Below are 57,671 nucleotides of genomic sequence, written 5' to 3'. Positions count from 1 at the left end.
GGGCGCCGAGGTCGGCGACGCCGTCCCGGTAGCCCGCGACGTAGCCGTCCGGCTCCGGGGCGGGACGGTCGGCCAGGACGCGGTGGACCAGCTCCGGGGCCACGGCGAGGACGGGCGGGTGCTCGATCGGCGGGCCCAGCAGCGGGGCGAGCCGGGAGCGCTCGCACGCGACGACCGCCATGTGCAGCTCCGGGAACAGCAGCGCCTCGACGTCCTCGCCGCCCGTCCCGCCGAGGACCTCGGTGCCGGGGGCCGAGCGCGTGAGCCCGGCCGCCCGCAGGGCCGGCCGCGGGTCGTCGAGGCCCGGGTCCAGGACGAGGACCCACCGGCCGGTGGTGCCCGGCTGCGGGGGCGGGGTGCCGCCGGTCGGGCGGTTGGGCTCGAGCACGGTCTCGCTCCTCCTCGGACGGGCTGCGGTGGTGCAGCCGGCTTGCCCGCCATTGTGCGCCCGTCCGGCGGCGGGCGACACCCCCGGGAGGACGCGGGGCCGTCAGCGCGCGGCGGGCTGGCGGCGCAGCAGCAGGCGCACGAGGACGGCGGTCGCCGCCAGCAGCCCCGCCCCGATGGCGGCGGAGGCGTGCACCCCGGTCTCGAAGGCCCCGACGGCGGAGGCCAGCAGCTGCCCGGCGGTCGCCGCGTCCAGGTCCCCGGCCACGCCGACCGCCCCGCCGAGGGTCTCGGCGGCCACCGCCGCCTGCTCCGGGGACAGCCCCGGCGGCGGGGCGAAGGCGCGGGCGTAGCCGGCCGTCACGGCGGTGCCCAGCACGGCGACCCCGAGGGCGGCCCCCAGCTCGTAGGCGGTCTCCGAGATTGCGGAGGCCGCTCCCGCCCGCTCCGGCTCGACCTCGGCGAGCACCAGGTCCCCCGCGAGGGTCTGGGCCGCGCCCGAGCCGATGCCCGTCACCACGAGCGCGGCGACCAGCACCGTGCCGTCGGAGAGGTCCCCGAGGGCCACCATGAGGAAGCCCGCGGTCATCACGGCCAGCCCGGCCGGGACCACGACCGCCGGGGGCACCCGCCGGGCCACCCGCACGGCGACCAGCCCGGAGAGGATCGTGGCCGCGGCGCCGGGCACCAGGGCCAGTCCTGCCCGCAGCGGGGGCAGGCCCTCGACGAGCTGCAGGTGCTGGGAGACGAAGAAGAGGAAGCCGATGAACACGGTGCTGGCCACGAGGTTGTTGACCAGTCCGCCGGTGAAGACGCGGCGGCGGAAGAGCCGGACGTCGAGCATGGGCACCGGCCGGCGCAGCTGGCGGTGCACGAACGCGGTGCCCGCGAGCAGCGCGGCGGCCCCGGCCGCCGCCGCGGCCGGGGAGGCGCCCGCCGCGCCGGTGGACTTCAGGGCCCAGACGGCGCCCAGCATCGCGGCCAGCACGAGCGCGGCGCTGACGAGGTCCACCGGCCCGGGCCGCGGGTCGCGCGACTCCGGCACGAGCACCGGTCCCAGCACGAGCAGGGGCACGAGCACCGGCACGGCCAGCAGGAACACGGACCCCCACCGGAAGTGCTCCAGCAGGACCCCGCCCACCACGGGCCCGAGCACGCCCCCGGCGGAGAAGCCGGTGGCCCAGACGGCGATCGCGGTCCGCCGCTGCACGGTGTCCCGGAACAGGTTGCGGATCAGGGACAGGGTCGCCGGCATGAGCATCGCCCCGAAGACGCCCAGCACGGCCCGGGCGGCCACGAGCGCCGGCCCCGAGGGCGCGAAGGCCGCGAGGGCGGAGACCGCGGCGAAGCCGGTGCTGCCCACGAGCAGCAGCCGGCGCCGGCCCACCCGGTCCCCGAGCGCGCCCATGGGCACGAGCAGCCCGGCCAGCACGAGCGGGTAGGCGTCGACCATCCACAGCAGCTGCCGGCCGGTGGGGCGCAGCTCGAGGGAGATCTGCGGGAGCGCGAAGTGCAGCACCGTGTTGTCGACGGAGATCAGCAGCACCGGCAGCATCAGCACGACCAGCGCGCCCCACTCGCGGGCTCCGGCCCGGGCGGGGGCGTCGGGGGCTGGGGGCGTCATGGGGCGGGGCCTCCTGGGCTCGCGGGGTGCGGGCTCCCATCCTCCCAGAGCCGTCCGGCGGTGCCGGTCGGGACCGCGCCGCGCACCGGGCCGCCGGGGCGGGACAGGCCCCGCACCGGGCCGCACCGGGCCGCCGGGTCCGGCGGGGGCTGCGCACTAGACTGCACCGGAAGGCCGGGCCGGCCGGGCCCGGCGGGAGCGAGGAAGAGGTCCCCATGGTGGAGGCGCACCCCACGAGCACGGCGTCCGGCGCGGAGCAGGACGTCTCCCGGCAGTACGAGGCGGTCCGCGACCGCCTCGTCGAGCTGCGGGAGGACTACGAGCGGGCCTGCGAGGAGTTCCGCTGGCCCCGGATGGAGCGGTTCAACTTCGCCCTGGACTGGTTCGACCACGTGGCGGCGGACCCGCGGCGCGGGGCCCGCGACGCCCTGTGGATCGTCGACCAGGACGGCACGGAGACCCGCCGCACGTTCCGCGAGCTCTCGGCGGCCTCCGACCGCACGGCCTCGTGGCTGCGCGGGCTCGGCGTGGGGCGCGGGGACCGGATCCTGCTGATGCTCGGCAACCGGCTGGAGCTGTGGGAGACGCAGCTGGCGGGGATGAAGCTGGGCGCCCCGGTGATCCCCACCGCGGTGATGATGCCCCCGGCGGACCTCGAGGACCGCGTGCGGCGCGGCCGGGTCTCGTGGGTCGTCACCGACGCCGCCAACGCCGGGAAGTTCGCCTCCGTGCCGGGGGACTACGGGCTCGTCGTCGTCGGGGACGAGGCGGAGCTCGCGGCCGTGCCCGGGGGGCTGGGCCGGCCCGTGCACGCCTACGCCGAGGCGGCGCAGGCCCCCGGGGAGTTCGTCCCCGACGGGCCCACGAGCGCGCACGACCCGCTGCTGCTGTACTTCACCTCGGGCACGACCTCCCAGGCCAAGCTCGTGGAGCACACCCACTACTCCTACTCCTACGGGCACCTGTCCACGGTGTACTGGATGGGCCTGCGCCCCGGGGACGTGCACCTGAACATCGCCTCCCCGGGCTGGGGCAAGCACTCGTGGTCGAACTTCTTCGCCCCGTGGATCGCCGAGGCCACCGTCTTCGTGCACAACCAGGAGCGCTTCGACGCCGCCGGGCTGATGGCGCAGATGGACCGGGCCGGGGTCACCAGCTTCTGCGCCCCGCCCACCGTGTGGCGGATGCTCATCCAGGCCGACCTCGGGCAGGTGCGCCGCCCGCCGTCCTCGGCCGTCTCGGCGGGCGAGCCCCTGAACCCGGAGGTCATCCGGCGGGTGCAGGAGGCGTGGGGGGTGACGATCCGCGACGGCTACGGCCAGACGGAGACCACGCTGCAGATCGCCAACACCCCCGGTCAGCCGGTCGTCCCGGGGGCGATGGGCCGGCCGCTGCCGGGCTTCGTCGTCGAGCTCTTCGACCCGCAGACCGGGCGGCGGTCCGACGAGGGGGAGATTTGCCTGCGGGTCGACGACGCCCCGCCGGGCATCATGGCCGGCTACATCGACGAGCCGGAGCGCACCGCGGAGGTCGTCAAGGACGGCTGGTACCACACCCGGGACATCGCCCGCCGGGACGAGCAGGGCGTCTACACCTACGTGGGGCGCACCGACGACGTCTTCAAGGCCTCCGACTACCGGATCTCGCCGTTCGAGCTGGAGTCCGTGCTCATCGAGCACCCGGCCGTGGCCGAGGCCGCGGTGGTCCCCGCACCGGACCCGGTGCGCCACGCCGTGCCGAAGGCCTACCTCGTGCTCGCCGGCGGGGCCGAGCCCACCCGGGAGCTCGCGGGCGAGATCCTGCGCTACGCCCGGGAGCACCTGGCTCCCTACAAGCGCGTGCGCAAGGTCGAGTTCACGGACCTGCCCAAGACGATCTCCGGGAAGATCCGGCGCGTCGTGCTGCGCGAGCGGGAGGAGGCCGCCGGGCGGGACGCCTCCGCGCCCGGCCGCCCGGACGCGGGGCTCGGCGTGGAGTGGACCGAGGCGGACTTCCCCGGTCTGCGCGGCTGAGCCGCGGGACGAGCGCCGCGCCGGGACCCGCGACCGCGGGTCCCGGCGCGTGCAATGTGACGTAACCCACTCGAGCGCCGCATCTCGGGGTGTGGGCCGTTCGGGGGACGGGACGGCGCGTCGCTCGTCCCCACTTCCTGCCACAGGACGGGCGGGACACTGTCCGACGACAGACCGAGTGCCTTGGCAAATCCATCATTGACCAGTGCAAACCCATGAATCCGGGTCTTTGTCGGCCGTTCGGCAGGCCGCACCGGGGACCGTGACAGGACCGGGGAACCCTGCCACGATGATCGTGATCGGTCGCCCCACGGGGAGGACCGAACGGCCCGCCGGGGGGCGGGCCGGACCGCGGTCCGTCGGGGGACGGACCGCCCGCACGAGGCATCGGGGGGTGCCGGTGCGGACCGGTCCGCCGGAAGGCGGACCACCGGGAGCGCCGCTGGGGAGCGGTGGTTCCCGCACAGGCGAGTCTCTGCTCGCCACCGGCCGCGAGGCCGGCCGGTGCGCCCGCTGCGGGGGCCGTCCGAGGAGGACGGGCAGCGGGCGCACCGCTCTGTCCGGGCGCCCCGGTCCACCCGCCGCCCGGTCCGTCCCGCGGGCGGTCCGCCCGGCGCCGGGCGGCGGAGGACCGCCGACGACGTCGGGGGGCTCTGCGAGACTGGACCCATGACGAGCTCCTCCTCCCCGACCACGCTCCCGGCCGTCCCCGCGACCCCGGACCCGCGCCTGCACGAGGACGCGCTGGAGCTGCTGCGCGCCCTCACCGGCCGGGACGACGCCGCGTTCCACCCCGGCCAGTTCGAGGCCGTCGAGGCCCTGGTCGGCCGCGGGCGCCGCGCCCTGGTGGTCCAGCGCACCGGGTGGGGCAAGTCCGCCGTCTACTTCCTCTCCGCGCTGCTGCTGCGCGCCCGGGGACGCGGGCCGACGCTCATCGTCTCCCCGCTGCTGGCGCTGATGCGCGACCAGGTCGCCGCCGCCGAGCGCGCCGGCGTGCGGGCGGCCGCCATCAACTCCGCCAACGCCACCGAGTGGGGCGAGATCGCCGCCCGCCTGGAGGCCGACGAGCTCGACGTCCTGCTCGTCTCCCCGGAACGGCTCAACAACCCGGTCTTCCGCGAGCAGCAGCTGCCGCGGCTCGTCGCCCGCCTGGGGCTGCTCGTCGTCGACGAGGCCCACTGCATCTCCGACTGGGGCCACGACTTCCGCCCCGACTACCGCCGCATCCGCGACCTCATCGCCCGCCTGCCCGCCCAGGTGCCCGTGCTGGCCACCACGGCCACGGCCAACGAGCGCGTCGTGGCCGACGTCGAGGAGCAGCTGGGGGTGCGCCTGGACGGCAGCGGCACGGGCGAGGTCTTCACCCTGCGCGGCCCGCTCTCGCGGGCCTCCCTGCGCCTGGGGGTGCTGCGCCTGCCGACCGCCACCGCCCGGCTCGGCTGGCTGCTCGAGCACCTCGGTTCCCTGCCCGGCAGCGGCATCGTCTACACCCTGACCATCAGCGCCGCCGAGGACACTGCCCAGGCGCTGGCCGCGGCCGGGATCCCCGTGCGGGCCTACACCGGGCGCACCGACCAGGCCGAGCGCGAGGAGCTCGAGGCGGCCCTGAAGAACAACGAGGTCAAGGCCCTGGTCGCGACCTCCGCGCTGGGCATGGGCTTCGACAAGCCCGACCTCGGCTTCGTGGTGCACCTGGGGGCGCCCTCCTCGCCCGTGGCCTACTACCAGCAGGTGGGCCGCGCCGGGCGCGCCACCGACAGCGCCGACGTCCTGCTCCTGCCCGGGGCCGAGGACCGCCAGATCTGGGAGTACTTCGCGACCGCTTCCATGCCCACCGAGCACAAGGCCGAGGCCGTGCTGGCCGAGCTGGGCGCCGCCGGCGGGCCGCTGTCCGTGGCCGTGCTCGAGTCGCGGGTCGATCTGCGCCGCAGCCCCCTCGAGCTGCTGCTGAAGGTCCTCGCCGTGGAGGGCGCCGTGGAGCGGGTCCAGGGCGGGTGGCAGGCCACCGGCGCGCCCTGGCGCTACGACGCCGAGCGCTACGGGCGGATCAGCGCCGCCCGCACCGCCGAGCAGGACGCGATGCTCGAGTACGAGACCACCGACCGGTGCCGCATGCAGTTCCTCGCCCGCCAGCTCGACGACGCCACCGCCGAGCCCTGCGGTCGCTGCGACACCTGTGCCGGCGCCTGGTACCCCACCGCCGTGGACGAGACCGCGACCCGCTCGGCCGGGGCCGCCCTCACCCGCGTGGGCACGGTCGTGGAGCCCCGCGCCCAGTGGCCGACCGGGATGCCCCGGCTCGGGGTCGAGGTCAAGGGCCGGATCCCCGAGGACGAGCGCGCCGAGGAGGGCCGTGCCCTGGCCCGCCTGACCGACCTCGGGTGGGGCAACCGGCTGCGGGAGCTCTTCCGCGCAGGGGGAGAGGGGACGGTCGCCGACGGCCCCGTGGACCAGGCCCTGGGCCGCGCCTGCGTGCAGGTGCTCGCCGAGTGGCAGTGGCCGGCCCGGCCCGCCGCCGTCGTCTCCGTCCCGTCGCGGACGCGGCCGCAGCTGGTGCGCTCCCTCGCCGATGGCATGGCCGCCGTCGGGCACCTGCCCTACCTCGGGGAGCTCGAGGTCCCCGAGGGCCACCCCTCGGGCGGGCACGGCGGCAACAGCGCCTACCGGCTCGCGGCCGTGTGGGAGAAGTTCCGGGTGCCCCCGGAGCTGGCCGCCGCCCTCGAGGAGCTGCGGGGCGCGCCCGTGCTGCTCGTCGACGACCTCGTCGACAGCCGCTGGACCCTGGCCGTCGCCGCCCGGGAGCTGCGCCGGGCCGGGGCCGGACCGGTGCTGCCGTTCGTGCTCGCCGCCCAGGGCTGAGCCCGGGCGGGCGCCGCGGCGCCGTCTTGTACGCTGTCCAGCGTGCCGAACCCCGCCGCGCCGCTCGTCGACGTCATCATCCCCGTCCACACCCCCGCCCGCCCCGTGGACCGCGCGGTCGCGTCCGCGCTCGCCGGCGGCCTGCCGGCCGGCCCCGGCGGGGTGCAGGTCACGGTGGTGTGCCACAACGTCGACCCGGCGCTGATCCGCGAGCGCCTCGACCCCGCCGACCGCGACCGGGTGGAGCTGGTCGCCTTCCGCGACGACACCCGCAACCCGGCCGGCGCCCGCAACCTCGGGATCGAGCGCACGCGCGCCCCGTGGCTGTCGTTCCTCGACAGCGACGACACCCTGGACCCGGGCGCCCTGGCCCGCTGGCTGGAGATCGGCCGGCGGCGCGGCTCGGCGGCCGTGCTGGCCCGGGTCTCCCGGGAGGGCGGGGCGGTCGTGCGCACGCCGGTCACCCGCCCCTGGCGCTCCCGCGACCTCGACGCGGTCGCCGACCGGCTGGCCTACCGCACCCGCGTCTCGGGGCTGTTCCGCACCGAGGCGATCCGCCGGCTCGGGCTGCGCTTCCCCGTGGCGTACGCCACCGGCGAGGACCAGTCCTTCTCCCTGCGGCTGCACGCCGAGGCGGGGCGGATCGACTACGCCCGGGGCCGGCCGGGCTACCACCTGCGCGACGACGCGACCGACCGGATCACCGACGCCGCGTCCCCGCTGGCCGAGGTCCTGGAGGCCTTCACGGACCTCGCCGCCTCGCCGTGGCTGCGCTCCCGGCCCCTGGCCCTGCGGCGCGGCTACGCCGTCAAGGTGCTGCGCCTGCACGTCTTCGACGAGGTCACCGCCCGCACCCGCCGCGGCTCCTGGAGCGCCCAGGACGCCGCCGCGGCCCGTGACGCGGTGCGGATCCTGCTCGCCGAGGCCCCCGGCGCCGAGCGCGCCCTGTGCCGGGCCGACCGGGACCTCGTGGACCTGCTGGCGCGCGGCGAGACCGACCGGGCCGCGGTCACCCGCGCCGCCGAGGCCCGCCGCCGCTTCGGGACCCCGGCGACGCTCGTGCCGCGGGAGCTCTCCCGGCTGCTGCACCGGGACGGGTCGCTGCGGTTCATGGCGGCCGCCGCGCTCATGGGCTGAGGCCGCCCCCGTCGGGGCTGGCGGGCCGGGTCGGGCCCGGCCGGGCCGGCGGGTCGTCCCGGGAGCGGGGCGGTCAGGACCGGCGGCCGGGCAGGCGCCCGGCGGCGGTGCGCAGCACCGGGCGCAGGTCCCGGGCGTTGAGCAGCCCCCACGCGGCGAGGAACGCCAGCGTGACCCCGGCCGTGGGCAGGAGGCGGAACTGCTCGCCCAGCACCTCGAGCCCGCCCAGGACCATCGCGTAGCCGAGCACGATCCGCAGCACGACCCCGCCCCACGGCATCCGGTCCAGGCGCCAGACCACCAGCAGCGGCAGGGCCGCGCTGCACACCGAGCCCACGAGGTAGCCCAGTGCGGCGGCGGTGATCCCCAGCCGCGGGCCCAGCACGAGCATCGTGGCCAGGCCCAGCACCAGGCCCGTGCCGTTGGCGGCGGCCAGCACCTTGATGCCCCAGGACTCCGTGCCGTTGAGCCGGGAGTTGGCCGCGTTGAAGCTCGTGGCCGAGACGGCGAAGAACAGGATCACGAGCAGGTGCTCGGCCCCGACGAACTCCCGGCCGAAGACCACGAGCAGCACCGGCTCCGCCCAGAGGATGCCCACGCCGAAGACCGGCAGGAACACCGTGACCATCGTGCGCAGGATGGTGTCCACCTGCCGGGTCAGGCCCGCGGTGTCCCCGGCGGCGAACATCCGCGCCACGCTGGGGGACAGCGCGATGAGCATCGCCGAGGAGAGCATGCTCGCCGGGGTCGCCAGGGAGACGGCCGCCGAGTACAGGCCCAGGGCCGCGTCCGTGTCCACGGTCTTGCCGATGATCACGGACAGCTGCATCAGCCCGCTCGCGGCCACCAGGTGCGCCGAGCCCCAGCCGGTGAAGACCAGGATCTCCCGGCGCAGGGCCGGGTCGGGCCGGCCCGCCGGGCCGCGGGGCCACGACGGCAGCGCGAAGCAGAGGTAGCCGGTGGCCAGGGGCAGCAGCAGCGCCCAGTGCCAGCCGCCCAGGAGCACGAGCACCAGCAGGGTCAGCGTGACGAAGGAGCTCAGGGCGTCCCACAGCGTGGAGGTCACGAACTGGTTGTTGCCGGTGCGCACCCCGCGGGCGAAGTAGTAGCCGGACATCGCCAGCACGAGCAGCCCCGCCGAGAGGGCGTGGGCCCACGAGAGGCCGAGCAGGAACGCGCCCAGCAGCACGGCGGAGGCGCCGAGCAGTCCCGCCCCGGCGGCGGCGCTGCGGGCCGTGAACGCGGCCACCGCCGCCTGCCCGTCCCGGTCCTGCCGGCCGCGGGCCATCGCGACGAACTTCGAGGCCGCGGAGCCGGTGGCCTGGGGCCACAGCAGGATGAGGAACATCGCCAGGGAGATCACCACGTTGACCTCGCCGAGGGCCTCCTGGCCCATCAGCCGCCCCACGAGGACGCTGTAGCCGAACCGGGACAGGCCCTGGACGAAGACCCCCAGCACGGTCAGGGCGAAGGCCGAGCCGAGCGGGTTGTCGGTGTTCTCGTGGTTGGGGGGAGGGAAGAGGGCCGCCCGCAGGCGCGAGAGCATCCCCGCCGGGACGGGATCCGGAGTCGTCATCGTCGCCCGAGTCTACTCGCCGGTTCGCGCCCGCCCGGTGCACCGCACCCGCGCCCGGCCGGAGGGCCGGCCGCCGCTAGGCTGGGCCCATGACCGCCGCACCGCCGCCCCTGCCCGTCGCCGCCCCTGCCCGCCCCCGCGGCGCGGACCGGGGCTGAGGCCCGTGCGCGTCCTCGTCGTCAGCACCTGGTTCCCGTCGGCGGAGGCGCCGGGGGAGACCCCGTTCGTGGTGCGCCACGTGCGCGCGATCGCCCGGCACCACGACGTGCGGGTGGTGCATCTGCGGCTGCTGCGCCCGGGGCCGGTGGTCCGCGAGCAGTGGGACGGGCTGCCCGTGGTGCGCCTGCCGTTCGCCCCGTCCCGCCCGGCCACGCTCCTGCGCGCCTACCGCGAGCTGTGGCGGGCGCTGCGCGGGGCGGACGTGCTGCACTCCATGGCGTTCTCCACCGCACTGGTCCTCGCCCCGTTCACCGGCCGGCGCCCCTGGGTGCACACCGAGCACTGGGCGGGGGTCACCGCCCCCGAGCGGATCAACGGCCTGTGGGTGCGCCTGGCCGCGCTGCGCCACGTGCTGCGGCTGCCCGACCTGCTGACCGGGGTCAGCGAGACCATGTGCGCGAGCCTGCGCCGGTTCACGCGCCCGGAGCGGGTGGTGCTGTGGGGCAACGTCGTCGACCACGACCCCGAGGTGGTGCCCCCGCCGCGCGGGCCGGTCCTCGAGCTGGTCGCCGTGGGCCGGCTGACCGCCACCAAGGACCCGCTGCTGGCCCTTGAGGCCGTGGACTGGATCCGGCGCCGGGGCCGGGACGTGCACCTCGTGTGGTGCGGGGGCGGGCCGCTGGCCCGGGAGGTCGAGCGGAGGGCTGCCGAGCTCGGCCTCGGGGACGCGGTCGAGCTGACCGGCGACGTCCCGCCCGCCGAGGTGCGGCGCCGCCTCGCCGCGGCGGACGTCTTCCTGCTGCCCAGCCGCATCGAGACCTTCTGCGTGGCCGCCGCCGAGGCCCTGGCGGCCGGCCGGCCGGCCGTCATGGGCGACCGCGGCGGGCAGACCGAGTTCATCGACGAGCGCAGCGGCCGGCTCGTCGGCGAGCGCACCGGCGAGGCCTTCGGCCGGGCGGTGCTCGCGTGCCTGGAGCCCGGCGGCACCGCTGCCCCGGAGGAGCTGGCCGCCGGGATCCGCGGCCGCTACGGGGCCGAGGCCGTGGCCGCGGAGATCGACCGGCTCTACCGCGACCTCGTGGCCGCACAGCGCTCTTTGACCCGCGGACCGTCCAGCCATTAAGCTGGCCGGTGTTGTCCGGATGCCTGCGCACCGGGCGCCACCCAGGAGACGTGCCAGAGCGGCCGAATGGACTTCACTGCTAATGAAGGGTCCGGGTTAAACCGGACCGGGGGTTCAAATCCCCCCGTCTCCGCGGTCGTGATGTCCCAGGACATCGGAAGCACCCCGGACCCGCGGTCCGGGGTGCTTCTGCGTGTCCGGGTCCCGGGGTCGTGCCCGCGGCGACGGCGCGGGAACCGGGCGGGACTTCAGTAGCCTGGACCCGGAGAGCACCCCACCCAGGAAGCAGGTACGGACGACGTGGCCGCCAAGAGAGCACCGGAATTCACCAAGAACCCGTGGATCACCCGGGACGGGCGGGGCCCGGCGCTGGCGCGCCGCGCCGTGAGCCTCATCCCCCTGGCGCTGCGCCGCCAGGCCTTCTACCTCTACCGCCACCACCGCTTCTTCCGGTGGCGGCCCCGGACCTTCACCGAGAAGATCCAGTGGCGGCTCCTCCACGACCGCCGCGAGCTCTTCGCCGTGGGCGGGGACAAGATCGCCATGAAGGACCACGTCGCGGCCATGGGCCTCGACCTGGAGGTGCCCCGCACCCTGTGGCACGGTGAGGACCTGCGCGCGGTCGCCGACCACGACTGGGGCTGCGACTGGGTGCTCAAGCCCGTCACCGGATCGGGCTACTCGGCCTTCGGCTCCGGCAGCCTGCGCGGCAGCGGCCTCGACCTCGACGCGGTCGAGCACTGGCGCGCCGACGACGCCCACCGCATCTACGGCGAGTGGCACTACAGCCGCTCCCGGCCGGGCTACCTGCTCGAGGAGCGGATCCCGACCCGGGACGGCGCCTCCCCGAACGACTACCGGTTCTTCGTCTTCGACGGCCGCGTCCACGTCGTCCAGATCGACACCCCGCGGGTGGCGAAGGTCCAGCGCCGGTTCTACGACCGGGACTGGACGCCGCTGGACGTCCGCCAGGCCGGTGCCGACCTCGCCGACCCGGTGGACCCGCCCGCGACCCTGGGGCGGATGGTCGAGCTCGCCGAGCGCATCGGCGCCGAGTGGGACTTCGTGCGCGTGGACCTCTACGACGCCGACGGCACGATCTGGTTCGGTGAGCTCACCCCCGCCCCGACCGGAGGGCTGGCGCCCTACGACCCGCCGGAGTTCGACCGGCAGCTCGGCGAGCTCTGGCGGCTGCCCGCCTGAGCGTCCCGTCCCGCCCCGTCATCCTGGCGGCACTCCGTGACCGGGCCCGCCGGTCTCCCTAGACTGGCGGCACCGCACCCGACCGCGCCGAGGGGGACCCCATGACCGACGACGACGCCCGTCCTGCCGCCCCGCCGACCGCCGCCCCGGGACCGGGCCCGGCGCAGACGGTCCCGCCGGCCCCCGCGCCCGGCCGCGCCGGCCCCCCGGGCTCGGGTCCCTCGGGGATCCCCGACCGCGCCGTGCTGGAGCGCTCCGTCGACGCGCTGACGGTGCGCCGGGTCTTCGGCGAGGCCTACGAGCTGGGCGCCGCCACGGTGATCCCGGTGGCCCGGGTGCGCGGCGCGGGCGGCGGCGGTGGCGGCTACGGGCAGGAGGAGCACGGCTCCGGCGGCGGGCAGGGCCTCGGCTACGGGGTCCGCGCCGAGCCGGCCGGGGCCTTCGTGGTCACCGGCGACCGGGTGAGCTGGCAGCCGGCCGTCGACGCCGAGCGGATCGCGCTGACCTCGGTCCTGGCGTTCTTCGCGACCGCCGCCGCGGTCGGGCTGGCCGTGCTCGGCCGGCGCCGCTGAGGGTGCGGCGGTGCCGTTCCTGGTGCGGGTGCTGGTCAACGCGGCCGCCCTGTGGGCGGCCGCGTGGCTGCTTCCCGGCATGACGATCGAGGCCGACCCCTCCGTGGTCGAGGCCGTGGGCAGCCCCACCACGGCCGCGGTGCTCGCCCACCTGTTCCTGGGCCTCGTCTTCGGGGCGGTCAACGCGGTCGTGCGGCCCGTGCTGCAGCTGCTGTCCCTGCCGATCACGTGCCTGACGCTCGGGCTGTTCGCGATCGTCGTCAACGCCCTGATGCTGTGGCTGACCGCCTGGCTGAGCTCGTTCACCCCGCTGCGGCTGGGCATCGACGAGTTCTTCTGGACGGCGGTGCTGGCCACGCTGATCGTCGGGGTGGTCTCGCTGCTGCTCGGCTGGGCCGTGCCCGAGCGGCGGGCGAGGACCCGCTGACCCGCCCGGGCGGGTCAGTCCCGGTGCAGCATCCGCCACAGGAACTCGTGGGAGAGCGCGTGCAGCCGCGCGGCCTGCTTGTTGTCCCCGGCGCCGGCGTGCCCGCCGTCGGTGGCCTCGTAGAACCACACGTCCTCGTGGCCGAGACCCTGCAGGCGGGCTGCGGCCTTGCGGGCCTGGACGGGACCGACCCGGTCGTCGCTCGTGGCCGTCCAGAACAGCACGGGCGGGTAGTCCTCCCCGGCGCGCATCAGGTGGTACGGGGAGAAGGTGCGCAGGAACTCCCACTGCGCCGGGTCCTCCGGGTCACCGTACTCGGCGATCCAGGACGCACCGGCGGACAGCTGCGTGTAGCGGCGCATGTCCAGCAGGGGCACCCCGCAGGAGACGGCCCCGAAGAGGTGGGGCCAGCGGGTGAGCATGTTGCCCACGAGCAGCCCGCCGTTGGAGCCGCCCGAGCAGGCCAGCCGCTCCCGGGAGCAGACTCCGCGGGCCTGGAGGTCGGCGGCCACGGCGGCGAAGTCCTCGTAGGCGCGGTGGCGCCGCTCCCGCAGCGCCGCCCGGTGCCAGGACGGGCCGTACTCCCCGCCGCCGCGGATGTTGGCGAGCACGTAGACCCCCGAGCGGCCCTCGTCGTCGGTGCGGGCCAGCCAGGAGCGCCCGAGGGAGCCCGAGTAGGAGGGGGTGCGGGAGACCTCGAAGCCGCCGTAGCCCGAGAGCAGCGTGGGGTTGCGCCCGTCGGCGACCAGCCCGGCCGGGCCCACCTGGAAGTAGGGCACGCGGGTGCCGTCGGCCGAGACGGCGAAGTGCTGCTCGACGACCAGCCCGGAGGCGTCGAAGAAGGACGGGGCGCGCTTGACGACCCGCGGCGGGGTGCCGGGGTCCGTGCCGGTGGCCAGCGTCCCGCGCGCGACGGTCGTGGGCGTGAGGAAGCCCGTGGCCACGAGCCAGTGGTCGTTGCCGGCCTCGGGGTCCTCGTCGTCGACCGCCCAGGCGTCGATGCTGTGCAGCGCGGGCGCCCCGGGCAGCTCCGCGGTGGTCCACGTCCCGGGCTCGGCCACGAGCACCACGGAGGAGACGTCGCGCAGCAGCTCGAGCAGCAGCCGGTCGGCCGTCCAGGACCACGACTGCAGGGAGGTGTGCGCGTCCGGGACGAAGACGGGCACCACGGTGCGGTCCCCGGCCAGGAACGCCTCGAGGTCCGCGGCCAGCAGCGACCCCGCCGGGTGGCGCGTCCCGCCCAGCTCGAGGTCCTCCTGCGGGCGCAGCAGCAGCCACTGCCGGTGCAGGTCCACGGTGACGGTCTCGGGCACGTCCACGTGCACGAGCCCGCCGTCGCGCACCAGGTGGGTGCGGGAGGAGAAGAAGTCGACGACGTCCACGGCGACGTCGCGCACGAAGCCGGGGGTGTGGTCGCGCACGAGCACCGCCTGCACGTGGTCCTCGGGCACCTCGAAGACCTGCCGGGCCTCGGCGAGGTCCTGGCCCCGGCGCAGCACGCGCACCGTGCGGGGGTAGGAGGAGGTGGTCAGGCTCCCCGGGCCGAAGTCGGTGCCCACGTGCACGGTGTCCGCGTCCACCCAGGTCACCGAGGACTTGGCGGTGGGGACGTCGAAGCCGCCGGGCACGAACTCGCGCCGCTCGAGGTCGAACTCCCGCACCCGCTTCGCGTCCCCGCCGTCGGGGGACAGGCTCACGAGCGCCCGCCGGTGCACCCCGCCGGTGTACTGCGGGCGCAGCAGGCGCGCCCCGCCCCACACCCAGTCCACGCCCTCGGCCGCGGCGAGGGCGTCGACGTCCAGCAGCACCTCCCACTGCGGGTCCTCGCCGGCCCACGACTCCCACCCGGTGCGGCGGAACAGGCCCCGCGGGTGCTCGGCGTCGCGCCAGAAGTTGTAGTAGTGCGCCCCGTGCTTGGCGACCATGGGGATCCGGTCGGCCGAGTCCATCACCGCCAGCACGTCCGCCTCGAGCCGCTCCAGGGCCGGGCCCTCGAGCAGGGACAGGGTCCGGGCGTTCTGCCGGGCCACCCACGCCAGCGGGGCGGGCCCGTCGATCTCCTCGAGCCACAGGTGCTCGTCGTGGGGCTGCCCGGCGGGCGGGGCGCCGTCCGGGGCGGTGCTGCGGGCGTCGGTGCCGGTGCTCTCGCTCATGCGGCCATCGTAGGCGGGGGCCGCCGTGCGCCGGCCCGGGGGCGCGGGTCGATACGCTGGGCGGCATGAGTGCAGCGGGTGGAGCAGGTGCGGAGCGGCGGGTCGTGGTCATCGGGGCGGGGCCGCGCGGGCTCTCGGCCGTGGAGCGGTTCGCGGCGCGGTCGGCGGCCACGGGCACCCGGGTGCGGCTCGACGTCGTCGACCCCTTCCCCCCGGGACCCGGGCACGTGTGGCGCACGGACCAGTCCCCGCTGTACCTGATGAACACCCCGTCCCTGTTCCCCACCGCGGTCCCCGACGACGGCGTGCTGCCGGTCGACCCGCTGCCGCCGCTGCGGGGGATGAGCTTCGAGCGGTGGCGGCTCGCGGTCGTGGCCGGGGAGATCGCGATCGACGCCGACGACGCCGGGCACCTGACCCGCATGACGCCGCGGTCGTACCCCTCCCGGCGCATGTACGGGGTCTACCTCGAGTGGGTGCTGCGCACGCTGCGCGAGGCGCTGCCCCCGACCGCCGAGCTGCACGCCCACCGCGCGGAGGCCGTCGGCGTGCACGTGCGCGGCCAGGCCCGGCACCGCTACGACGTCGAGATCAGCGGCGGGCAGAACCTCCCGGCCGACGCCGTGGTGCTCGCGCTGGGCCACCTCGACGCCGACCTGCGCCCGGACCAGAAGGAGCTCGTGGACGGGGCCGCCGAGTTCGGCCTGGACTACCGGCCGCCGGCCGTGCCCGCCGACGTGCACTGGGACGCCCTGCCCGCGGGGGAGACGGTCCTGGTGCGCGGGATGGGGCTGAACTTCTGCGACGTCCTGGCCCAGGTCACCGAGGGCCGCGGCGGGATCTACACCCAGGAGGGGGAGCGGATGCGCTACCACCCCTCCGGCCGGGAGCCCGTGATCGTGGCCGGCTCCCGCCGCGGCGTGCCCTACCGCGCCAAGGGCGAGTTCGGGGGCTACTACGCCGACGGGGCCCGGCCCCACCACTTCACCCTGGAGGCGGTGCGCGCGCTGGCCGCGCGCACCCGGGGGAAGCTGTCCTTCGACGCCGACCTGTGGCCGCTGATCCGCAAGGACGCCGTGCGCCACTACTACGCGGTGCTCGCCCGCACGGCCCCCGAGGCCTTCGAGACCGACCCGCAGCGGTTCCTGCAGGAGCTCGACGCCGTGCTCGCCTCCGGCGACGACCACCCCGAGGGCCCGTGGGCGAGCCGCGCCGAGGCGCTCGTGGCCACCGCCGTGGTGCCCGGGCGCAACATCAGCGCCGCCCGCCTCGCCCGGCCGTTCGAGGGGGTCAGCTTCGACTCCCACGACGCCTTCGCCGCCGCCGTGGTCCACCACCTCGACCGGGACGTCCACGGGGCGCTCGCCGCGGAGGACGACCCGGTGCGCATGGCCATCGCCTCCCTCAACGCCTCCCGCACGGTGCTCAAGGCCGTGCTCGCCGACATCGGCATCGACGACGCCTCCTGGCACGACGAGCTGCGGCGCAGCTTCGAGCCGTTCGTGGAGGGCCTCACCTCCGGTCCGCCCGTGCTGCGCATCCAGCAGCTCGCCGCGCTGGCCCGCGCCGGGGTGGTGCGCTTCCTGGGCCCGGACCCGCAGTTCCGCGTGGACGAGGAGGCCGGCTGCTTCGTGGGCACCTCGCCGTGGGTGCAGGACGAGCCCGTCCACGCCCGCCACCTCGTGGAGGCGATGTCCCCGCCCAACGACGTGCGGCGCAACATCTCCCCGCTGCTGACGTCGATGCACCGGGAGGGCCTCGTGCGGGTCCGCGCTCTGGACACCGTGGACGGTGTGGCCACCGTGCCCTCCACCGGCCTCGACGTCACGGCGGCCCCCTACCGGGCCGTGCGGGTCGACGGCGGCGCCGAGCCCGGGATCTTCGTGCTCGGGCTGCAGCTGTCGGCCGTGCAGTGGGGCGTGGCGATCGCCGCCGAGGCCGGGGCCTCCGCCGAGCTGGGCGCGCGCACCCTGGCCGACGCCGACCGGGTCGCCGAGGCCGTGCTCGCACCCCGCCCCGCCCGCTCGGGCCCCCTCCCCGCCCGTCCGGGCGCCCTCCCCGCCGGCGGGTGACCCCGGCCCGGACCGCACTGGACTGCGCCCGCTTCCTGCCCACGGCGGGAGCGCTGACGGTGGTCGACCACGCGCTGGCCCTGGGCGTGGACCGCGAGGGGCTGGTCGGGCGCTGCCGGGAGCTCGCGGGGCGGCGGGGCGTGCGCCGCGCCCGCTTCGTGCTCAGCGTGGCCGATCCGCGCGCCGAGTCGGCGGGGGAGACCCTCACCCGGCTCGTGATCCTGCGGGCCGGGCTGCCGCTGCCGGAGCTCCAGCACGAGATCCGCACGGTCCGGGGGACGTTCCGCCCCGACTTCGCGTGGCCGTCGGCGCGGGTGGCCCTGGAGTTCGACGGCGCGGTCGAGTACTCGGGCCGGTACGGCGCCGCGCCGGAGGTCGTGGTGGCCGAGCGGCAGCGGGAGAAGGAGCTCACGAACCTCGGCCGGCGCGTCCTGCGCACCGACTGGACCACGGTCACCCGCCGGCCGGAGGCGCCGGCCGGCCTGATGCGCCGGGAACTGTCCGGCAGCCACCCGCTGTGGGACGCGAGTGACCCCGGTCGCGTCGGGTGACCACGGTCTCTCGTGGTCACCCGACGCGACCGGGGTCACTCGGCGGAGGGGGCGGAAGGTAAGGGATTTGAACCCTTGGCACGGGGTCACCGCGCACCGGTTTTCAAGACCGGCTCCTTAGGCCGCTCGGACAACCTTCCCCGCGCCCGGCCGGGACCGGCCCGCCGAGCGCTCGCCCATTCTTCCACGCGCGCTGGAGGCCGCCAAAGCGCGGGGCTAGGGTGGGCGCGTGGACGCAGCGGAGGGCCCGGGACGGGCGGTGACGGTCGTGTGGTTCCGGGACGACCTGCGGATCACCGACCACCCCGCCCTCGACGCCGCCGTCCGGCGCGGCCGGGTGCTGGCCCTGTACGTCCTGGACGAGGACTCCGCCGACGTCCTGCCCCTCGGAACGGCGGCCCGGTGGTGGCTCGACGGGTCCCTGCGCTCGCTGCGGGCGTCCCTGGCGGACCTGGGGATCCCCCTGGTCTCGCGGCGCGGCCCGGCCGGGGAGGTCGTGCCCGAGGTGCTCCGGCGCACCGGGGCGGGCGGCATCACCTGGAACCGCCGCTACGGCGGGCCCGAGCGGGCCGTCGACGCCGCGGTCGAGCAGTGGTGCGCCGGCCACGGCGTCGAGGTGCACTCCTTCGCCGCGGCCCTGCTGCACGAGCCGTGGGAGGTGCGCACCGGCACGGGCGGGACCTACAAGGTCTTCACCCCCTTCTGGAAGGCCCTGCGCGCCCGGCCCGTGCGCCAGCCCCTGCCCGCGCCGCCCGCCGGGCGCGGCGCACCGCCCGCGCTCGCGGCCGCGGCCGGCGACGAGGACCCGCAGGCGTGGGCCCTGCGGGCGGACCGGCGGCGGGCGCAGGACCTGGGCGCGTCGTGGAGCACCGGGGAGGCCGCGGCCTGGGAGCGGCTGGACGACTTCCTGGACCGCGTCGAGGACTACGCCGAGGGCCACGACCGTCCCGACCGGGACGCCACGAGCAGGCTCTCCCCGCACCTGCGCTGGGGCGAGCTCAGCCCGCACGCCGTCTGGGACGCCACCGTGCGGCACCGGGCCGGGCAGGGCGGCAGTCCGGGGCTGGAGAAGTTCCTCACCGAGCTCGGCTGGCGGGAGTTCAACTGGCACCTCCTGCACGAGCACCCGGACCTGCACCGCCGGCACCTGCGCCCGCGCTTCGACGCCTTCCCGTGGCGCTCCGGCGAGGAGGCGGCCGCGGACCTGAGCGCCTGGCGGGAGGGCCGCACCGGCATCCCCCTCGTCGACGCGGGCATGCGCCAGCTCGCGGGCACCGGGTGGATGCACAACCGGGTGCGGATGGTCACCGCCTCCTTCCTGGTCAAGAACCTGATGGTCGACTGGCGGGCCGGGGCCGGGGTCTTCCACGACGCCCTCGTGGACGCCGACGCCGCGAACAACGCCGCCAACTGGCAGTGGGTCGCCGGCTCCGGGGCCGACGCCAGCCCCTTCTTCCGGATCTTCAACCCCGTCACCCAGGCCCGCCGCTTCGACCCGGAGGCCCGCTACGTCCGCCGCTGGGTGCCCGAGCTCGCCGCCGAGGGCGTCGACCCGCACGAGCCGGGGCTGCTGGGCCCGTCGGCCGGCTACCCCGAACCGCTCGTCGACCTGCGGGCGAGCCGGCAGCGGGCCCTCGACGCGTGGGCGGCCACCGCCTGAGCACCGCCGTCGTCCCGTCCCGCGCCGGTCCCGGCGGGGCGCGGCGGCGGAAGAGGACACAATGGCCGTACCGGACACCACGGGCGGCCCGGCGCCGCCCCCGAGAGGAAGGCCCACCATGCGCGCAGTGCTCGAGACGACCCCCGGAGGCCCCGAGGTCCTGACCGTCACCGAGGTCCCCGCCCCCGGGCTGACGCCCGACGGCGTGCGGATCCGGGTGCGGGCGGCCGGCATCAACCGCGCCGACGTCATGCAGCGGCTCGGGCGCTACCCCGTGCCCCCGGGTGCCTCGAAGATCTTCGGGCTCGAGGTCTCCGGCACCGTCGCCGAGCTCGGGCCCGAGGTCCCCGAGGACGCCGGGCTGGCCGTGGGCGACGAGGTCGTGGCCCTGCTCGACTCCGGCGGCTACGCCGAGGAGGTCGTCGCCCCCGCGGCCCAGGTCCTGCCCGTCCCCGACGGCGTGGACCTCGAGGCCGCGGCCGGGCTGCCCGAGGTGTGCGCGACCGTGTTCTCCAACGTCTTCATGGCCGCGGCCGCCCGGGAGGGCGAGGTCGTGCTCATCCACGGCGGGACCGGCGGGATCGGGACCAACGCCATCCAGATGTGCCGGGCGCTCGGGCTGCGCGTGCTCACCACGGTCGGCAGCCCCGAGAAGGCCGCGGCCGCCCGCGAGCTCGGGGCGGAGACGATCGACTACCGCGCCGAGGACTTCGTCGAGCGCGTCCGCGAGCTCACCGACGGCCACGGCGCCGACATCGTCCTCGACGTCGTCGGCGCGATGTACCTGGAGCGCAACCTCGACGCCCTCGCCGTCAACGGGCGGCTCGTGGTCATCGGCCTGCAGGGCGGGCGCAAGGGCGAGCTGGACCTCGGCAAGCTCATGGCCAAGCGCGCCGCCGTCATCGGCACCACGCTGCGCTCGCGCCCGGCGGGGGAGAAGGCCCGCATCATGGCCGCGGTCGGCGAGCACGTGTGGCCGCAGGTGGCGGCCGGGCGGATCGCGCCGGTGGTCAACCGCACCTTCCCCCTCGAGGAGGCCGCGCAGGCCCACGAGTACTTCGACTCCGGAACCCACATCGGCAAGGTGCTGCTCGTGCCGTGAGCCGGTCGCCCCGGGGCGGCGCGCCCGGACCTGCCGTCCGGGGCCCCCGGCCGCGGCGCAACGGCCGGGGCACCGACCGCGGGGCGCCGACCGCGGAGCGAGGGCCGGGGGCGCCGGTCCCGGGGAGGCGGCTCCCGCGCAGCGCCCGCAAGCGGACGGCGGGCCCGTGCGCCCGCGTAGGATGAGACGTCCGCTCGAGAAAGGATGGACCCGCCCGTGGGATTCCTGCGCGACTACCGCGCCGCCCGCCGCGACGAGGCCGAGCTCGGCACGGGGGTGTGGCGCCGCGCCCACGACCGGTTCCGCCGCGGCCTCGACCGCTTCCACCAGATCCTCGAGTCGCTGCCCGACCGGGAGGTCGTGCGGGCGGTCGCGCCCACGGCCAACGCCCTGGCCGACCTGCTGCCCGAGGTGCGGGAGGTGTGCGCGGCAGCCCATCACCGGGCACCCAGCCACAGCCAGGACATCCCCGCCTCGGCCGGCGGCTACCTCAACGACGTCCACCGCGAGCTCTCCCGCGCCGGCAACGCGATGGCCCAGGCCGCGGAGGCGCTGACCATGGCCCGCTTCGTGCGCGACGACGACGCCCACCGCCTCGACGCGGTGGCCCGCCGCGCCGAGGCCGTGCGCGGGCACGTGGACCGGGCCCGTGCGCTGCTGGCCGGCGCGGGCCGCGGGGTGGACCCGACAGGGTACTGATGGTTTGATGGGCGCCATGACCGCACCCGGACACCGCGCCCCCGACGACCACGGTTCCCCCCTGGGCCGCCCCGGCCCCGCGCCGCTGCACGGTCCGCCCGGCTACGACCTCCCGGCGGACCGGCGCCGCGCCTGGGAGCGGTCCGGCGGGCACTCCTCGGGCTTCCGGATGCTCCCCTTCCCGGGGTGGTCCACGCGCACCCGGCGCGGCACGCAGGTCACGGTCGGCGGCTGCTGCCTGCCCCTGCCGACCGGCTGCCTGACGACCACCGTGCTCACCGCGGCCGCGGTCGTGGTCGCGACCGGCGCCCGGCGGCGCGCGGGCTGAGCACCGCCCTCCCGGTGGGCCCGGCAGCGGCTCAGGCGGCCGCGGCCACCACGGGGCGGGCTGCCACGACGTGCCCGTCCTCCGGCGCCCGGGCGTGCTCCGGTCCCTCGGCGGCGGGCGTGTGCACCACCGGCTCGTGCTCAGCCGGTTCGGGCGCGGCGGGGCCGTGCTCGGCCGGTCGGAGCTCGGCCGGTCGGGGCTCGGCCGGTTCGGGCGCGACCGCTCCGAGTACCGCGGCCTCGTGTCCGGCCGCCCCCCGGTCGGCCGGGGCGTCGTCCGCCTGCAGGCCGGGGACGGAGACCGGTGCGCCCAGGCGCCAGCCGAGCGTCTCGAGGTCCAGGGCCAGGCGGCCGTGGCCGGTGACCGCGCCCTCGTCCCAGTAGCGGCCGAAGGCGGCGCGGACCTCCTCGAGGGCCTGGCGGCGCACGACCGCGGCCGCGCCCTCCCCGGGCGTCCGGCGGACGGGCACGGCGCCGACGTTGCGGTCGCGCAGGGCGGTCACCGCCTCCTCCAGGAACTGCACGGGCAGCTCGGCGTCCGCGTCCAGGACGAGGACGAGGTCCTCGGGAGCCATGCGCACGGCATCGAGGACCTGGTTGAGGGCCCCGGCCTCGTGCGCGGCGTTGTCGACGGTCAGCAGCACCTCCGTGCCGGCGTCGAGGGCGGGTGCGACGGCGGCGTCCGCGGCGTCGTCGCACACGACGACGATCCGCTCCAGCGGCCGGCTCTGCCGCCGCAGGGCGGCGAGCGTGCGGCCGATCCTGGCTCCGGCCCGGAGCGCGGGGACCACGGCGATGATCATGACGAACTCCTCCCCACTGCCGCTCCGCTCCCGCCCTGGGGCGGGGGAGGAGCGCTGAACCGGCCCCCCGACCGGTCCGAGCCGCCTGCCGCTCCCGCCGGACCGGTGCCCGGACGGGGGCGGGAGCGCTGCTGCTGGGGCCAACTGTAGACCCGCCCTCCGACAGTTCCCATCGGCACATCCGGGGACAGGCCGCCCGCGGCGGGGCCCGGGTGCTAGGGGCGGTCCTCCCCGTGCTCGCGGCACAGCTCCCACACGTTCGTGCCGTCGCGGCGCTCGAAGACGACCCGGCTGACGAGCGCCTGGATGAGCGCCAGCCCGCGGCCGGACTCGCTGTCCGCCGGGGCCATCGCGGCGGACAGGTCGACCCGGGCGGGGGCGGCCCCGATCTCCCAGATGACGGCCTCGAGCCGGGCCGGACCGGCGGAGAGGTCGACCTCGAGCTGCACGGGGTCCTGCGCGGCCGGCACGGCGTGGACCACCGCGTTGCCGGCCGCCTCCACCACCGCGAGGGCGAAGGCCATCCGGTCGGCCTCCGGCACGTGCCCGGCCTCGGCCCACAGCGCCTCGAGGTCCTCGTGGAGGGCGTCGACGGTCGCGGCCGTCGCCGGGCCGCGGCGGCGCCGGCGTGCGGTCGGCTCAGTCATGGGCGAAGGCGGCGTCGGCGGACTCGTAGGGCGTGAGCACCCGGTGCATGCTGGTCAGCTCGAGCACCATGCGCACCTGCGGGCGGACGTTGGCGATCCGCAGGTCGCCCCCCGCCTGGCGGGCCAGCTTGAGGCACCCGATGAGGGCGCCCAGCCCCGAGGAGTCCATGAACTCCGTGCCCCCGAGGTCGACGACGACGCGGGTGCTGCCCCCGGCCACGACCCCGGCGACCACCTCCCGCAGGGCCGGGGCGCCCACCATGTTCAGCCGGCCCGTCCCGGCGACCCGGGCGTAGCCCGGTCCCTGCTCAACCTCGAACTGCATTCCTGCTCCTCTCGTCGGATCCGTCGGCGGGGTCGTCGGCGACGAAGCCCCGGTACCTGGCCGCCCGCACGAGCACGCTGAGGACCAGCAGGTCGAAGACCACCCAGGCGACGTTGACCAGGGTGCCCAGCGGTTCGTTGAGCCCGAGCACCAGCCGGACCGAGCCCACGGCGACCGCCGCGACCAGCAGCGCCATCACGACCAGCTGCGGGCGGATCAGCCGCCACGCGGGTCCGCCGTCGCGGCGCGCCTTCGGGGTCACGGCGAAGCCGAGGGGCCGCCCGAACCACACGCTGCGCGCCGCGGTGGTGCAGGCGCGGATCCAGGTGGGGAACAGTGCCAGGCTGTACTGCTGCCCGCGCCAGGTGGACACGCCGCGGCCGACCACGAGGAACAGGAGCTGGTTGGCGGCCATGAAGGGCAGGAAGCGCCAGAAGAACTCCGGGCTCAGGGCCGTGACCGGCAGCACGCCCAGGACCAGGTACACGACGGGGGCCGCGAAGTAGACGACGGCGGCGAAGCCCGAGAGGCAGCTCCACACGGTGGCGAAGTACATCAGCCGCTGCCCCCAGCGCAGCCGGCGCTGGAGGAGCGGGTTCTCCCGCAGCAGCACCTGGACGGTTCCCTGGGCCCGGCGCAGCCGCTGGGTGAGCATCGTCCCGAGGTCCTCGGGGGCCAGGCCGTGCGCCAGGACCTCGTGGTGGTAGACGCTGCGCCAGCCCAGCCCGTGCAGGCGCATCGAGGTGGCCATGTCCTCGGCGACGGAGATCGTGGCCAGGGGCATCACGGGCTGGGCCTCGCCGGGGCGGTCCACGGACACGGCCTCCAGCACCTCGCGCACCGGGCCGATCGCGGCCAGCGGGGAGAGGTCGCCGCGGGACATCCGGTCCACGGCGGCCTCGAGCTCGTCCGGCCACACCATCGCCTCCGGAGCGGGCAGCTCGAGGGCGGCCAGCTCCGCCAGGTCGGCCTCGATGGCGGAGAAGTCCTCGGCGACGGTCCGCCGGGCGGCGGTCTCGACGTCGCGCCGCAGCCGGGAGGTCAGCTCGCCCAGCGGCGCCCCGGCGCGCAGCTCCTCCCGGGCGCGGGCGGTGGCGGACTCGACCGCGTCGAGCAGGGCGGCCACCGCGGGGTTCGCGGCCTCCGGTGAGCGGCGGGCGCGGCGCAGCGCGGCCCGGGTGCGCGCGAGGGACTGCCGGACGTCGCGCTCCACCTCGCGCACGCAGCCGTCCAGGCCCAGCTGCATGAGGGCCTCGCGGCGCAGCAGCGCGTTGGAGCCGCAGAAGGACGCGGCGTTCCAGCCGTCCCTGCCCTGCTGGATCGGCCCGTGGAACAGCGGGGCCTGGCTGCCCAGGGGGTCGTCGGCGGGCACGTTGACGAACCACCGGGGCGTCTGGACGAGCGCGACCTCCCGGTCGTCGAACCAGCCGAGGGTCCGGTCCAGGATCGCCGGGTCCGGGACCTGGTCGGCGTCCAGGACGAGGAGGAACTCGCCCTGGGTGAGCATCAGGGCGTTGTTGAGGTTGCCGGCCTCGGCGTGCCGGGGCCGTCCGTCCCGGTCCTCGGTGCGGGTGAGGTAGCCGATCCCGTGCTCCGCGGCGAGGGCCTCGAGCCCGGGGCGCGCACCGTCGCCGAGGATCCAGGTGGTGTGGGGATGGCGGATCGCACGGGCGGCCAGGGCCGTGCGCAGCACCAGGTCGAGGGGCTCGTCGTAGGTCGTGACGAACACGTCGACGCTCGCCCCCGGCGGCGGCGGGCCGGCCGGACCCCGCCGCCGGACCCGCCAGACCGTGAGCCCGAACAGGGCGACGTCCACGAGGCCGTAGGTCTCGGCCAGCACCAGCGGCACCGCGATCCACCACGCGTCCCAGTTCAGGGAGACCAGCCAGCGCCACGCCACGTAGTTGACGCCCAGCACCAGCACGAGCAGCACGAGCACCCGGACGAGGAGGCGGTTCACGCTCCCGCCCCGGGGGCCCGGCGCAGGACCACGGCGGTGAGGTCGTCGCCGGCCGCGCCGTCGGGGACGAGGTCCAGGACGGCCCGGCACACGGCCGGGGCGTCCTCCTCCGCGCCCGCGGTCACCGTCGCGGCGACGGCCGCCAGCGCGTCCCCGACGTCGTCGAACGCGTCCAGCAGCCCGTCGCTGACGACGACGAGGGCGTCGCCGGGGGCCGGGGCCAGGCGCCCGGGCACCCACCGGGCCCCGGGCACGGCGCCCAGGGGCGGGCCGCCGCCGGACAGCCGCCGCGCGGTGCCGCCGCTGACGTGCAGGCCGAGGCCGTGCCCGGCGTCGACGTAGTCGATGCTCCCGGCCACCGGGTCCAGGCGGGCCGTGAACACGGTCGCGAAGGACCCGGAGGGCTGGAGGTCCTCCTCGAGGCGGCGGCCGGCCTCGGCGAAGGCCTCGCCCAGGTCCGGCCGGCGGGCGGCCGAGCGCAGCACGGCGCGCACGGTCGCGGCGATCAGGGCCGCGCCCGTGCCCTTGCCCATGGCGTCCGCGACGCTCAGCTGCAGGCCGGGCCCGGCCGGGCACCAGTCGAAGAAGTCCCCGCCCACGTGGCGGGAGGGCCGGCAGACGCCCGCCAGGTCCCAGCCCGCGAGCGGGGGCGCGGACGGGGGCAGCAGGCTGCGCTGCACCTCGGCGGCCCGGCGCAGCTCCCCGGCGTCCTGCTGCTCGGCGCGGGCGCGCGGGCGGCGGAACATCGCGTCGATGCGCGCCTGCAGCTCGCGGGGGCTGAAGGGCTTGCTGATGTAGTCGTCGGCTCCCGACTCGAGGCCCTCGAGCCGGTCCGCCTCACCGGGGCGGGCGGTGACCATGAGCAGGTACGCGTCGGAGAACTCCCGCAGCCGCCGGCAGGCCTCGAGGCCGTCGAGGTCGGGGAGGTTCAGGTCCAGGGTGACGAGGTCCGCGTCCTCGCGGCGCACCGCGTCGAGACCGTCCCGGGCGGTGGCGGCGGTGGTGACGCGGAAGCCGCGCATCTCGATGGTGCGGGCGAGGAGGGTGCGGATGTCGTCGTGGTCCTCGATGACGACGGCACGGCGACCCTGGGGGGAGGGGGTCATGCGCCCATTAAGCCGCTAATCTTTGCAATTGTCATGCCGACCCCCCGGGATGACGTCACACCGTCGCAGGAGCGCCCGTGGACCGCGTCCTCACCGTCCTGTCCCTCGACCGCGTCCGCTTCCACGAGCTGTCGATGCGGCGCCGGGTGCTGCTGAGCCAGCTGCCGTTCGCCCTGGTGACGCTCGTGCTGGTGTCCGGGCTGTGGGTGGTGCACGCGCCCCTGCGCGCGGACCCGCGGCTGCACGCCTGCGTGCTCCTGACCGTCCTCCTCACCGCGGCGTGCGCACTGGTGCCGTGGCACCGGCTGCCGGACGGGGCGTTCCTGGCGGTGCCGGTGCTCGACTTCGTGCCGCTGTCGCTGCTGCGGGAGGCCACGCTCAGCCACGTCACCGGGGTGGGCATCATGGCGGCGCTGCCGGTGACCTGGCTGGCGGCCTCGGGACGGCTGCCCCGCGCGGCCGCCCCGCTGGGGGCGCTGCTGACCCTGGCCATGGTGTGGGTGCCGCTGCTGCTGCCGGCGCGGCCGCTGAGCCTCCAGGCCCTGGCCTCGCCGCTGCTGATCCCGTTCATGCTGCTGGGCATCGGGCTGTCCATCCAGGTGCTCGCCAACAGCATGGAGCGCCAGCACGCGGAGCTGCAGGCCAAGGACGCCGAGCTGCGGCGGCTGCTGGAGCGCAGCGCCCGCCGGGAGCGGCTGCTCGACGCGGTGCTGGACACCGTGGACGTCGGGGTGCTCGTGGTCGACGCCGACGGCCACGACCTGCTGATGAACCGGCGCCAGCGGGCGATCCACCGGCTGTCCCTGCCCCCGGGCCGCGAGGACGGGGCCGAGGCGGAGCTGCTGGTCCACGCCGACCCGCAGGGCACGCCCATCCCGCCCGAGCGGCGCCCGGCGGCGTGCGCCGTGCGCGGCGAGGCGTTCACGGGACGGCTCGTGTGGGCCGGACCCCCGGGGACGCAGCGGGTGATCTCGGTCTCGGCCCGGCCGCTGCGCGACGACCGGGGCCGGCGCGAGGGGTCGGTGCTGGCGTTCAACGACGTCACCGACCTCGTCGGCGCGCTGCAGGCCAAGGACGAGTTCCTGGCCGGGGTCTCCCACGAGCTGCGGACCCCGCTGACCTCGATCCGCGGCTACACCGAGCTGCTGGCCATGGACGAGGACCTGCCCGCCGCGGTGCGCGGGGGCCTGGAGGTGATCGAGCGCAACGCCGACCAGCTGCTGGTCCTCGTGGAGGACCTGCTCCGCACGGCCGCGCAGGCCCGGCAGCTGCAGCCGGTGGCCTGCGACCTCGTGGCGGTCGTGCGCCAGTCCGTCGCCGCGGCCGAGCCCCAGGCCGCCCGCGGCGGGGTGGAGCTGCGGGTCGAGGCGCCGCTGCGGCTGCGGGCCGTGTGCGACCCCGTGCGCACGGGACAGGTGCTGGACAACCTGCTCTCCAACGCCGTCAAGTACTCCCCGGAGGGCGGGCCCGTGACGGTGCGGGTGGAGCGGGACGGGGACACGGCCCGGTTGCGGGTCACGGACCGGGGGATGGGCCTGCCCGCCGAGGACGCCGAGCGGGTCTTCGACCGCTTCGGGCGCAGCCGCAACGCCCGGATGAGCGCGATCCCCGGCCTCGGGCTGGGCCTCGCGGTGGCGCGCACGATCGTCGAGGACCACGGCGGCACCATCCGCTGCGACAGCGTCCTGGGGGAGGGCACGGTGTTCACCGTGGAGCTGCCCGTGCGCGGGCCCCTGGGCGGGCACGGCCCCGGCACGGCGGAGGCCCCGGTCCGTGCGGACCGGGGCCTCGAGGCGGTGGAGCCCCCTGCCGGAATCGAACCGGCGACCTTTTCATTACGAGTGAAACGCTCTACCGACTGAGCTAAGGAGGCGTGCACCGGCCGCCGGGGGCGGGCTCAGTGCGAGTGAAACTGTAGCAGAGGACGCCGCGGCGCCCCCAATCCGGCGGGGCCCGCCGGCGGCGCCCGGGGCCCGGGAAGTTCCCGCGCTGTTCACCGCGGCGTCGGCCGGGCCGCCTTCCGCCCGCCGGGGCCCCGGCCGACCATGGGGGCACGACGACGGGGCGACCGGCCCCGCCGGACCCGCACCGGGAGGACGACGTGGGCATACCGGCCGAGACCGCACGAGGGCTGCGCCTGGCCTTCCTGGACATGTCCGGGACGATGTTCCACGACAGCGGCACCATGGAGCGCGCCTTCGCCCGCACGGTCGCCGACCTCGGGGTGGACCCGGACTCGGAGCGCTTCCGCGCGATGCTCGCCCACGTGCGGACCACGCTGGGGCAGTCGCGCACCGGTGTGCTCGAGCACCTGTTCGCGGAGGACCCGCAGCGCGCCGCGCGGGCCGTGCGCGGCTTCCGCCACCACCTGGACGAGCTGCTCGCCGCCGAGCCCGTGCGGCCGGTCGAGGGCGCCGAGGAGGCCGTGCACGCCCTGCGCGCGGCCGGGCTGCAGGTGTGCCTGGCCACCGGCTACGACCGGCACACGCAGAACACGCTCCTCGAGCAGCTGGGCTGGATGGGCCTGGCCGACCTGAGCCTGTGCCCCTCGGACGCGGGCCGCGGGCGGCCGTGGCCCGACATGGTCCTCACGGCCGTGCTCGCGCTCGACCTCGGCGACGTGCGGGAGGTGCTGGTCGTGGGGGACACCGCCGCCGACGTCCAGGCCGGGCTGCGGGCGGGCTCCGCCGCCGTGGCCGGGGTGCTGACGGGGGCCCACGACGAGGCGTCGCTGCGCGCCGCCGGCGCTCACGTCGTCGTCGGTTCCGTCCGGGACGTGCCCGCGCTGCTGGTCCCCGCCCGGGCGGCGGGCACGGCGCGGACGGCCCCCGGCCCGGCTCAGGAGCAGGTGGTCCCCTCCGCGGGCAGCTCGCCCTCGAGCAGGTAGGCGTCCACGGCCTCGCGCACGCACGCGCTGCCCGAGGTGTAGGCCGTGTGGCCCCAGCCGTCGTAGGTCAGCAGCCGGGCGTTGTCCAGCTGCTCCACGAGGGCCTGCGACCACGCGTAGGGCGTCGCGGGGTCGTGGACGGTGCCCACGACGAGCAGCGGGTCGCTGCCCTCGGCGTCGACCGGGCGCGGCTCGCCCTCGGCCTCCAGGGGCCAGCCCTGGCAGGCCGCCTCGCCGTAGCCCAGGTACGGGCCGAAGGTCGGGGAGCGCCGGGTGAGCTCCTCCTGGTGGGCGGCCAGCTGCTCGTCGGTCATCGGCGAGTCGGGCTGGTCGAGGCAGCTGATCGCGGTGAACGCCACGGTCGTGTTGGTCGTGTACTCCCCCTCCGGGGAGCGCCCGTGCGTCGCGTCGGACAGCTGCAGCAGGGCCGTGGGGTCCCCCGAGAAGGCGCTGCCCAGCGCCTTGTCGAGCCCCTCGTAGGTCGAGGGCGAGTACAGCGGCGCGAGGATGCCCTCCACGACGGAGGTGGCGGTGACCCGGCGCCCGTCGGCGGCGGTGAGCCCGCCCTCGGCCGCCGTGGCGATCAGCTCCTGGATCCGCTCGAGGGCCTGCTCCTCGGTGCCCTCGACGACGCAGCCGCGGATCTCCTCCTGGCAGTGCCGGACCCAGTGCCGCAGCGTCCGCTCGAAGGACTCGGCCTGGTCGGCGATCGCCTCCGCGTTGCTCAGCGTCGGGTCCACGCCGCCGTCGAGCACCATCCGCCCCGCGCGCTCGGGGAACAGCTCGGCGTACACGGCCCCCAGGTGGGTGCCGTAGGAGAAGCCGAGGTAGTCCGTGCGCTCCTGGCCGAGCACGGCGCGCAGCACGTCCATGTCCCGGGCGGCGCTCTCCGTGCCCAGATGCCCGACGAGCTCCCCGGCCTCCTCGGTGCAGGCCCGCCCGAGCCGCTCGTACTGGTCCCGGATCTCGTCCGCGGACTGGGTCTCCGGGTCGAAGGCCGGCTCCTGGCGCCAGGCGTCGAGCTCGGCGTCGTCGAGGCACTGCACCCCGGCGGAGCGGCCGACACCGCGCGGGTCGAAGCCCACGACGTCGTAGGCCTCCCGCACGTCGGCGGAGACCAGGCCCTCCGCGCTGAGCATCGCGTCCACCCCCGAGACCCCGGGCCCGCCCGGGTTCAGCAGGAGGGCGCCGCGGGACTCGCCGCCGGCGGCCAGGCGGGCCATGACCACCTCGGTGGTGGGCCCGGCGGGCTCGTCCCAGTCCACGGGCACCTCGACCGCCGCGCAGCGCAGGTCCCGGTCCGCCCCGCCGGTCTCCGCCTCGAACGCGCACGGCTCCCACTGCACGGTCTGCGCGTAGAACCCGCGCAGGTCCTCCGGCACGCCCTCGACCACCGCGCCGGTGGCCCCGCCCGAGGGGGCGTCGGCGGCCGGGTCCGCGCCCGGGCCGGCGCACGCGCCCAGCAGCAGGACGGCGGCCGCCGCGGCGGCGGCCCGCCCGAGGGGAGGCCGTCCGGGGGTGCGGGCGGCGCGGCGGGGGAGGGCGGGGCGGCTCATGGGTCTCCTCAGGGGGGTCGGAGGGGGGGCGTCGGGCTCAGAGGAGGGAGACGGCCATGGCCTCGAAGGCCAGCTGGGCGCTGACGTTCGTGCGGATCCGCTCGCGGGTCCGGCTGATGGCGTCGATCCGGTGCAGGGTCCGCTCCGGCGTGGTGTTGGCGGCGTGGTCGGCCAGCTCCTGGCCCAGGTGCTCGTTGACGAGCCCGGAACCGGTGCGCAGCTGCAGCGTGAGGACGTCGCGGTAGAACGTGGTGAGGTCGATGAGGAAGCGGTCCAGGGTGTCGGTCTGGATCCGCCGCGAGCGCCGCTTCTGGTCGGCCTCCAGCCGGTTGAGCGCCCCGCGGATCGCAGGGGGCACCCGTCCGGACTCGGGGGCGCCCAGCGCCACGAGCAGCTGCTTGCGCTCCTCCTCGTTGCGCGCCTCGGCGTCCGCCCGGGACTCCTCCACGGCGATCCGGTGCAGCCGGTCGGCCGCCCGCACGGCGTCCGGGACCCCGCCCAGTGCCAGGGGGAGGGAGACGACCTCCTGGCGGCGGGTGCGGGCGTCGTCGTAGAGGGCCAGGCGGGTGGCGATGCCCACGTGGGACTGGGCCAGCCGGGCGCTCTCCTCGGCCCGGCGGCGGTCCACCCCGTGGCGGCGGACCAGCAGCTCGGCGACGTCCGCGACGGCGGGGACCTTCAGGGTCGCGGGCCGGCACCGGGAGCGGATGGTCACGAGCACGTCCATGGGGCTCGGGGCGCACAGCAGCCACACCGTGCCCGGCGGCGGCTCCTCGACGGCCTTGAGCATCACGTTGGAGGTCCGCTCCGCCATGCGGTCCGCGTCCTCGACCACGATCACCCGGCGCCGGCCCACCGAGGGCTTGTCCTGGGCGCGCACCACGAGCTCGCGGGCTTCCTCGATGGTGATCTGCGGGTTCTCGGTGACGAAGTGGGTCAGGTCCGCGTGGGAGCTCGCGAGCACGGTGCGGCACGCCCGGCAGTGCCCGCAGCCGCGCTCCCGGGGGTCCTCGCGCTCGCACAGGAGGGCGGCGGCGAAGGCCAGGGCCGCGTTGGAGCGGCCCGATCCGGGCGGGCCGGTGAACAGCCACGCGTGGTGGGGCCGCTCCTCCCGCGCCGCCCGCTGCAGCTGCCCGACCACGGCCTCCTGCCCGATCAGCTGGTCCCACACGCTCACGCGCCCACCTCCGCGGCGGCCAGGCGCTCGTGCACGGCGGCGGCGACGGCCCCGGCGAGCTCGGCCTCGGGCCGGCCGGCGTCGAGCACCAGGTAGCGTCCCGGGGACCGTGCGGCGAGGTCGAGGAACGCCCGGCGGACGGCGTCGTGGAACGCGTCCGGCTCCGTCTCGAGCCGGTCCCCGGCCCCGCCGTCGCGGTCCTCGCGGCGGGCGCGGCCGGTGCCGGCGGGGACGTCGAGCAGGACGGTGAGGTCGGGGACGAGGCCCGCGGCGGCCCACTCGTTGAGCTCGCGCACCCGGTCGACGCCCAGCCCGCGTCCGGCGCCCTGGTAGGCGGCCGAGGAGTCCGCGAACCGGTCGCAGACCACGACGCGGCCGGTGGCCAGGGCCGGGCGGATCAGCTGCTCGGCGTGGGCGGCGCGGGCGGCGGCGAACAGCAGCGCCTCCGCGCGGGGGTCCACGGGGGCGTGGGCGGGGTCGAGGACGAGCTCGCGGATCCGCTCGCCCAGCGGGGTCCCGCCGGGCTCGCGGGTGCGCACGACCTCGCGGCCCTCGGCGCGCAGCGTCGCGGCCAGCCGCCGGGCCTGGGTGGACTTGCCCGCCCCGTCCCCGCCCTCGAGCACGACGAAGAGCCCGGGTCCTGCCGGGGCAGGTGCGGGCACGGGAGCGGGGTCCGCCGGGGAGGTCACGGGCCCAGCCTATCGACCCGGGCCGACGCCCGGGGCCCGGCGGCGGCGGCCGGGGACGGGGCGGACGCCGGCGGCCGATACCCTGGGCCCATGACTGCGCGTCCCGACGACCTCGCCACCGCCCTGCCGCTGCACGGCGGACCCGACCTGCGCCCCGACACCGTGGTGGTGGCCGGGGGGCGGCCCGCCCCCGAGCACGACGCCCCGGTGGGGCCCTCGATCGTGCTGACCTCGACCTACCGGGGCGCGGGGGAGATCACGGCCGCGGACCGGGCCTACGGGCGCTTCGGCAACCCCACCTGGGAGGATCTCGAGGACGTGCTGGCCCGGCTCGAGGGCGCCCGCCTGCCGGGGCTGCTCTACGCCTCGGGGCTGGCCGCGGTCGCCTCGGTGCTGGCCCTGGTGCCCGCCGGCGGCCGGCTCGTGCTGCCGCGGCACAGCTACCAGGGGTCCCTGGCCCTGGCCGCGGACCTCGAGGCGCGCGGGCTGCTGCGGGTCGCGACCGTGGACGTCACCGACACGGACGCCGTGGTGGCCGCCCTCGACGGGGCGGACCTGCTGTGGCTGGAGAGCCCCACCAACCCGATGCTCGAGGTCGCCGACCTGCCGGCGCTGCTCGCGGCCGCCCGCGAGCGGGGCGTGCGCACGTGCGTGGACAACACCTTCGCGACGCCCCTCGCCCAGCGGCCCCTCGAGCACGGCGCCGACGTCGTGGTGCACTCGGTGACGAAGTACCTGGCCGGCCACTCCGACGTCGTGCTCGGCGCGGCGGTGACCTCCGACCCGGGGCTGCGGGAGCGGCTGCACGGCCACCGCTCCCTGCACGGGGCGGTCCCGGGCCCCTTCGAGGCCTGGCTGGCGCTGCGCGGGGTGCGCACCCTCGCCGTGCGCGTCGAGCGCTCCGCGGCCACCGCCGGGGAGCTCGCCCGCCGCCTGCAGGAGCACCCGGCGGTGCGGGAGGTCCGCTACCCGGGCCTGCCGGGGGACCCCGGCCACGCCCGGGCGGCCGCCCAGATGGCGAACTTCGGCTCGGTGCTCGCGATCGTCCTCGACGGCGACGCCGCCGGCGCGGAGGCGGTCGTGGACGCCCTGCGCCTGTGGACCCCGGCGACCTCGCTGGGCGGCGTCGAGTCCCTGGTCGAGCGGCGCCGGCGCCACCACGAGGAGCCGCACAGCGTCCCCGAGACCCTCCTGCGCCTGTCGGTGGGGATCGAGAACGTGGAGGACCTGTGGGCGGACCTCGACCGCGCCCTCTCCGGGGCGGACCGGTAGGCTGGCCCCGTGGAGCATGCCTGGGTCTTCTTACTCGTCCGCTGGATCGACCTCGTCCTGGCGGTGGTCGTCGCGGGGCTCGCCGTGTGGGCCCTGATCGACTGCCTCACCCGGTCGCCGGTCCAGTTCCAGCGCGCCTTCAAGCGCACCAAGGGCTTCTGGCTCGCCCTGACCGCCGGCGCCGCCGTGTTCTCGGTCCTGGGCGTGCTCGGCGGCGGGTCGCTGCTCATCGCCCTGATCGCCGCGACGATCGCCGGGGTCTACCTCGCCGACGTCCGCCCGGCCGTGTCCTTGGAGTCCAAGGGGCCCGGCAGCTGGTGAGCCCGTCCCGGGGCCCGCACCCCGGACGCCTCAGGGGGCCACGGCATCCCACCGGACGGTGACCTCGCCCAGCCGCCAGCGCACCGGGCCGTCGAGCAGCGGCCAGCCCTGATCGCGCACCGCGCGGCAGGTCGCGACCCACCGCTGCCGCACGCCGAAGGCCGCCAGCGGCGCCGCCGCGGACCACGCCGCGTCCAGGGCCGCCAGCCAGGCGTGCACCCGCTCGCCGGGGACGTTGCGGTGGATCAGGACCTTCGGCAGCCGCGGTGCCACGTCCGAGGGCCGCTCCACGGACCCGAAGCGGAACGAGAGGCTCAGCGAGCGCGGTCCCCCGGCGCCCACGGCCACCCAGGCGGCCCGCCGGCCGATCTCGTCGCAGGTCCCGTCCACGAGCACCCCGCCCGGAGCCAGCCGGGGGCGGACCAGGTCCCACGCCCCGGCGACCTCCTCTGCGGGGTACTGGCGCAGCACGTTGAAGGCCCGCACGACCACGGGGGCGCGCCCGCCGGTCGGCAGCTCGAAGCCCCCGACCCGGAAGTCCAGGCCCGGTCCGGCCAGCGGCCGGGCCGCGGCCACGCGCGCCGGGTCGATCTCGATGCCCAGGACCTCGGCGTCCGGGCGCACCGTGCGCAGCCGGTCGCGCAGCTCCACGGCGGTGGTGGGGGAGGCCCCGAAGCCCAGGTCCACCACCAGCGGGTCCGCGGCCGCGCGCAGCACGGGGGCCAGCGGCCCGGTGAGCCAGCGGTCGGCCCGGCGCAGCCGGTTGGGGTTCGTGGTCCCGCGCGTGAGCGCGCCCACGGGCCGGGGCGGGCCGGCGGCGCGGGCGGTCCGGGCGGAGCGGAGGGGCCGGCCGGGGCGGAGGGGAGCGGGGGCGGTGGTCGCGGGCACGAGGGAGGATCCTAGCCGACCCGCCGCACGCCCCCGACATCCCGGGGGTCCGTGCCGTGCCCGCGGGCGCGCGGGTGGAAGAATGGGCCCATGACCAACGCATCCGCACCGTACAAGCTCGTCCTGCTGCGCCACGGCCAGTCCGACTGGAACGAGAAGAACCTGTTCACCGGCTGGGTCGACGTCGACCTCACCGAGAAGGGCCGTGCCGAGGCCGTCCGCGGCGGGGAGCTGCTCGTCGAGAAGGGCCTGGCCCCCGACGTGCTGCACACCTCGCTGCTGCGCCGGGCGATCACCACCGCTCACCTGGCCCTCGACCGGGCCGACCGGCACTGGATCCCCGTCAAGCGCTCGTGGCGGCTCAACGAGCGCCACTACGGCGCCCTCCAGGGCAAGGACAAGACCCAGGTGCGCGAGGAGTACGGCGACGAGCAGTTCATGGTCTGGCGCCGCTCCTACGACGTCCCGCCGCCCGTGCTCGAGGACTCCTCCGAGTTCTCGCAGGCCGGCGACCCGCGCTACGCCGGGGTCGAGGACGCCCCGCGCACCGAGTGCCTCAAGGACGTGCTCGAGCGCTTCCTGCCCTGGTGGGAGGAGGAGATCGTGCCCGATCTGGAGGCCGGGCGCACGGTGCTGGTCGCCGCGCACGGCAACTCGCTGCGCGCGCTGGTCAAGCACCTCGACGGGATCTCCGACGAGGACATCGCGGGGCTGAACATCCCCACCGGCATCCCGCTGTACTACGAGCTCGACGAGGACCTGCGTCCCGTGGTCGCCGGCGGCACCTACCTCGACCCCGAGGCCGCGGCCAGCTCGATCCAGGCGGTGGCGAACCAGGGCAAGAAGTAGCCCCGGCGGCCGGAGGGCCGGTTCCCCGCACGGGGAACCGGCCCTCCGGCCGTGCCGGCCCCCGGGAGGAGGGCCCGGGGCGGCTCAGGCGTCGGTGCCGATGTGGCCGTGGCCGGTGGGCCGGTCGGCGGAGGCCGGCACCCAGTCGCCGGTCACGAGGTAGGCGACCTTGCGCGTGACCGACACGCCGTGGTCGCCGATGCGCTCGAGGTAGCGGGAGCACAGGGTGACGTCGACGGCCGTGGGCACGGAGGAGTCCCAGTCCGGGGCGGCCAGCGCCTCGAAGACGGACTGGTGCAGGGTGTTGATCTCGCCCTTGAGCGCGTAGATGTCGTCGGCCAGGGACAGGTCGCGGGTCTGCAGCACGGAGATCACGCGCTCGACGATCTGCAGGTCCAGGTCGATCATCCGGGTGAAGGTCGGCACGAGGGACCCGGGGATCACCTGCTGCGGGTAGCGCAGCCGCACCAGCTGGGCGAGGTGCCGGGCGAGATCGCCCATCCGCTCGAGCGAGGCGCTCATCCGCAGGGCGCCCACGATCATCCGCAGGTCGGAGGCCACGGGGCTCTGCAGGGCGAGGATGTCGATGGAGCGCTCGTCGAGGTCGTTCTGGAGGAAGTCGATGCGCGCGTCGTTGGAGATGACCTCCTCGGCGAGCTGGATGTCGGCGTCGAAGAGCGCCTCCTTCGACTTCGCGAGGGCCTCGCGCACGAGGGTCGCGATCTGGATGAGCTCCTCTCCGACCTGGTGGAGTTCTGCCTGGAAAACCTTGCGCACGGATGCGTCCTTTCGAGATGCGGCGACGTCCTCGGCGCCTGCGACGGGGCCGTCGCGGGGGCGGGAGGGGACCGGGCGGCGGCGGGCACACCCGCCGTCACGGTTCCACCCCGGGATGAACCTGCGCTCATCTTAGGATGAACGTTCGCTGAACCCCCAGCACGTGACGTCCCGGGCGGCCCCCGGGCGCGGGCCTGTGCCTAAGCTGGGGCCGTGACTCCCACCGCCATCGCCGTCGTCGCGGGCCTGATCGGCTTCGCCCTCGGGATCAGCGGCCTGGTCGCCCTGCAGGTCAGCGCCCGGAGCCGCCGCGACCGCGCCGACGTCCAGGAACCCGCCCTGCCCGACGGCGCCGCCGACGTCCTGTCCGTGATCGGGCGGGCCTACGTCGTCGTCGACGGCGTCGACGGCGTGGTCCGGGCCTCCCCGGCCGCCTACGCCCTGGGCCTGGTCCGGGGCCACACGGTGGTCCACGAGCAGATGCTGGAGATGGTCGGGCGCGCCCGGCGCAACGGGGTGATCGAGGAGCGCCGGATCGAGCTGGCCCGCGGGCCCTTCGGCTCCGGCGGTGTCGTCCTGGACGTGCGGGTCGCCCCGATCGCCGAGGAGTACATCCTGCTGCTCGCCGACGACCAGACCGAGATCGTCCGGGCCCAGTCGGTGCGCAACGACTTCGTCGCCAACGTCTCCCACGAGCTCAAGACCCCCGTCGGGGCGATCGGGCTGCTGGCGGAGGCGATCGAGGACGCCGCCGACGACGAGGACGCGGTGCGCCGCTTCGCCTCCCGCCTGCACAAGGAGTCGGTGCGCCTGAGCGCACTGGTCCAGGACATCATCGAGCTCTCCCGCCTGCAGGGCGCGGACGTGGTCACCGAGGGCCGGCCCGTCGACCTCAACCGCGTCGTCGCGGAGGCGGTGGACCGCAACCGCACCCCGGCGGAGAACCGCCGGATCGAGATCGTCGTGGGCGGGCGGGTGGAGCGGCCCGTGTTCGGGGACCCCGACCTGCTCGTGACGGCCCTGCGCAACCTCGTGGACAACGCGGTGCGCTACTCGCCCGAGGGCACCCGCGTGGGCGTGGGCCTGCGGGAGCGGGACGGGATGGCACAGGTCTCCGTCACCGACCAGGGCCCGGGCATCCCCCTCGGCGAGCAGGACCGCATCTTCGAGCGCTTCTACCGGGTGGACACCGCCCGGTCCCGCCAGACCGGGGGCACCGGCCTCGGCCTGAGCATCGTCAAGCACGTGATGTCCCAGCACGGCGGGGAGGTGGGCGTCTGGTCGCAGCCCGGCCGCGGCTCCACCTTCACGCTGCGCATCCCCCAGCTCGAGGACGCCGGTGCCGCCACGGGCGGCGCCGGCGCCGCGGGCGCCGACCCAGCGACCCCGCGCTCCCTCGCCCCCGCGGCGGGGAGCGGGAAGACGGAGGACCGACAGTGACCCGCATCCTGATCGTCGAGGACGAGGAGTCCCTCAGCGACCCCCTGGCCTACCTGCTCGGGAAGGAGGGGTTCGAGGTGCAGGTCGTGGACAACGGCCTGGACGCCGTGTCCGAGTTCGACCGCGCCGGCGCCGACCTGCTGCTGCTGGACCTCATGCTCCCCGGGCAGTCGGGCACCGAGGTGTGCCGGCAGGTCCGGCAGCGCTCGTCCGTGCCGATCATCATGCTCACCGCCAAGGACGCGGAGATCGACAAGGTCGTGGGCCTCGAGCTCGGTGCCGACGACTACGTGACCAAGCCCTACTCCTCCCGCGAGCTCGTCGCCCGGATCCGGGCGGTGCTGCGCCGCCAGGGGGAGCCGGAGGAGCTGGTCTCCGGGACCGTGCAGGCCGGGCCCGTGCGGATGGACGTCGAGCGCCACGTGGTCACGGTGCAGGGCCGGCCGGTGGCGATGCCGCTCAAGGAGTTCGAGCTGCTGGAGATGCTCCTGCGCAACGCCGGGCGGGTGCTCACCCGCGGCCAGCTCATCGACCGGGTCTGGGGCTCGGACTACGTCGGCGACACCAAGACCCTCGACGTGCACGTCAAGCGGCTGCGCGCCAAGATCGAGCCCGACCCCTCCTCCCCGCGGCACCTGGTGACGGTCCGCGGTCTGGGCTACAAGTTCGAGCCCTGAGCCCGGCCCGCCCCGGGGATGCGCGAGGGCCCGGGACCCCGCGGGGTCCCGGGCCCTCCGGCGCGCCGGGCGGAGCGTGCTCCGCGGGGTGGGGTCAGTGCCCGCCCTCCTGGCCCACCATCTCGTCGAGGGGCTTCGGCGTGTTGGAGGGATTGGCCGGGGTGGTCGGGGCGCCGCCCGGGACGAACTCGGCGTAGCGGGGGTAGGTGTGGTCCAGCACGGGCACCTGGTCGGTGTGGGTCGCGCCGTCCGTGCGGAACTCCGTCTCGACCATCAGCCCCGGCTCGGCGCCGGCGCGCTCGACGAGCACCGGATCGGCCTCCTCGAGGGACACGGTCCCGTTGGCGGGGACCGTGATCTCGGCGGTGGCCCCGTCCACGTCCATCGTCAGGGTCGCCTCCTGGTCGCCGTCGTTGACGACGGTGCCCAGCACCCGGCCCTGCTCGTCGGCGCCGGTGGCCACGATGAGCAGGTTCGTCAGCTTGAGGTCGCCGACCTCCTGCACGATCCCGTCCGCGGCCGAGTACTGCATGGTCGTGGCGGCCGGGTTGATGTACCCGCACCCGGAGGCGGTCAGCAGGGCGGCCAGGGCGGCGGCGCTGAGGCCTGCGCGCTTCAGGGACTTGCGGGCGGGGGTCTTCACGGCGCGTACTCCTCGGAGCTCAGGACGATGTCCCTGCCAGCTTATCCGTTTGCCGACGGATCGTCCGCATCGCCGTGCCCCGCGGCCGGTCCCGGCGCGGGCCGGGCGAATCCTACACCGTGTTAGAATGGGAGTTCTGAAAGGGGTATTTCCATATGGTTTTTGAGGTTGGCGAGACGGTCGTTTACCCGCACCACGGCGCGGCGACCATCGAGGAGATCAAGACCCGCACCGTCAAGGGCGAAGAGAAGATGTATCTCAAGCTCAAGGTGACCCAGGGCGATCTCGTCATCGAGGTCCCCGCGGAGAACGTCGACCTGGTGGGCGTGCGCGACGTCGTCGACGAGGACGGGCTGAAGAAGGTCATCTCGGTCCTGCAGGCCAAGGACACCGAGGAGGCCAGCAACTGGTCCCGCCGCTACAAGGCCAACCTCGAGAAGCTGGCCTCCGGCGACGTCCTGAAGGTGGCCGAGGTCGTGCGCGACCTGTGGCGCCGCGACCGCGACCGCGGCCTGTCGGCCGGCGAGAAGCGGATGCTCACGAAGGCCCGCCAGATCCTCACGAGCGAGCTCGCGCTGGCGAAGAAGATCGACGAGGAAGAGGCCGAGAAGCGCCTCGACGACATCCTGGCCGCCTGAGGCCCCTCCCCGCGTGAGCGCAGACGCACCCACGACGACGGCGGACCCGCCCACCCCGGGCGGGTTCGCCGTCGTCGTCGTCGCGGCCGGGTCCGGCACGCGGCTCGGCCACGGCATGCCCAAGGCCCTCGTCCCCCTCGGCGGGCGGCCGCTGCTGGCCCACGCCCTGGAGGGCGTGCGCGCCGCCGGCGTGGCGGGGCGCACGGTCGTCACGGTCCCGGCCGGGGACACCGAGCTCTCCGCGCTCGCCCGCGCCTGCGGGGCCGAGCCCGTCGAGGGCGGGGCCACCCGGGCCGAGTCGGTGCGCCGGGCCCTGGCCGTCCTGGCGGGCGAGCGGCCCGCCGGGGTGCTCGTCCACGACGCCGCGCGCTGCCTCACCCCGCCGGCGGTGCTGCGCGCCGTGGCCGACCGGGTGCGCGCCGGGGCGCGCGCCGTCGTGCCCGTGGTGCCGGTCGTGGACACCGTCCGGCGGGTCGACGACGACGGCCGGTCGCTGGGGACCGTCGACCGCTCCGCGCTGCGGGCGGTGCAGACCCCGCAGGGCTTCGACGCCGCGCTGCTGCGCGCCGTCCACGCCGCGGCGGAGGCCGCCGGGACCGACCCCGCGGCGATCACCGACGACGCCTCCCTCGTGGAGGCCCACGCCCCGGGCACCCCCGTGGAGACCGTCCCCGGCCACGAGCACGCCTTCAAGGTGACCCGGCCGCTGGACCTGCTGCTCGCACAGGCCCTCCTGGAACAGGCCCGGGACCGTGCCCGACCCGACCCCCGAGGAGCCCTGCGCCCGTGATCCTGCCCCGCACCGGCGTCGCCGTCGACGTCCACGCCTTCGGCCCCGAGGGCACGCCCCTGTGGCTGGCCGGCCTCGAGTGGCCGGGGGAGACCGGCCTGGCCGGGCACTCCGACGGCGACGTCGTGGCCCACGCCGCGGCCGACGCCCTGTTCTCCGCCGCCGGCACGGGCGACCTCGGCTCCGTCTTCGGCGTGGACCGCCCCGACATGGCCGGCGCCCCCGGGGTGCGGATCCTCGGCGAGGCCGCGGCCCTCGTGCGCGCGGCCGGGTTCGAGATCGGCAACGTGGCCGTCCAGCTGGTCGGCCAGCGCCCCCGCTTCGCGCCCCGCCGGGCCGAGGCCGAGGCCGTGCTCTCCGCGGCCGCCGGCGCGCCGGTGACGGTCAGCGCCACGACCTCCGACCACCTCGGCTTCCCGGGCCGGGAGGAGGGCCTGGCGGCGGTCGCGACCGCCCTCGTGGTGGCCCGCGGCTGAGGCGCGGCCCGCCCCGGGCGGCCGCGGGCCCGCCGTTATGATGGGCCGTGTGACTCTGCGCTTCTACGACACCGCGACCGCCACCGTGCGGGACTTCCAGCCCGTCCACCCCGGTGAGGCCCGGCTGTACTACTGCGGCGCCACCGTGCAGGGGATGCCGCACATCGGCCACGTGCGCTCGGCGCTGGTCTTCGACCTGCTCGCCCGCTGGCTGGCCTTCCGCGGCCTGCGGGTGACCACGGTGCGCAACGTCACCGACATCGACGACAAGATCCTCGCCAACGCGGCCGCGTCCTTCGCCCCCGACTACGCCGGGGACCACCCGTGCGAACCGTGGTGGGCGCTGGCCTACCGCTTCGAGCAGGTCTTCACCGCCGCCTACGACGCGATCGGCATCGCCCGCCCCACCTACGAGCCGCGCGCCACCGGGCACGTGCCCGAGATGCACGCGCTGATCCAGCGCCTCGTCGACGCCGGCCACGCCTACCCGGCCCCCGACGGCTCCGGGGACGTCTACTTCGACGTCCGCTCGTGGGAGCGCTACGGGGAGCTGACCCACCAGTCCGTCGAGGACATGCAGGCCGCCCCGGACGCCGACCCCCGCGGCAAGCGTGACCCCCGCGACTTCGCCCTGTGGAAGGGCCACAAGGAGGGCGAGCCCGCGACCGCCCGCTGGGACTCCCCCTGGGGGCCCGGCCGCCCCGGCTGGCACCTGGAGTGCTCGGCGATGGCCGCGAAGTACCTGGGCGAGCACTTCGACATCCACGGCGGCGGGCTCGACCTGCGCTTCCCGCACCACGAGAACGAGCTGGCCCAGTCCGCCGCGGCGGGGCAGCGCTTCGCGAGCCTGTGGCTGCACAACGGCATGGTCACCTACGCCGGGGAGAAGATGTCCAAGTCCGTGGGCAACACCGTCTCCCCGGCCGAGATGCTGGCCGAGGCCCGCCCGCTGGCGGTGCGCTACTACCTCGGCCAGGCCCACTACCGCTCGGTCCTCGACTACCGCCCGGGCTCGCTGGCCGAGGCCACGGCCGCCGTCGAGCGCGTCGAGGCGTTCCTGCGCGCCGCCCGGACGTCGGGCCTCGACCTCGCCCGGTCGCCCGAGGACGTTCCCCCGGGCTTCGCGGACGCGATGGACGACGACCTCAACGTCCCGCAGGCGCTGGCCGTGCTGCACGAGAGCGTGCGCGCCGGCAACTCCGCCCTCGCCGCGGGCGAGGACGCCGCCGGCCCCGCCCGGGCCGTGGCGGCGATGGCCGAGGTCCTGGGCCTGTCCGGGCTGATGGACCTGGACGGGGGCGGCTCCGGCGCCGCCGAGCACGCCGCCCTGGACGTGCTCGTGCGCTCCCTGCTCGCCCAGCGGGAGCAGGCCCGCGCCGCGAAGGACTGGGGACGGGCCGACGCGATCCGCGACGAGCTGGCCGCCGCCGGCGTCGTCGTGCGCGACGGCGCCGAGGGCTCCTCCTGGGCCCTGGCCTGACCCGACCGACCGACCGCCGACCGACCGAACAGAGGTACCCATGTCAGCCCCCAGGCGCCCCGGCGCGATCCGCAAGAAGAAGAAGGGCCCGCTCGTCGGCACGGGCGGGCACGGCCGCAAGGCCCTCGAGGGCAAGGGCCCCACGCCCAGGGCCGAGGACCGCCCCTACCACAAGGCGCACAAGCAGAAGAAGGCCGCCGAGCGCCGCCAGCAGCCCACCGGCGCCCGGGCCCGCAACCCCCGCGGGAAGGTGCACGAGGACCTCGTGACCGGGCGCAACTCGGTGCTCGAGGCGCTGCGGGCCGAGATCCCCGCCAAGGCGCTCTACGCCGCGGCCCGCCTCGACGTCGACGACCGGGTCCGCGAGATCCTGCAGACCTGCGCCGAGCGGGGGATCCCCGTGCTGGAGGCCTCGAAGGCGGAGCTCGACCGGCTCACCCTCGACGCCGTGCACCAGGGGGTGGCCCTGCAGGTGCCGCCCTACGAGTACCGGGACGCGGTCGAGACCGGCCGCGCCCTGCTCGCGCAGTGGCAGAAGCGCCACGTCCGGCGCCCCCCGCTGCTCGTGGCCCTCGACGGGATCACCGACCCCCGCAACCTCGGGGCCATCATCCGCAGCGTCTCGGCGTTCTCGGGCAGCGCCGTGGTCGTGCCCGAGCGCCGCTCCGTGGGCGTGACCGCGACCGCGTGGAAGACCAGCGCCGGTGCGGCCGCCCGGGTGCCCGTGACGCGCGCCGCCAACCTCAACCGGGCCCTCGAGGAGCTCAAGGCCATGGGCTACTTCGTGGTCGGCCTCGACGGGGACGGCGACGTCGACCTGCCCGGGCTCGAGCTGGCCACGGAACCGCTGGTCGTCGTCGTCGGCTCGGAGGGCAAGGGCCTGTCCCGCCTCGTCGCCGAGAACTGCGACCAGATCGTCTCGATCCCCATCGACTCCGCGATGGAGTCGCTCAACGCGTCCATGGCCGTCGGGATCGCGCTCTACGAGGTGTCGCGGCGCCGTGCCGGCTCCTGAGCCCCGGGACGCGGGCGCCGGCCGCGACGCGTCCCGTCCCCACCCGCTGGGGGTCCACCCCTCGGCGGCGCGGGACGGCAGCGCCAACGTGGCCGTCTACGCCCCCGGGGTCCAGGACCTCGACCTGGTCTACCGGCTCCCGGGCGGGCCCTGGCAGCGCCGGCGGCTGCCCGGGCGCACCGGGGCGGTCCACCACGGGACCGTGCCCCCGCCCGAGCCCCAGCGGCTCTCCGCGACCGGCTGGGGGTGGCTGCGCCACCGCGACGAGTCCCCGGCGCTGCCCGCGGGCACCGAGTACGGCTTCGTGCCCGCCGACTCGCCCGTCGCCGCCGGGCCCCGGGCGCCCGAGCCCGCCGACCGGCAGGTCCTCCTCGACCCCTACGGCACGGGCCTGACCCGCCTCGCCCCGCCGCCCGGGGTCGAGGACCCGGGCCCCGACGCCTACGGCGGCCGCTACGTCTCGGTGATCACCCACCAGGACTTCGACTGGGACGGGGACCGGCCCCCGGAGCGGCCCTGGCGGGACACGGTCGTCTACGAGGCCCACGTGAAGGGCCTGACCGCCCGCCACCCCGGCATCCCCCCGGAGCTGCGCGGCACCTACGCCGGGCTGGCCCACCCCGTGATGGTCGAGCACCTCACCTCCCTCGGGATCACGGCCGTGGAGCTGCTGCCCGTGCACGCCCACCTCGACGAGCCCCACCTGACCGCTCTGGGCCTGAGCAACTACTGGGGGTACAACACGCTGGGCTTCTTCGCCCCGCACGCCGGCTACGCGACCGGGGCCGCCCGGGCCCGGGGGCCGCAGGGCGTGCTCGAGGAGTTCAAGGCCATGGTGCGCGACCTGCACCGCGCCGGGCTCGAGGTCTACCTCGACGTCGTCTACAACCACACCGCCGAGGCCGGCCAGGACGAGCCCGCCTACTGCTGGCGCGGCCTGGGCGACACCGCCTACTACCGCCACGGCGACGACGGCCGCTACGTGGACGTCACCGGCTGCGGCAACTCCGTGAACTTCGGCAACCCGCGCGTGGTGCAGATGGCCCTGGACTCGCTGCGGTACTGGGTGCAGCAGTGCCACGTGGACGGCTTCCGCTTCGACCTCGCCCCCGAGCTCGCCCGCGACGAGCGGCACCGGTTCACCCGCAACCACCCGTTCCTCGTGGCGGTCGGCGCGGACCCGGCCCTGCACGGGGTCAAGCTGATCGCCGAGCCCTGGGACGTGGGCATGGGCGGCTGGCAGACCGGGCACTTCCCGGAGGGCTGGGCCGACTGGAACGACCGGTTCCGGGACACGGTGCGCGACTTCTGGCTCACCGGCCCCCGGTCGATGAGCGTGGGCGGGGACGGGGGCAACGCCGCCCGGCTCGCGGGCGCGCTCGCCGGCTCGGCCGAGATGTTCGCCGCCTCCGGGCGCACCGCCCTGGCCTCCCTGAACTTCGTCACCGCCCACGACGGCTTCACCCTCGCCGACCTCGTGGCCTACGACAACAAGCACAACCAGGCCAACCTCGAGCGCAACCGGGACGGCACCAACGACAACCACTCGTGGAACCACGGGGCGGAGGGGCCCGCCCGGGATGCGCGGATCCGCGCCGACCGGGCACAGACGGCGCGCAACCTCATGGCCACGCTGCTGTTCTCGCAGGGGGTGCCCATGATCACGGCCGGCGACGAGATCGGCCGCACCCAGGGCGGGAACAACAACGCCTACTGCCAGGACAACGAGATCTCCTGGGTCGACTGGCGCCTGACCCCCGCGGCGCGGGCGATGCTCACGGCCACGAAGGCGCTGATCACGGTGCGCCGGGAGTTCCTGGCCGGGCAGCCGGCGCACTTCCCGACCCGCCCGGACGAGGTGCTCATGCACTGGTTCGGCCCCGACGGCGCGCCCATGACCGCCGCCGACTGGCAGCGCCCGGGAGCGCGCACGATCCAGGTGCTCATCGGCTCCCGGGGCGGGCGGATCACGGGGCTGATGGTCGTCAACGGGGCGAGCGCGGACATGTCCGTGACCTTCCCGTCCCTCACGGGGCTCGTCGCGCCCGACGCGGACGGGGAGACCCGTGAGCAGGTCGGCGGCGTCTTCTCGCTCGTGCACAGCACGGCCTCGGTGCTCTACGGCCGCTACGGCACGCGCTTCGCCTCCGGGCGGGCCCAGGGCGTCCCGGCGAGCTCCGTGAGCCTGTTCCGGCTGCTGTGAGACCTCCGCCGGCCCGGCCCCGTCCGGGAACCGGGCCGGCGGACGACGGCGGGGCCTCAGGCGTTGGCGACCAGCCCCAGCTCCGCCCGGTCGGCGACCGACGGGTGGTGGGGCAGCAGCCGCACGGTGTAGCCGAAGGGCCCCGAGCGGTCGATGGTCACGGACCCCGTGAAGCGATGCCTGCCCCCGCCCAGGTCCTCGGCGGGGACCAGGCACGCGTGCCGGCGCTCGTGGATGTGGTCGGAGTCGGAGACCCGTCCGTAGCCGATCTCCGCCTGCACGTCCTCGGGGCCCAGGGCGCCGAGGCTGACGTAGGCGTGGACGGTGAGCTCGTCGCCGATCTGCGGCTCCAGCTCCACGCCCTCGGCGTCGACGTGCTCGACCGTCACGTGCGGCCACGCCTCGCGCACCCGGCGCACCCACCGGGAGGTCGCGCGGGCGGCGGCGTGGTCGTCGGCGGCGGCCTCCCGGCCGGAGCGGGCGGCCGGGAGGTAGAGCTCCCGGACGTAGTCCTCGAGCATCCGCTTGGCCGAGACCCGCGGGCCGAGGGTGGCCAGGGTGTGCTTGACCATGGCCAGCCACTGGTGCGGCACGCCGTCGTCGGCGGGGTCCGAGCCCTCGGCCGTCTCCCCGTAGAAGCGCGGGGCCACGTGGTTCTCGATCAGCTCGTAGAGGGCCGCGGCCTCGATGTCGTCGCGCTCGTCGGGGTCCGCGCCGTCGTCGGCTGTGGGGATGGCCCAGCCGTTCTGCCCGTCGTACATCTCGTCCCACCACCCGTCGAGCACGGAGAGGTTCAGCCCGCCGTTGAGGGCGGCCTTCATCCCGGAGGTCCCGCACGCCTCGAGGGGGCGCAGGGGGTTGTTGAGCCACACGTCGCAGCCCGGGAACAGGGTCCTGGCCATCGCGATGTCGTAGTTGGGCAGGAACACGATGCGGTGGCGCACCTCGGGGTCGTCGGTGAAGCGCACCAGGTCCTGGATCAGCCGCTTGCCCTGCTCGTCGGCGGGGTGGGACTTGCCGGCCACGACCAGCTGGACCGGCCGGTGCCGGTCCAGCAGCAGGCGCTTGAGCCGCTGCGGGTCGCGCAGCATCAGCGTCAGGCGCTTGTAGGTGGGCACGCGCCGGGCGAAGCCGATGGTCAGCACGTCGGGGTCGAGCACCGCGTCGGTCCAGGCGAGCTCGGCGTCGGCCGCGCCGCGGGCCTTCCACGAGGCCCGCAGCCGGGTCCGCACGTCCGCCACGAGCTCCTCGCGCAGGCGCCGGCGCACGGCCCACAGCTCGGCGTCGTCCACGGCGTAGACCTGCCGCCAGCGCGCCGCCCGGTCGAGGTCGGACCCGTGCGGGTCCAGGGCGAGCTCGGCGATGCGCGGGTCGATCCACGTGGTGACGTGCACGCCGTTGGTGATCGAGCCGATCGGCACCTCGTCCGTGTCGAAGCCCGGCCACAGCCCCTGGAACATCTGCCGGGAGACGGTCCCGTGGAGCTTGGCCACGCCGTTGGCCCGCTGGGCCAGGCGCAGGCCCATGACCGCCATGTTGAACTTGCCCGGGTCCCCGCCGGGGTAGTCCTCGGCGCCCAGGGCGAGGATCTCCGGGGTGGGCACGGAGGGGGCGAGGCCGGCCTCGAAGAAGTGCTCGATCTGCGCCCGCTCGAACCGGTCGATGCCCGCGGGGACGGGGGTGTGCGTGGTGAAGACCGTGCTGCACCGCACCGCGGTCAGCGCCTCCTCCCACGTGAGCACCCCCGCGCCGCGGGCCGGGTCCATCAGCTCGGCGACGCGCTCGATGCCGGCGAAGCCGGCGTGGCCCTCGTTGCAGTGGTAGACGTCGGGCTCGGGGGCGCCGGTGAGCCGGCAGAAGGCGCGCAGCGCCCGCACCCCGCCCATCCCGAGCAGCAGCTCCTGCTGGAGCCGGTGGTCCCCGCCGCCGCCGTAGAGCCGGTCGGTGACGCTGCGCGCGTGGTCGTCGTTGTCCGGGATGTCGGAGTCGAGCAGCAGCAGCGGCACCCGGCCCACGTCGGCCCGCCACACGTGGGCGGAGAGGCAGCGGCCGTCCGGCAGCGGCACGCCCACCCGCACCGGCGTGCCGTCCTCCTCGCGCAGCAGCGTCAGGGGCATCCCGTCCGGGTCCAGCACCGGGTAGGTCTCCTGCTGCCAGGCGTCGCGCGAGAGCGACTGCTTGAAGTAGCCGTGCTGGTAGAACAGGCCCACGCCGACCACCGGGACCCCGAGGTCCGAGGCGCTCTTGAGGTGGTCCCCGGCGAGGATGCCGAGGCCGCCGGAGTACTGGGGCAGCACGGAGGTGATGCCGTACTCGGCGGAGAAGTAGGCGATCGAGCGCGGCGCGTCCGCCGGCTGCGTCAGCTGGTACCAGCGGTCCTCGGTGAGGTAGCGGTCCAGGTCCGCGTCGAGCTCCTCGATCCGCCGCACGGTGGGGGCGTCGGCGGCGATCTGCTGGATCTCCTCGCGGGTCAGCGACCCCAGCAGCCGGACCGGGTCGCCGTGGACCGCCTCCCAGGCCTGGGGGTTGAGCTCGGCGAAGAGCTCCTCGGTGGGCCGGTGCCAGGACCAGCGCAGGTTCCTGGCCAGGCGGCTCAGCGGGGCGATGGACTCCGGCAGCACGGTGCGCACGGTGAATCTACGAATGGCCTTCACGCGGTCAGACTACCCGCGGGCACGCCGCGCGGTGATGGTCAGCGCGCTTAACGATCACCGGCTTTGTCGCTAACGTGGTGCGCGTGAGCCAAGCGAACCCCACGCCCCCGTCCGAGCCCTCGTCGACCCCGGGCGCCGAGGCGCCCCCGACCGCCGCCGGCCCCGCTCCCGGGACCCCGGCGACACCCGCCCCCGAGCCGGCCCCCGCCGCGGAGCCGGCCCCCGCCGCGGAGCCGAAGAAGCCGGCCGCCCGGCGCAGCACCGCCGGCACGCGCACGACGCGCACCACGACCTCGAAGGCGGCCCCGAAGACCGCCGAGAAGGCGGGCACGACGTCGGCGGGCACCAAGGCCGCCGGGACGAAGGCGGCGGGGACGAAGTCCCCGGGCACGCGCAGCACCACCACCAGGGCCGCCGCGAAGACCGGCACGGGCACGGGCGCCGCCCGGACGACGGCCACGAAGCCCGCGACGCGCAAGGCACCGGCCCGGCGGCGCAAGACCGCGTTCTCGCGCGAGCACCTCGTCTACGGGCGCATCCCGGTCGTGGACGTCAGCCCGGTCGTGGAGGACGGGCGCTTCCCGGCCAAGGCGGTCCCCGGCCAGTCCGTGCGGGTGGGCGCCACCGTCTTCCGCGAGGGCCACGACGCCCTGGGCGTCACCGCGGTGCTCTTCGACCCGCAGGGCGCCGAGGCCGAGCGCGTCCCGATGCGCCTGGTCGCCCCCGGCACGGACCGCTACGAGGCCTGGCTGACCCCCGGGGCCGAGGGTGCGTGGACCTTCGCCGTCGAGGGCTGGGGCGACCTGTTCGAGACCTGGCGCCACGCCGCCGAGATCAAGGTCGGCGCCGACCAGGACGTCGAGCTGATGATGGACGAGGGCATCCGCCTCCTCGAGGCCGCCGCGGCGGAGGAGGGCCGTGAGGCGGCCGAGGCCGAGCTCTTCCGCGGCGCCGCCCGCACCCTCGGCACCCGCGAGCTGCCCGCCGGGCACCGCCTCGAGGCCGTCCTCTCGCCCGAGGTGCTGGCCGCCGTGGCCGAGCACCCCGTGCGCGACCTCGTCACCGAGAGCCGCCGCTACCCGCTCAAGGTCGAGCGCACCGCCGCCGGCCGGGGCTCCTGGTACGAGTTCTTCCCCCGCTCCGAGGGCGCCGTCCTCGACGCGGAGACCGGCACCTGGACCTCCGGCACCTTCCGCACGGCCGCCGAGCGGCTCCCGGCCGTGGCCGACATGGGCTTCGACGTCGTCTACCTGCCCCCGATCCACCCGATCGGGCGGGCCCACCGCAAGGGCCCGAACAACACGCTCGTCGCCGGGGCGCAGGACCCCGGCTCCCCGTGGGCGATCGGCGGCCCCGAGGGCGGGCACGACGCCGTCCACCCCGACCTGGGCACCTTCGAGGACTTCGACGCGTTCGTGGCCCGTGCCCAGGACCTCGGGCTCGAGGTGGCCCTCGACCTGGCGCTGCAGGCCTCCCCGGACCACCCCTGGGTCAGCGAGCACCCCGAGTGGTTCACCACCCGGGCCGACGGCTCCATCGCCTACGCCGAGAACCCGCCGAAGAAGTACCAGGACATCTACCCGCTGAACTTCGACAACGACCCCGAGGGCCTCTCCCTCGAGGTGCTGCGGATCGTGGAGCTGTGGATCTCCCACGGCGTGCGGATCTTCCGCGTGGACAACCCCCACACGAAGCCCCTGTGGTTCTGGGAGTGGCTGATCGGCGCGGTCGAGGCCAAGCACCCGGGCATCGTGTTCCTCGCCGAGGCGTTCACCCGCCCGGCCATGATGCAGGGGCTCGCGCGCGTCGGCTTCCAGCAGTCCTACTCCTACTTCACCTGGCGCAACACCAAGCAGGAGATCGAGGAGTACTTCCACGAGATCAGCCGGGTGACCTCGGCGGTCTACCGCCCGAACTTCTTCGTCAACACCCCCGACATCCTCACCGAGTACCTGCAGTTCGGCGGCCCGGCGGCCTTCAAGGTCCGCGCCGCGCTCGCCGCCACCGGTTCTCCGCTGTGGGGCGTCTACGCGGGCTACGAGCTCTTCGAGCACGTCGCCCGGCCCGGGGCGGAGGAGTACATCGACAACGAGAAGTACCAGTACCGGCCCCGGGACTTCGCGGGCGCGGAGGCGCGCGGGCAGTCGCTGGCCCCGTACCTGCGCCGGCTCAACGAGATCCGCCGCCGGCACGCCTCGCTGGGGGACCTGCAGAACCTCACGGTGCAGTCCACCTCCGACGACGCGCTGGTCGCCTACTCGAAGACCAAGACCGTGCGCCACGGCGGCAGCACCGTCAAGGACACCGTCGTCGTGGTCGTCAACGTCGACCCGCACGCCGTGCGCGAGGGCACCGTGTGGCTCGACCTGGAGTCGCTGGACCTGGACGACGCCGACTTCAACACGGACGGCAGCTTCTGGGTCGACGATCTGCTGACGGGCGACTCCTGGAAGTGGGGCACGCACAACTACGTGCGCCTGGACCCGCACCACGAGCCGGTCCACATCCTCCACGTGCGGCGCAACGTCAAGTAGGGGGCCCACCGCCTCCCCGTCGGGGCCTCCCCGGGCCGCTGCGGCCCGGGGAGGCCCCGACGGCACCCCGACCGACCTCCCCGACCTGTCCGAAAGGCGGCACCCCCGCATGAGCACCTCGCCGTTCTCGCTCAACGCCCCCGGCATCTCGCACGACCCCGACTGGTTCCGCAAGGCGGTGTTCTACGAGGTGCTCGTCCGGGCGTTCTCCGACGCCAACGGCGACGGCTCCGGGGACTTCTCCGGGCTGATCGAGAAGCTCGACTACCTGCAGTGGCTGGGCATCGACTGCCTGTGGATCCCGCCCTTCTACGAGTCGCCCCTGCGCGACGGCGGCTACGACATCTCGGACTACTACTCCGTCCTCGACGAGTTCGGCACGATCAGCGACTTCAAGCGGCTCGTGGCGGAGGCCCACGCCCGCGGCCTGCGCGTGATCACGGACCTGCCCCTGAACCACACCAGCGACCAGCACCCGTGGTTCCAGGCCTCGCGGGAGGACCCCGAGGGCCCGTACGGGGACTTCTACGTGTGGTCGGACACCGACGAGAAGTACCAGGACGCCCGGATCATCTTCGTGGACACCGAGGAGTCGAACTGGACCTTCGACCCGATCCGCCGGCAGTTCTTCTGGCACCGCTTCTTCTCCCACCAGCCCGACCTCAACTTCGAGAACCCGGCCGTGGTCGAGGCCGTGTTCGACGTCGTGAAGTTCTGGCTGGACATGGGCATCGACGGCTTCCGGGCCGACGCCATCCCCTACCTGATCGAGGAGGAGGGGACCAACTGCGAGAACCTTCCCGGCACCCACGACTTCCTCGTGAAGCTGCGGGCCATGGTGGACGCGGAGTACCCGGGGCGGGTCATCATCGCCGAGGCCAACCAGATGCCCCACGAGGTCGTGGAGTACTACGGCACCGAGGACGCCCCCGAGTGCCACATGTGCTTCCACTTCCCGATCATGCCCCGGATCTTCTACGCGCTGCGGGACCAGAAGGCGACACCGATCATCGAGACGATGCGCGAGACCCCCGACATCCCGCGCGGCACCCAGTGGGGCACGTTCCTGCGCAACCACGACGAGCTGACCCTGGAGATGGTCACCACCGAGGAGCGCCAGGCGATGCTCGGCTGGTACGCCCCCGACTCCCGCATGCGCGCCAACGTGGGCATCCGCCGCCGGCTGGCCCCGCTGCTGGACAACTCGCGGGCCGAGCTCGAGCTGATCCACGCGCTGCTGCTGTCCCTGCCGGGCAGCCCGTTCCTGTACTACGGGGACGAGATCGGGATGGGCGACAACATCTGGCTCGACGACCGCGACGCCTCCCGCACGCCCATGCAGTGGACCCCGGACCGCAACGCCGGGTTCTCGAAGGCGGACCCGGGCAAGCTCTACCTGCCGGTCGTCCAGTCGCTCGTCTACCACTACAACCAGGTCAACGTGGAGGCGCAGCTGGCGTCGTCGTCGTCCCTGCTGCACTGGATGCGCCAGATGCTCGCGGTGCGCAAGGCGCACCCGGCCTTCGGCACGGGCTCCTACGTGGAGGTGGAGACCGACCACGACTCCGTGCTCGCGTTCCTGCGGGTGCTGCCCGACGACGAGACCGAGGACGGCCGCGGGGAGACCCTGCTGTGCCTGTTCAACCTGGCCCACACCCCGGCGTGCGCCCGCGTGCGCCTGCCCCGGTTCGCGGGCCGGGGGCTGCGGGAGCTCTTCGGCGGGGACCTCTTCGGCGAGGTGGACGAGGCCGGGGAGTACCGCATCACCCTGGGCAGCCAGGACTTCTTCTGGCTGCGGATGCGGGCCGCCCCGCGCGACGACGGCACCCACCCGCAGACCACCGCGCTGCCCATCATCACCACGACCCCCAGCGCCTGAGCACCGGCACGGCCCGCCCGCGACGGAAGGACCCGACACCATGAGCGACCAGCACACCGACGAGCTCCTCGACCTCCTGCGCCGCTGGCTGCCACGGCAGCGGTGGTTCCCCTTCGCCGAGGCCGAGGACGCCGCCCTGCGGATCGTCGCCCAGCTGCGCCTGCCCGGAGCCCCGGAGGGCACCGAGGCACGGATCCTGCTGGTGGCCGCGGAGCACGGGGAGCGCACCGAGCTGCTCCAGGTGCCCCTGACCTTCCGGCACGAGCCGCTGCCGGGCGCCGACCGGTTCCTGGTCGGCGAGCTGACCGCAGCGCACGACGAGGAGGCCGGCGAGCCCGCCGACGCGACGGCGCCCGCAGGCGGCCTGCGGGCGCTGCGCGAGCGGGCCGCCCGTGCCGGCCGGGCGGTGGCCCAGCGCACGGGACTGCCCGTGCCCGGGGCCGAGGAGGCGCCCGCCGGGCCGTGGGTGCACGACGGCGTCGGGGACCCCGCCTTCGTGGGCCCGGCCCTGGAGCTGCTGCGCCACGGGGGCGAGGCGGGCGGGGGACCGCTGGGCCTGACGGTCACCGGGGCGCACGGCGGTGCCGTGCGCGTGGGGTGGCCGGTCGAGGACGCCGGGCAGGTCCGGGTGATCTCGAGCGAGCAGTCGAACTCCTCGGTGATCCTCACCCCGCCGGCGGGCGCGGCCGACGCCGTGCCCGTCATCGTGAAGTTCTTCCGCGTGGTGGGGGAGGGGGCCAACCCCGACGTCGAGGTCGGCCGGGAGCTCACCGAGCTCGGCTGCCCCGCGGTCCCGCGCACCGTCGGCTGGCTCGACGCCCGCTGGCGCTCCGGGATCGCCGCGCGCGAGGGCCAGCTCGCGGTCGCCACCGAGTTCCTGGCCGGCTCCGCCGACGCGTGGGCGCAGGCGGTGGCCGCCGCGGAGCGGGGGGAGGACTTCACCGAGGAGGCCGACCAGCTCGGGCGCGCCACCGCCCGCGTCCACCACGACCTCGCGCGCGCCTTCGGCTCCGAGGCCCCCGACGACGACGAGCGCGCCCGGCTGCTGGGTGGCCTGGCCGACCGGATCCGCTGGGCCCGGGCCGAGACCGGCACGCTGTTCGAGGACCGTGCCGCCGAGCTCGACGCCGTGCTCGCCGCGCTCGACCGGGTCCAGGACCTGCCGGAGCTGCAGCGCATCCACGGGGACTACCACCTGGGCCAGGTGCTGCGCAGCGCCGAGGGCGAGTTCAAGATCCTCGACTTCGAGGGCGAGCCGCTGCGCCCGATCGAGGAGCGCACGCGCCCCGACGTGCCCCTGCGCGACGTCGTGGGCATGCTGCGCTCCTTCGACTACGCGGCCGCGTTCGCGGCGCGCGCCGGCGCCCGGGACGCCGAGGCGTGGGGGCGGGAGGTCGCGGAGGCCTTCCGGACCGGCTACGAGCGGGTCGCCGGCCGCCGCGTGGACACCGGCTCGCCGCTGTTCCTGGCCCTGTGGCTGGACAAGGCCCTCTACGAGGTCGTCTACGAGCAGCGCAACCGCCCGGACTGGGTGGAGGTCCCCGCCGCGGCGGTGCGTCGTTCACTGGACGGGCTCCGGTCGCGTAGCGTGAGCCCTGAGCACGCGGCCGCCCCGGCGGCCCCCGACGACGACAGCTCCCGGACCGGTGGCCGAGCGCCGCGGCCGGGAGCGGAAACCGAGGACGCAGTGACCGCCAGCAGCCCGAAGGACCGCTCCGCCGCCGCGACCGGAGGCACGGGGGCGACCCCCGCCGCGGGGCCCGCCGGACCCGTGCCCGTGCCCGAGCACGTGCTGGCCGCCGTCTCCGAGGGCCGCCACCACGACCCGCACTCCGTGCTCGGCGCCCACCCCAACCCGGACGGCACCGTCACGGTGCGCACCCTCCGCCGGTTCGCGACCCGCGTGGCCGCGGTCACCGAGGACGGCAGCCACGAGCTCGAGCACGAGTGGGGAGGGATCTTCACCGGGGTCGTGCCCGCGCGCGAGCCCGGTCGCATCCCCGACTACCGTCTCGACGTCACCTACCGGGACCTCGAGCCGCAGCGCTCCGACGACCCCTACCGCTTCGCGCCCACCCTCGGCGAGCTCGACCTGCACCTGATCGGGGAAGGCCGCCACGAGACGCTGTGGACCGTGCTCGGCGCCCACGTCCGGACCTACCCCTCGGTGCTGGGCGACGTCACGGGCGTGAGCTTCGCCGTGTGGGCCCCCAACGCCCAGGCCGTGCGGGTGATCGGCGACTTCAACGGCTGGGACGGGACCGAGCACGCGATGCGCTCCCTCGGATCCTCGGGGGTGTGGGAGATCTTCGTGCCCGGCATCGGCTCGGGCGCCACCTACAAGTTCCGCATCCTCGGCCGGGACGGCGGCTGGCGGGAGAAGGCCGACCCGATGGCGTTCGGCACCGAGGTCCCGCCCTCGACGGCCTCCCGCGTCTTCGCGTCGGACTACGAGTTCCAGGACGACGAGTGGATGGCCCGCCGCGCCGCGTCGGACCCCCACAACGCCCCCATGAGCGTCTACGAGCTGCACATTGGCTCGTGGCGGTTGGGCCTGGGCTACAAGGAGCTGGCCAAGGAGCTCGTCGAGTACCTCACCTGGCAGGGCTTCACCCACGTGGAGTTCATGCCGGTGGCCGAGCACCCCTTCGGCGGCTCGTGGGGCTACCAGGTGACCTCGTACTACGCCCCGTCCTCCCGCTTCGGCAGCCCGGACGAGTTCCGCTACCTCGTCGACCAGCTCCACCAGGCCGGCATCGGCGTGATCGTGGACTGGGTCCCGGGGCACTTCCCGAAGGACGAGTGGGCCCTCGCCCGCTTCGACGGCGAGCCGCTCTACGAGCACGCCGACCCCCGCCGGGGCGAGCACAAGGACTGGGGCACCCTCATCCCCGACTACGGGCGCAACGAGGTCCGCAACTTCCTCGTGGCCAACGCCTCCTACTGGCTCGAGGAGTTCCACGTCGACGGGCTGCGCGTGGACGCCGTCGCCTCGATGCTCTACCTCGACTACTCCCGCAACGAGGGCGAGTGGGAGCCCAACGTCTTCGGCGGGCGCGAGAACCTCGAGGCCATCGCCTTCCTCAAGGAGGCGAACGCCACCGCGTACCGGCGCACCCCGGGCATCGTCATGATCGCGGAGGAGTCGACCTCCTACCCCGGCGTCACCCGTCCCACGGACGCGGACGGCCTCGGCTTCGGGCTCAAGTGGAACATGGGCTGGATGCACGACACCCTCGAGTACATGGCCGAGGACCCGGTCAACCGGCACTACCACCACAACAAGCTCACGTTCTCGATGGTCTACGCCTTCTCGGAGAACTTCATGCTGCCGATCTCCCACGACGAGGTCGTCTACGGCAAGGGCTCGCTGCTGCGCAAGATGCCCGGCGACCGGTGGCAGCAGCTCGCGAACGTGCGCGCCTACCTCGCCTACATGTGGGCCCACCCCGGCAAGCAGCTGATCTTCATGGGCACCGAGTACGCCCAGGAGTCGGAGTGGTCCCAGGAGCACGGCCTGGACTGGTGGCTGTCCGAGACCCCGCCGCACAAGGGTGTCCAGGAGCTGGTCCGGTCCCTCAACGGTCTCTACCGTGCGACCCCCGCGCTCTACGAGCGGGACAACGACCCCGCCGGCTTCGAGTGGATCGACGCCGGGGACGCCGGGCGCAACACGCTGTCCTTCACCCGGTGGGACGAGCAGGGCAACCCGCTGGTGTGCGTGGCCAACTTCGCCGGCAACCCGCACGAGGGCTTCCGCCTCGGCCTTCCGTGGGCGGGGGAGTGGACCGAGGTCCTCAACACCGACGCCGAGCACTTCGGCGGCTCCGGGGTCGGCAACCTCGGCAAGGTCGTCGCCGAGGAGGGAGCGCACAACGGCAAGCCCGCCTCCGCGGTGCTGACCGTCCCGCCGCTGGCGGTGCTCTACCTCAAGCCCGCCGGCGCCTGAGCCGCACCCGCCCCGTGCACCGAGGGCCCCGATCCGCCGGATCGGGGCCCTCGGCCGTTGCCGGGCCGGGTCCGCCGCACCCGTTTTGCACGTCCGGCCCGGAGCGGGTAAGTTCATCCGAGTCGCCGCGGCGAGGGCCCCGAGAGGGGAACCGACCGGGGCGGCACGGCACTCCAGCGCGGTACCGGACGAGCAGCTCGCGAAGTTGCGAAGAACCGGGAGCGTGCTAGAGTTCCAGCTCGTGAACTTCGCCGGACGGCGGACGGGATCCCTGTGGACGACCAGTGGTCGACCCGGGATTGACCGGCCGGAACGGACGGCGTAAGGTTGCAGAGCGCTCCGGAAGGCAAGGCATCGCGAAGATGCGCCGAACCGGTCTGTTGTTTGAGAACT

At 75.5% G+C, this 57,671-nt stretch carries 44 protein-coding genes, 3 tRNA genes and 1 pseudogene (1 of these 48 running past the window's edge); 30 read left to right on the top strand and 18 right to left on the bottom strand.

What is annotated here, in order from left to right:
* On the bottom strand, positions 1-388 hold the beginning of the coding sequence (locus LQU92_RS11770) for a S8 family serine peptidase (protein ID WP_230780917.1). 953 nt of this gene lie to the left of the window's left edge; the window shows 388 of its 1,341 coding nt (coding positions 1-388); the start codon lies at positions 386-388; its stop codon lies off the left edge, out of view.
* Between the two features lie 102 nt (positions 389-490).
* On the bottom strand, positions 491-2,011 hold the full coding sequence (locus tag LQU92_RS11765) for an MFS transporter (RefSeq protein WP_230780916.1): 1,521 nt from the start codon (positions 2,009-2,011) through the stop codon (positions 491-493).
* 215 nt (positions 2,012-2,226) lie between these two features.
* Here LQU92_RS11765 and LQU92_RS11760 point away from each other — a divergent pair, with 215 nt between their 5' ends.
* From LQU92_RS11760 to LQU92_RS11750, 3 genes are all read left to right on the top strand, one after another.
* On the top strand, positions 2,227-4,023 hold the full coding sequence (locus LQU92_RS11760; RefSeq protein WP_230780915.1) for an AMP-binding protein: 1,797 nt from the start codon (positions 2,227-2,229) through the stop codon (positions 4,021-4,023).
* A 669-nt stretch (positions 4,024-4,692) separates the two neighbouring features.
* Positions 4,693-6,882, top strand: coding sequence for a RecQ family ATP-dependent DNA helicase (locus tag LQU92_RS11755; RefSeq protein ID WP_230780914.1), 2,190 nt, complete (start codon positions 4,693-4,695; stop codon positions 6,880-6,882).
* 42 nt (positions 6,883-6,924) lie between these two features.
* Positions 6,925-8,019, top strand: a complete 1,095-nt coding sequence (locus LQU92_RS11750) for a glycosyltransferase family A protein (RefSeq protein WP_230780913.1) — start codon at positions 6,925-6,927, stop codon at positions 8,017-8,019.
* Between the two features lie 73 nt (positions 8,020-8,092).
* Here the strand turns inward: LQU92_RS11750 and LQU92_RS11745 are convergent, their stop codons facing one another.
* Positions 8,093-9,595, bottom strand: a complete 1,503-nt coding sequence (locus LQU92_RS11745) for a lipopolysaccharide biosynthesis protein (protein WP_101850737.1) — start codon at positions 9,593-9,595, stop codon at positions 8,093-8,095.
* A gap of 163 nt (positions 9,596-9,758) precedes the next feature.
* On the opposite strand from LQU92_RS11745, the gene LQU92_RS11740 reads away from it, so the two are divergent.
* The 5 genes from LQU92_RS11740 to LQU92_RS11720 all read left to right on the top strand — a co-directional run bounded on the left by LQU92_RS11740 (position 9,759) and on the right by LQU92_RS11720 (position 13,079).
* Positions 9,759-10,877 carry a glycosyltransferase gene (locus LQU92_RS11740; RefSeq protein ID WP_230780912.1) on the top strand — a complete coding sequence of 373 codons (1,119 nt, stop codon included), beginning with the start codon at positions 9,759-9,761 and terminating at the stop codon, positions 10,875-10,877.
* 44 nt (positions 10,878-10,921) lie between these two features.
* Positions 10,922-11,010: transfer RNA gene (locus tag LQU92_RS11735), tRNA-Ser, on the top strand.
* Positions 11,011-11,177: 167 nt separating this feature from the next.
* Entirely contained in the window at positions 11,178-12,080 is a 903-nt protein-coding gene (locus LQU92_RS11730; RefSeq protein ID WP_058858123.1) for an ATP-grasp fold amidoligase family protein, read from the top strand.
* Between the two features lie 101 nt (positions 12,081-12,181).
* The gene (locus LQU92_RS11725) at positions 12,182-12,652 is read left to right on the top strand and encodes a spore germination protein GerW family protein (RefSeq protein ID WP_230780911.1); all 471 of its coding nucleotides are present in this window, start codon (positions 12,182-12,184) and stop codon (positions 12,650-12,652) included.
* 10 nt (positions 12,653-12,662) lie between these two features.
* On the top strand, positions 12,663-13,079 hold the full coding sequence (locus tag LQU92_RS11720; RefSeq protein ID WP_230780909.1) for a phage holin family protein: 417 nt from the start codon (positions 12,663-12,665) through the stop codon (positions 13,077-13,079).
* Positions 13,080-13,093: 14 nt separating this feature from the next.
* Here LQU92_RS11720 and LQU92_RS11715 read toward each other — a convergent pair whose 3' ends face one another.
* The gene (locus LQU92_RS11715) at positions 13,094-15,232 is read right to left on the bottom strand and encodes a prolyl oligopeptidase family protein (RefSeq protein WP_230780906.1); all 2,139 of its coding nucleotides are present in this window, start codon (positions 15,230-15,232) and stop codon (positions 13,094-13,096) included.
* A 65-nt stretch (positions 15,233-15,297) separates the two neighbouring features.
* Between LQU92_RS11715 and LQU92_RS11710 the strand changes: the two genes are divergently transcribed.
* Positions 15,298-17,304: an FAD/NAD(P)-binding domain-containing protein gene (locus tag LQU92_RS11710; protein ID WP_230780904.1), complete on the top strand. Its 2,007-nt coding sequence runs from the start codon at positions 15,298-15,300 to the stop codon at positions 17,302-17,304.
* Positions 17,301-17,855 (top strand): endonuclease domain-containing protein, encoded by a 555-nt coding sequence (locus LQU92_RS11705; RefSeq protein WP_230780901.1) that lies wholly within the window; start codon positions 17,301-17,303, stop codon positions 17,853-17,855. The genes LQU92_RS11710 and LQU92_RS11705 overlap by 4 nt, the downstream gene beginning before the upstream one ends.
* Before the next feature lie 52 nt (positions 17,856-17,907).
* Here LQU92_RS11705 and LQU92_RS11700 read toward each other — a convergent pair.
* Positions 17,908-17,995 (bottom strand) — tRNA-Ser (locus LQU92_RS11700).
* Positions 17,996-18,084: 89 nt separating this feature from the next.
* On the opposite strand from LQU92_RS11700, the gene LQU92_RS11695 reads away from it, so the two are divergent.
* From LQU92_RS11695 to LQU92_RS11680, 4 genes are all read left to right on the top strand, one after another.
* Positions 18,085-19,515, top strand: coding sequence for a deoxyribodipyrimidine photo-lyase (locus LQU92_RS11695; protein WP_230780899.1), 1,431 nt, complete (start codon positions 18,085-18,087; stop codon positions 19,513-19,515).
* 118 nt (positions 19,516-19,633) lie between these two features.
* Positions 19,634-20,617 (top strand): NAD(P)H-quinone oxidoreductase, encoded by a 984-nt coding sequence (locus LQU92_RS11690; RefSeq protein ID WP_230780897.1) that lies wholly within the window; start codon positions 19,634-19,636, stop codon positions 20,615-20,617.
* 216 nt (positions 20,618-20,833) lie between these two features.
* Positions 20,834-21,316, top strand: a complete 483-nt coding sequence (locus LQU92_RS11685; RefSeq protein ID WP_230780895.1) for a hypothetical protein — start codon at positions 20,834-20,836, stop codon at positions 21,314-21,316.
* Between the two features lie 16 nt (positions 21,317-21,332).
* The gene (locus tag LQU92_RS11680; protein ID WP_230780893.1) at positions 21,333-21,644 is read left to right on the top strand and encodes a hypothetical protein; all 312 of its coding nucleotides are present in this window, start codon (positions 21,333-21,335) and stop codon (positions 21,642-21,644) included.
* Positions 21,645-21,675: 31 nt separating this feature from the next.
* On the opposite strand, the gene LQU92_RS11675 is transcribed toward LQU92_RS11680, so the two are convergent.
* From LQU92_RS11675 to LQU92_RS11655, 5 genes are all read right to left on the bottom strand, one after another.
* Positions 21,676-22,446 carry a glycosyltransferase gene (locus tag LQU92_RS11675; protein WP_230780891.1) on the bottom strand — a complete coding sequence of 257 codons (771 nt, stop codon included), beginning with the start codon at positions 22,444-22,446 and terminating at the stop codon, positions 21,676-21,678.
* A gap of 215 nt (positions 22,447-22,661) precedes the next feature.
* The gene (locus LQU92_RS11670; protein ID WP_230780889.1) at positions 22,662-23,093 is read right to left on the bottom strand and encodes an ATP-binding protein; all 432 of its coding nucleotides are present in this window, start codon (positions 23,091-23,093) and stop codon (positions 22,662-22,664) included.
* Positions 23,086-23,418: an STAS domain-containing protein gene (locus LQU92_RS11665; RefSeq protein WP_101850727.1), complete on the bottom strand. Its 333-nt coding sequence runs from the start codon at positions 23,416-23,418 to the stop codon at positions 23,086-23,088. The genes LQU92_RS11670 and LQU92_RS11665 overlap by 8 nt, the downstream gene beginning before the upstream one ends.
* Positions 23,402-25,378 (bottom strand): glycosyltransferase family 2 protein, encoded by a 1,977-nt coding sequence (locus LQU92_RS11660; RefSeq protein ID WP_230780887.1) that lies wholly within the window; start codon positions 25,376-25,378, stop codon positions 23,402-23,404. Before LQU92_RS11660 ends, LQU92_RS11665 begins: the two co-directional genes overlap by 17 nt.
* A complete protein-coding gene (locus tag LQU92_RS11655) occupies positions 25,375-26,484 on the bottom strand; it encodes a PP2C family protein-serine/threonine phosphatase (protein ID WP_230780885.1) in 1,110 nt (369 codons plus the stop codon). The genes LQU92_RS11660 and LQU92_RS11655 overlap by 4 nt, the downstream gene beginning before the upstream one ends.
* 134 nt (positions 26,485-26,618) lie before the next feature.
* On the opposite strand from LQU92_RS11655, the pseudogene LQU92_RS15335 reads away from it, so the two are divergent.
* Positions 26,619-28,151: pseudogene (locus tag LQU92_RS15335) on the top strand (sensor histidine kinase); the annotation flags it as partial.
* A gap of 130 nt (positions 28,152-28,281) precedes the next feature.
* Here the strand turns inward: LQU92_RS15335 and LQU92_RS11645 are convergent.
* A tRNA-Thr gene (locus LQU92_RS11645) sits at positions 28,282-28,357 on the bottom strand.
* A 228-nt stretch (positions 28,358-28,585) separates the two neighbouring features.
* On the opposite strand from LQU92_RS11645, the gene LQU92_RS11640 reads away from it, so the two are divergent.
* Positions 28,586-29,371 (top strand): HAD-IA family hydrolase, encoded by a 786-nt coding sequence (locus tag LQU92_RS11640; protein WP_374229701.1) that lies wholly within the window; start codon positions 28,586-28,588, stop codon positions 29,369-29,371.
* On the opposite strand, the gene LQU92_RS11635 is transcribed toward LQU92_RS11640, so the two are convergent.
* Genes LQU92_RS11635 through tmk form a run of 3 tightly spaced genes read right to left on the bottom strand, consistent with a single transcriptional unit; the run spans position 29,323 to position 32,793 of the window.
* Positions 29,323-30,927 carry an alpha/beta hydrolase gene (locus LQU92_RS11635; protein ID WP_230780883.1) on the bottom strand — a complete coding sequence of 535 codons (1,605 nt, stop codon included), beginning with the start codon at positions 30,925-30,927 and terminating at the stop codon, positions 29,323-29,325. The two genes, LQU92_RS11640 and LQU92_RS11635, sit on opposite strands and share 49 nt — an antisense overlap.
* A gap of 37 nt (positions 30,928-30,964) precedes the next feature.
* Positions 30,965-32,104 (bottom strand): DNA polymerase III subunit delta', encoded by a 1,140-nt coding sequence (locus LQU92_RS11630; protein WP_058858135.1) that lies wholly within the window; start codon positions 32,102-32,104, stop codon positions 30,965-30,967.
* A complete protein-coding gene (gene tmk, locus LQU92_RS11625) occupies positions 32,101-32,793 on the bottom strand; it encodes a dTMP kinase (protein WP_230780881.1) in 693 nt (230 codons plus the stop codon). The genes LQU92_RS11630 and tmk overlap by 4 nt, the downstream gene beginning before the upstream one ends.
* A 90-nt stretch (positions 32,794-32,883) precedes the next feature.
* Here tmk and LQU92_RS11620 point away from each other — a divergent pair, with 90 nt between their 5' ends.
* Together LQU92_RS11620 and LQU92_RS11615 are read left to right on the top strand one after the other, a co-directional pair.
* Positions 32,884-34,065 (top strand): PLP-dependent aspartate aminotransferase family protein, encoded by a 1,182-nt coding sequence (locus LQU92_RS11620; RefSeq protein ID WP_230780879.1) that lies wholly within the window; start codon positions 32,884-32,886, stop codon positions 34,063-34,065.
* A 9-nt stretch (positions 34,066-34,074) separates the two neighbouring features.
* Positions 34,075-34,386 (top strand): DUF2516 family protein, encoded by a 312-nt coding sequence (locus LQU92_RS11615; protein WP_230780876.1) that lies wholly within the window; start codon positions 34,075-34,077, stop codon positions 34,384-34,386.
* Between the two features lie 30 nt (positions 34,387-34,416).
* Here the strand turns inward: LQU92_RS11615 and LQU92_RS11610 are convergent, their stop codons facing one another.
* Entirely contained in the window at positions 34,417-35,184 is a 768-nt protein-coding gene (locus LQU92_RS11610; protein ID WP_230781127.1) for a trans-aconitate 2-methyltransferase, read from the bottom strand.
* A 180-nt stretch (positions 35,185-35,364) separates the two neighbouring features.
* Here LQU92_RS11610 and LQU92_RS11605 point away from each other — a divergent pair, with 180 nt between their 5' ends.
* Entirely contained in the window at positions 35,365-36,123 is a 759-nt protein-coding gene (locus LQU92_RS11605; protein WP_230780874.1) for a phosphoglyceromutase, read from the top strand.
* Positions 36,124-36,207: 84 nt separating this feature from the next.
* Here LQU92_RS11605 and phoU read toward each other — a convergent pair whose 3' ends face one another.
* Positions 36,208-36,900, bottom strand: coding sequence for a phosphate signaling complex protein PhoU (gene phoU, locus LQU92_RS11600; RefSeq protein WP_230780872.1), 693 nt, complete (start codon positions 36,898-36,900; stop codon positions 36,208-36,210).
* Positions 36,901-37,113: 213 nt separating this feature from the next.
* On the opposite strand from phoU, the gene LQU92_RS11595 reads away from it, so the two are divergent.
* Both LQU92_RS11595 and LQU92_RS11590 read left to right on the top strand, forming a co-directional pair.
* Complete coding sequence (locus tag LQU92_RS11595; protein WP_101850721.1) at positions 37,114-38,340, top strand: cell wall metabolism sensor histidine kinase WalK; 1,227 nt, start codon at positions 37,114-37,116, stop codon at positions 38,338-38,340.
* Positions 38,337-39,017 carry a response regulator transcription factor gene (locus LQU92_RS11590; RefSeq protein ID WP_058858142.1) on the top strand — a complete coding sequence of 227 codons (681 nt, stop codon included), beginning with the start codon at positions 38,337-38,339 and terminating at the stop codon, positions 39,015-39,017. The genes LQU92_RS11595 and LQU92_RS11590 overlap by 4 nt, the downstream gene beginning before the upstream one ends.
* A gap of 94 nt (positions 39,018-39,111) precedes the next feature.
* Here the strand turns inward: LQU92_RS11590 and LQU92_RS11585 are convergent, their stop codons facing one another.
* Positions 39,112-39,660 (bottom strand): hypothetical protein, encoded by a 549-nt coding sequence (locus LQU92_RS11585; protein WP_101850720.1) that lies wholly within the window; start codon positions 39,658-39,660, stop codon positions 39,112-39,114.
* 155 nt (positions 39,661-39,815) lie between these two features.
* Between LQU92_RS11585 and LQU92_RS11580 the strand changes: the two genes are divergently transcribed.
* From LQU92_RS11580 to glgX, 6 genes are read left to right on the top strand one after another with little or no spacing between them, the layout of a single operon-like run.
* A complete protein-coding gene (locus tag LQU92_RS11580) occupies positions 39,816-40,298 on the top strand; it encodes a CarD family transcriptional regulator (protein ID WP_058858144.1) in 483 nt (160 codons plus the stop codon).
* Between the two features lie 13 nt (positions 40,299-40,311).
* Entirely contained in the window at positions 40,312-41,088 is a 777-nt protein-coding gene (gene ispD, locus LQU92_RS11575) for a 2-C-methyl-D-erythritol 4-phosphate cytidylyltransferase (protein ID WP_101850719.1), read from the top strand.
* Positions 41,085-41,564, top strand: a complete 480-nt coding sequence (gene ispF, locus LQU92_RS11570) for a 2-C-methyl-D-erythritol 2,4-cyclodiphosphate synthase (RefSeq protein ID WP_101850718.1) — start codon at positions 41,085-41,087, stop codon at positions 41,562-41,564. The genes ispD and ispF overlap by 4 nt, the downstream gene beginning before the upstream one ends.
* A 49-nt stretch (positions 41,565-41,613) precedes the next feature.
* Entirely contained in the window at positions 41,614-43,044 is a 1,431-nt protein-coding gene (gene cysS, locus LQU92_RS11565; protein WP_230780870.1) for a cysteine--tRNA ligase, read from the top strand.
* 40 nt (positions 43,045-43,084) lie between these two features.
* Positions 43,085-44,059: a 23S rRNA (guanosine(2251)-2'-O)-methyltransferase RlmB gene (rlmB, locus tag LQU92_RS11560; RefSeq protein ID WP_230780868.1), complete on the top strand. Its 975-nt coding sequence runs from the start codon at positions 43,085-43,087 to the stop codon at positions 44,057-44,059.
* The gene (gene glgX, locus LQU92_RS11555; protein ID WP_230780863.1) at positions 44,046-46,262 is read left to right on the top strand and encodes a glycogen debranching protein GlgX; all 2,217 of its coding nucleotides are present in this window, start codon (positions 44,046-44,048) and stop codon (positions 46,260-46,262) included. The genes rlmB and glgX overlap by 14 nt, the downstream gene beginning before the upstream one ends.
* A 56-nt stretch (positions 46,263-46,318) precedes the next feature.
* On the opposite strand, the gene glgP is transcribed toward glgX, so the two are convergent.
* Complete coding sequence (gene glgP / locus LQU92_RS11550; RefSeq protein ID WP_230780862.1) at positions 46,319-48,916, bottom strand: alpha-glucan family phosphorylase; 2,598 nt, start codon at positions 48,914-48,916, stop codon at positions 46,319-46,321.
* A gap of 83 nt (positions 48,917-48,999) precedes the next feature.
* Between glgP and LQU92_RS11545 the strand changes: the two genes are divergently transcribed.
* The 3 genes from LQU92_RS11545 (at position 49,000) to glgB (ending at position 57,278) form a co-directional block, all read left to right on the top strand.
* Positions 49,000-51,450, top strand: a complete 2,451-nt coding sequence (locus LQU92_RS11545; RefSeq protein WP_374229700.1) for a maltotransferase domain-containing protein — start codon at positions 49,000-49,002, stop codon at positions 51,448-51,450.
* 109 nt (positions 51,451-51,559) lie between these two features.
* Positions 51,560-53,329 (top strand): maltose alpha-D-glucosyltransferase, encoded by a 1,770-nt coding sequence (gene treS, locus LQU92_RS11540; RefSeq protein WP_058858151.1) that lies wholly within the window; start codon positions 51,560-51,562, stop codon positions 53,327-53,329.
* A 40-nt stretch (positions 53,330-53,369) separates the two neighbouring features.
* Complete coding sequence (gene glgB / locus LQU92_RS11535) at positions 53,370-57,278, top strand: 1,4-alpha-glucan branching protein GlgB (protein WP_230780861.1); 3,909 nt, start codon at positions 53,370-53,372, stop codon at positions 57,276-57,278.
* Positions 57,279-57,671 lie beyond the last annotated feature (393 nt).

It is taken from the genome of Kocuria sp. LUK (genome assembly GCF_021012935.1).
GTDB lineage: Bacteria > Actinomycetota > Actinomycetes > Actinomycetales > Micrococcaceae > Kocuria > Kocuria flava.
The sequence above is the reverse complement of the archived record's forward strand: the minus strand, read 5'-3'. Positions and strand labels throughout refer to the sequence as shown.

What these genes read in the sequence shown, in the direction of transcription:
- LQU92_RS11715 (WP_230780906.1), bottom strand. Translation starts at nt 15,232, where the DNA reads ATGAGCGAGAGCACCGGCACCGACGCCCGCAGCACCGCCCCGGACGGC.
- LQU92_RS11670 (WP_230780889.1), bottom strand. Translation starts at nt 23,093, where the DNA reads ATGACTGAGCCGACCGCACGCCGGCGCCGCCGCGGCCCGGCGACGGCC.
- LQU92_RS11635 (WP_230780883.1), bottom strand. Translation starts at nt 30,927, where the DNA reads ATGAGCCGCCCCGCCCTCCCCCGCCGCGCCGCCCGCACCCCCGGACGG.
- LQU92_RS11760 (WP_230780915.1), top strand. Translation starts at nt 2,227, where the DNA reads ATGGTGGAGGCGCACCCCACGAGCACGGCGTCCGGCGCGGAGCAGGAC.
- LQU92_RS11710 (WP_230780904.1), top strand. Translation starts at nt 15,298, where the DNA reads ATGAGTGCAGCGGGTGGAGCAGGTGCGGAGCGGCGGGTCGTGGTCATC.
- rlmB (WP_230780868.1), top strand. Translation starts at nt 43,085, where the DNA reads ATGTCAGCCCCCAGGCGCCCCGGCGCGATCCGCAAGAAGAAGAAGGGC.
- treS (WP_058858151.1), top strand. Translation starts at nt 51,560, where the DNA reads ATGAGCACCTCGCCGTTCTCGCTCAACGCCCCCGGCATCTCGCACGAC.
- LQU92_RS11580 (WP_058858144.1), top strand. Translation starts at nt 39,816, where the DNA reads ATGGTTTTTGAGGTTGGCGAGACGGTCGTTTACCCGCACCACGGCGCG.
- glgB (WP_230780861.1), top strand. Translation starts at nt 53,370, where the DNA reads ATGAGCGACCAGCACACCGACGAGCTCCTCGACCTCCTGCGCCGCTGG.
- LQU92_RS11765 (WP_230780916.1), bottom strand. Translation starts at nt 2,011, where the DNA reads ATGACGCCCCCAGCCCCCGACGCCCCCGCCCGGGCCGGAGCCCGCGAG.
- LQU92_RS11745 (WP_101850737.1), bottom strand. Translation starts at nt 9,595, where the DNA reads ATGACGACTCCGGATCCCGTCCCGGCGGGGATGCTCTCGCGCCTGCGG.
- LQU92_RS11680 (WP_230780893.1), top strand. Translation starts at nt 21,333, where the DNA reads ATGACCGCACCCGGACACCGCGCCCCCGACGACCACGGTTCCCCCCTG.
- LQU92_RS11755 (WP_230780914.1), top strand. Translation starts at nt 4,693, where the DNA reads ATGACGAGCTCCTCCTCCCCGACCACGCTCCCGGCCGTCCCCGCGACC.
- LQU92_RS11725 (WP_230780911.1), top strand. Translation starts at nt 12,182, where the DNA reads ATGACCGACGACGACGCCCGTCCTGCCGCCCCGCCGACCGCCGCCCCG.
- LQU92_RS11655 (WP_230780885.1), bottom strand. Translation starts at nt 26,484, where the DNA reads ATGACCCCCTCCCCCCAGGGTCGCCGTGCCGTCGTCATCGAGGACCAC.
- LQU92_RS11605 (WP_230780874.1), top strand. Translation starts at nt 35,365, where the DNA reads ATGACCAACGCATCCGCACCGTACAAGCTCGTCCTGCTGCGCCACGGC.
- LQU92_RS11620 (WP_230780879.1), top strand. Translation starts at nt 32,884, where the DNA reads ATGACTGCGCGTCCCGACGACCTCGCCACCGCCCTGCCGCTGCACGGC.
- LQU92_RS11690 (WP_230780897.1), top strand. Translation starts at nt 19,634, where the DNA reads ATGCGCGCAGTGCTCGAGACGACCCCCGGAGGCCCCGAGGTCCTGACC.
- LQU92_RS11675 (WP_230780891.1), bottom strand. Translation starts at nt 22,446, where the DNA reads ATGATCATCGCCGTGGTCCCCGCGCTCCGGGCCGGAGCCAGGATCGGC.
- LQU92_RS11665 (WP_101850727.1), bottom strand. Translation starts at nt 23,418, where the DNA reads ATGCAGTTCGAGGTTGAGCAGGGACCGGGCTACGCCCGGGTCGCCGGG.